51 protein-coding genes (1 of these 51 running past the window's edge) are annotated in these 57,671 nt (G+C 67.7%); 26 read left to right on the top strand and 25 right to left on the bottom strand.

Annotated features, from left to right (window positions below; all coding sequences use genetic code 11):
• The 7 genes from KEG38_RS44630 to KEG38_RS44600 form a co-directional block, all read left to right on the top strand.
• On the top strand, positions 1–482 hold the 3' portion of the coding sequence (locus KEG38_RS44630; protein WP_272426863.1) for a dihydrofolate reductase family protein. It extends 61 nt beyond the left edge of the window; 482 of the gene's 543 nt are visible here — the last part of the coding sequence; its start codon lies off the left edge, out of view; it ends in the stop codon at positions 480–482.
• Between the two features lie 93 nt (positions 483–575).
• On the top strand, positions 576–1,235 hold the full coding sequence (locus KEG38_RS44625) for an RNA polymerase sigma factor (protein ID WP_272426862.1): 660 nt from the start codon (positions 576–578) through the stop codon (positions 1,233–1,235).
• Positions 1,235–2,059, top strand: coding sequence for a hypothetical protein (locus tag KEG38_RS44620; protein WP_272426861.1), 825 nt, complete (start codon positions 1,235–1,237; stop codon positions 2,057–2,059). The genes KEG38_RS44625 and KEG38_RS44620 overlap by 1 nt, the downstream gene beginning before the upstream one ends.
• Positions 2,056–4,845, top strand: a complete 2,790-nt coding sequence (locus KEG38_RS44615; protein ID WP_272426860.1) for a CHAT domain-containing protein — start codon at positions 2,056–2,058, stop codon at positions 4,843–4,845. Before KEG38_RS44620 ends, KEG38_RS44615 begins: the two co-directional genes overlap by 4 nt.
• Before the next feature lie 79 nt (positions 4,846–4,924).
• Positions 4,925–5,341 carry a hypothetical protein gene (locus KEG38_RS44610; protein WP_272426859.1) on the top strand — a complete coding sequence of 139 codons (417 nt, stop codon included), beginning with the start codon at positions 4,925–4,927 and terminating at the stop codon, positions 5,339–5,341.
• 75 nt (positions 5,342–5,416) lie between these two features.
• Positions 5,417–5,842: a hypothetical protein gene (locus KEG38_RS44605; protein WP_272426858.1), complete on the top strand. Its 426-nt coding sequence runs from the start codon at positions 5,417–5,419 to the stop codon at positions 5,840–5,842.
• 375 nt (positions 5,843–6,217) lie between these two features.
• On the top strand, positions 6,218–6,991 hold the full coding sequence (locus tag KEG38_RS44600) for a LamG domain-containing protein (protein WP_272426857.1): 774 nt from the start codon (positions 6,218–6,220) through the stop codon (positions 6,989–6,991).
• A 64-nt stretch (positions 6,992–7,055) separates the two neighbouring features.
• Here KEG38_RS44600 and KEG38_RS44595 read toward each other — a convergent pair whose 3' ends face one another.
• Complete coding sequence (locus KEG38_RS44595; protein ID WP_272426856.1) at positions 7,056–7,709, bottom strand: DUF4132 domain-containing protein; 654 nt, start codon at positions 7,707–7,709, stop codon at positions 7,056–7,058.
• The gene (locus KEG38_RS44590; protein WP_272426855.1) at positions 7,706–10,366 is read right to left on the bottom strand and encodes a hypothetical protein; all 2,661 of its coding nucleotides are present in this window, start codon (positions 10,364–10,366) and stop codon (positions 7,706–7,708) included. The genes KEG38_RS44595 and KEG38_RS44590 overlap by 4 nt, the downstream gene beginning before the upstream one ends.
• A 283-nt stretch (positions 10,367–10,649) precedes the next feature.
• On the opposite strand from KEG38_RS44590, the gene KEG38_RS44585 reads away from it, so the two are divergent.
• The 3 genes from KEG38_RS44585 to KEG38_RS44575 all read left to right on the top strand — a co-directional run bounded on the left by KEG38_RS44585 (position 10,650) and on the right by KEG38_RS44575 (position 14,707).
• The gene (locus tag KEG38_RS44585; RefSeq protein ID WP_272426854.1) at positions 10,650–11,924 is read left to right on the top strand and encodes a response regulator; all 1,275 of its coding nucleotides are present in this window, start codon (positions 10,650–10,652) and stop codon (positions 11,922–11,924) included.
• Positions 11,925–12,040: 116 nt separating this feature from the next.
• Positions 12,041–12,919, top strand: coding sequence for a phosphate/phosphite/phosphonate ABC transporter substrate-binding protein (locus KEG38_RS44580; protein WP_272426853.1), 879 nt, complete (start codon positions 12,041–12,043; stop codon positions 12,917–12,919).
• A 1,329-nt stretch (positions 12,920–14,248) separates the two neighbouring features.
• The gene (locus KEG38_RS44575; RefSeq protein WP_272426852.1) at positions 14,249–14,707 is read left to right on the top strand and encodes a sensor histidine kinase; all 459 of its coding nucleotides are present in this window, start codon (positions 14,249–14,251) and stop codon (positions 14,705–14,707) included.
• 4 nt (positions 14,708–14,711) lie between these two features.
• Here the strand turns inward: KEG38_RS44575 and KEG38_RS44570 are convergent, their stop codons facing one another.
• The 4 genes from KEG38_RS44570 to KEG38_RS44555 all read right to left on the bottom strand — a co-directional run bounded on the left by KEG38_RS44570 (position 14,712) and on the right by KEG38_RS44555 (position 23,512).
• A complete protein-coding gene (locus tag KEG38_RS44570) occupies positions 14,712–15,569 on the bottom strand; it encodes a sterol desaturase family protein (protein ID WP_272426851.1) in 858 nt (285 codons plus the stop codon).
• Positions 15,570–15,715: 146 nt separating this feature from the next.
• Positions 15,716–16,915 (bottom strand): sialidase family protein, encoded by a 1,200-nt coding sequence (locus KEG38_RS44565; RefSeq protein WP_272426850.1) that lies wholly within the window; start codon positions 16,913–16,915, stop codon positions 15,716–15,718.
• Between the two features lie 64 nt (positions 16,916–16,979).
• A complete protein-coding gene (locus tag KEG38_RS44560; protein ID WP_272426849.1) occupies positions 16,980–22,661 on the bottom strand; it encodes a sensor histidine kinase in 5,682 nt (1,893 codons plus the stop codon).
• Positions 22,662–22,810: 149 nt separating this feature from the next.
• Positions 22,811–23,512: a TVP38/TMEM64 family protein gene (locus tag KEG38_RS44555; RefSeq protein WP_272426848.1), complete on the bottom strand. Its 702-nt coding sequence runs from the start codon at positions 23,510–23,512 to the stop codon at positions 22,811–22,813.
• A gap of 79 nt (positions 23,513–23,591) precedes the next feature.
• Here KEG38_RS44555 and KEG38_RS44550 point away from each other — a divergent pair, with 79 nt between their 5' ends.
• Positions 23,592–24,242 carry a TetR/AcrR family transcriptional regulator gene (locus KEG38_RS44550; RefSeq protein WP_272426847.1) on the top strand — a complete coding sequence of 217 codons (651 nt, stop codon included), beginning with the start codon at positions 23,592–23,594 and terminating at the stop codon, positions 24,240–24,242.
• A gap of 16 nt (positions 24,243–24,258) precedes the next feature.
• Positions 24,259–24,969 carry an NAD(P)H-binding protein gene (locus tag KEG38_RS44545; RefSeq protein WP_272426846.1) on the top strand — a complete coding sequence of 237 codons (711 nt, stop codon included), beginning with the start codon at positions 24,259–24,261 and terminating at the stop codon, positions 24,967–24,969.
• Here KEG38_RS44545 and KEG38_RS44540 read toward each other — a convergent pair.
• The 8 genes from KEG38_RS44540 to KEG38_RS44505 all read right to left on the bottom strand — a co-directional run bounded on the left by KEG38_RS44540 (position 24,938) and on the right by KEG38_RS44505 (position 33,588).
• Positions 24,938–25,432: a hypothetical protein gene (locus tag KEG38_RS44540; protein ID WP_272426845.1), complete on the bottom strand. Its 495-nt coding sequence runs from the start codon at positions 25,430–25,432 to the stop codon at positions 24,938–24,940. The genes KEG38_RS44545 and KEG38_RS44540 overlap by 32 nt on opposite strands.
• Before the next feature lie 390 nt (positions 25,433–25,822).
• Positions 25,823–26,851, bottom strand: coding sequence for a Gfo/Idh/MocA family protein (locus KEG38_RS44535; protein WP_272426844.1), 1,029 nt, complete (start codon positions 26,849–26,851; stop codon positions 25,823–25,825).
• 13 nt (positions 26,852–26,864) lie between these two features.
• Positions 26,865–27,425, bottom strand: coding sequence for a class I SAM-dependent methyltransferase (locus KEG38_RS44530; protein ID WP_272426843.1), 561 nt, complete (start codon positions 27,423–27,425; stop codon positions 26,865–26,867).
• Between the two features lie 289 nt (positions 27,426–27,714).
• Entirely contained in the window at positions 27,715–27,969 is a 255-nt protein-coding gene (locus tag KEG38_RS44525) for a hypothetical protein (RefSeq protein ID WP_272426842.1), read from the bottom strand.
• A 174-nt stretch (positions 27,970–28,143) separates the two neighbouring features.
• Positions 28,144–30,201: a serine hydrolase domain-containing protein gene (locus KEG38_RS44520; RefSeq protein WP_272426841.1), complete on the bottom strand. Its 2,058-nt coding sequence runs from the start codon at positions 30,199–30,201 to the stop codon at positions 28,144–28,146.
• Between the two features lie 107 nt (positions 30,202–30,308).
• A complete protein-coding gene (locus KEG38_RS44515; protein ID WP_272426840.1) occupies positions 30,309–31,412 on the bottom strand; it encodes an S-methyl thiohydantoin desulfurase family protein in 1,104 nt (367 codons plus the stop codon).
• Positions 31,409–33,010, bottom strand: a complete 1,602-nt coding sequence (locus KEG38_RS44510) for a hydantoinase/oxoprolinase N-terminal domain-containing protein (RefSeq protein ID WP_272426839.1) — start codon at positions 33,008–33,010, stop codon at positions 31,409–31,411. The genes KEG38_RS44515 and KEG38_RS44510 overlap by 4 nt, the downstream gene beginning before the upstream one ends.
• A gap of 47 nt (positions 33,011–33,057) precedes the next feature.
• On the bottom strand, positions 33,058–33,588 hold the full coding sequence (locus tag KEG38_RS44505) for a hypothetical protein (RefSeq protein ID WP_272426838.1): 531 nt from the start codon (positions 33,586–33,588) through the stop codon (positions 33,058–33,060).
• 81 nt (positions 33,589–33,669) lie between these two features.
• Between KEG38_RS44505 and KEG38_RS44500 the strand changes: the two genes are divergently transcribed.
• The 9 genes from KEG38_RS44500 (at position 33,670) to KEG38_RS44460 (ending at position 43,158) form a co-directional block, all read left to right on the top strand.
• Positions 33,670–36,063 carry a hypothetical protein gene (locus tag KEG38_RS44500; RefSeq protein WP_272426837.1) on the top strand — a complete coding sequence of 798 codons (2,394 nt, stop codon included), beginning with the start codon at positions 33,670–33,672 and terminating at the stop codon, positions 36,061–36,063.
• A 164-nt stretch (positions 36,064–36,227) separates the two neighbouring features.
• A complete protein-coding gene (gene rpmG / locus KEG38_RS44495; RefSeq protein ID WP_272426836.1) occupies positions 36,228–36,398 on the top strand; it encodes a 50S ribosomal protein L33 in 171 nt (56 codons plus the stop codon).
• Positions 36,395–37,633 (top strand): GTP-binding protein, encoded by a 1,239-nt coding sequence (locus KEG38_RS44490; protein ID WP_272426835.1) that lies wholly within the window; start codon positions 36,395–36,397, stop codon positions 37,631–37,633. The genes rpmG and KEG38_RS44490 overlap by 4 nt, the downstream gene beginning before the upstream one ends.
• A gap of 132 nt (positions 37,634–37,765) precedes the next feature.
• Positions 37,766–38,914 carry a sensor histidine kinase gene (locus tag KEG38_RS44485; RefSeq protein ID WP_272426834.1) on the top strand — a complete coding sequence of 383 codons (1,149 nt, stop codon included), beginning with the start codon at positions 37,766–37,768 and terminating at the stop codon, positions 38,912–38,914.
• Positions 38,914–39,714, top strand: a complete 801-nt coding sequence (locus KEG38_RS44480) for a LytR/AlgR family response regulator transcription factor (protein ID WP_272426833.1) — start codon at positions 38,914–38,916, stop codon at positions 39,712–39,714. The genes KEG38_RS44485 and KEG38_RS44480 overlap by 1 nt, the downstream gene beginning before the upstream one ends.
• 57 nt (positions 39,715–39,771) lie before the next feature.
• Entirely contained in the window at positions 39,772–40,431 is a 660-nt protein-coding gene (locus KEG38_RS44475; RefSeq protein ID WP_272426832.1) for an ABC transporter ATP-binding protein, read from the top strand.
• Complete coding sequence (locus KEG38_RS44470) at positions 40,428–41,231, top strand: ABC transporter permease (RefSeq protein WP_272426831.1); 804 nt, start codon at positions 40,428–40,430, stop codon at positions 41,229–41,231. The genes KEG38_RS44475 and KEG38_RS44470 overlap by 4 nt, the downstream gene beginning before the upstream one ends.
• 110 nt (positions 41,232–41,341) lie before the next feature.
• Positions 41,342–41,827, top strand: a complete 486-nt coding sequence (locus KEG38_RS44465; protein WP_272426830.1) for a hypothetical protein — start codon at positions 41,342–41,344, stop codon at positions 41,825–41,827.
• Positions 41,821–43,158 (top strand): hypothetical protein, encoded by a 1,338-nt coding sequence (locus KEG38_RS44460; RefSeq protein WP_272426829.1) that lies wholly within the window; start codon positions 41,821–41,823, stop codon positions 43,156–43,158. The genes KEG38_RS44465 and KEG38_RS44460 overlap by 7 nt, the downstream gene beginning before the upstream one ends.
• Positions 43,159–43,201: 43 nt before the next feature.
• On the opposite strand, the gene KEG38_RS44455 is transcribed toward KEG38_RS44460, so the two are convergent.
• Positions 43,202–43,465: a hypothetical protein gene (locus tag KEG38_RS44455; RefSeq protein WP_272426828.1), complete on the bottom strand. Its 264-nt coding sequence runs from the start codon at positions 43,463–43,465 to the stop codon at positions 43,202–43,204.
• A gap of 101 nt (positions 43,466–43,566) precedes the next feature.
• On the opposite strand from KEG38_RS44455, the gene KEG38_RS44450 reads away from it, so the two are divergent.
• From KEG38_RS44450 to KEG38_RS44440, 3 genes are read left to right on the top strand one after another with little or no spacing between them, the layout of a single operon-like run.
• On the top strand, positions 43,567–44,262 hold the full coding sequence (locus KEG38_RS44450) for a helix-turn-helix transcriptional regulator (RefSeq protein ID WP_272426827.1): 696 nt from the start codon (positions 43,567–43,569) through the stop codon (positions 44,260–44,262).
• 46 nt (positions 44,263–44,308) lie between these two features.
• Positions 44,309–44,683: a VOC family protein gene (locus KEG38_RS44445; RefSeq protein WP_272426826.1), complete on the top strand. Its 375-nt coding sequence runs from the start codon at positions 44,309–44,311 to the stop codon at positions 44,681–44,683.
• A gap of 15 nt (positions 44,684–44,698) precedes the next feature.
• On the top strand, positions 44,699–45,610 hold the full coding sequence (locus KEG38_RS44440) for a fibro-slime domain-containing protein (protein ID WP_272426825.1): 912 nt from the start codon (positions 44,699–44,701) through the stop codon (positions 45,608–45,610).
• An 18-nt stretch (positions 45,611–45,628) separates the two neighbouring features.
• On the opposite strand, the gene KEG38_RS44435 is transcribed toward KEG38_RS44440, so the two are convergent.
• The 10 genes from KEG38_RS44435 to KEG38_RS44395 all read right to left on the bottom strand — a co-directional run bounded on the left by KEG38_RS44435 (position 45,629) and on the right by KEG38_RS44395 (position 56,294).
• The gene (locus KEG38_RS44435) at positions 45,629–46,189 is read right to left on the bottom strand and encodes a 2'-5' RNA ligase family protein (RefSeq protein ID WP_272426824.1); all 561 of its coding nucleotides are present in this window, start codon (positions 46,187–46,189) and stop codon (positions 45,629–45,631) included.
• A 13-nt stretch (positions 46,190–46,202) separates the two neighbouring features.
• The gene (locus tag KEG38_RS44430) at positions 46,203–47,000 is read right to left on the bottom strand and encodes an NRDE family protein (RefSeq protein ID WP_272426823.1); all 798 of its coding nucleotides are present in this window, start codon (positions 46,998–47,000) and stop codon (positions 46,203–46,205) included.
• A gap of 10 nt (positions 47,001–47,010) precedes the next feature.
• On the bottom strand, positions 47,011–47,139 hold the full coding sequence (locus tag KEG38_RS44425; RefSeq protein WP_272426822.1) for a hybrid sensor histidine kinase/response regulator: 129 nt from the start codon (positions 47,137–47,139) through the stop codon (positions 47,011–47,013).
• Positions 47,140–47,232: 93 nt separating this feature from the next.
• A complete protein-coding gene (locus KEG38_RS56265) occupies positions 47,233–47,532 on the bottom strand; it encodes a PAS domain-containing protein (protein WP_372518239.1) in 300 nt (99 codons plus the stop codon).
• A gap of 34 nt (positions 47,533–47,566) precedes the next feature.
• Positions 47,567–49,171, bottom strand: a complete 1,605-nt coding sequence (locus tag KEG38_RS44420; RefSeq protein WP_272426821.1) for an ABC-F family ATP-binding cassette domain-containing protein — start codon at positions 49,169–49,171, stop codon at positions 47,567–47,569.
• Positions 49,172–49,268: 97 nt separating this feature from the next.
• Positions 49,269–50,255, bottom strand: a complete 987-nt coding sequence (locus tag KEG38_RS44415) for a nucleoside hydrolase (RefSeq protein ID WP_272426820.1) — start codon at positions 50,253–50,255, stop codon at positions 49,269–49,271.
• Positions 50,256–50,304: 49 nt separating this feature from the next.
• Positions 50,305–52,986 carry a hypothetical protein gene (locus KEG38_RS44410; protein ID WP_272426819.1) on the bottom strand — a complete coding sequence of 894 codons (2,682 nt, stop codon included), beginning with the start codon at positions 52,984–52,986 and terminating at the stop codon, positions 50,305–50,307.
• A 123-nt stretch (positions 52,987–53,109) separates the two neighbouring features.
• Positions 53,110–54,141, bottom strand: a complete 1,032-nt coding sequence (locus KEG38_RS44405; protein WP_272426818.1) for a lipase secretion chaperone — start codon at positions 54,139–54,141, stop codon at positions 53,110–53,112.
• A 12-nt stretch (positions 54,142–54,153) separates the two neighbouring features.
• Positions 54,154–55,266, bottom strand: a complete 1,113-nt coding sequence (locus tag KEG38_RS44400) for an esterase/lipase family protein (RefSeq protein ID WP_272426817.1) — start codon at positions 55,264–55,266, stop codon at positions 54,154–54,156.
• A 113-nt stretch (positions 55,267–55,379) separates the two neighbouring features.
• On the bottom strand, positions 55,380–56,294 hold the full coding sequence (locus tag KEG38_RS44395) for a LysR family transcriptional regulator (RefSeq protein ID WP_272426816.1): 915 nt from the start codon (positions 56,292–56,294) through the stop codon (positions 55,380–55,382).
• A 113-nt stretch (positions 56,295–56,407) separates the two neighbouring features.
• On the opposite strand from KEG38_RS44395, the gene KEG38_RS44390 reads away from it, so the two are divergent.
• Together KEG38_RS44390 and KEG38_RS44385 are read left to right on the top strand one after the other, a co-directional pair.
• Positions 56,408–57,283, top strand: coding sequence for an oxidoreductase (locus tag KEG38_RS44390; RefSeq protein WP_272426815.1), 876 nt, complete (start codon positions 56,408–56,410; stop codon positions 57,281–57,283).
• Between the two features lie 54 nt (positions 57,284–57,337).
• Positions 57,338–57,571 (top strand): hypothetical protein, encoded by a 234-nt coding sequence (locus KEG38_RS44385; protein ID WP_272426814.1) that lies wholly within the window; start codon positions 57,338–57,340, stop codon positions 57,569–57,571.
• Positions 57,572–57,671 lie beyond the last annotated feature (100 nt).

Genomic DNA, 57,671 nt, shown 5'->3' with positions numbered 1-57,671 from the left:
GGCGTCTCGGCTGGCTGTTTCAATTCAACGACGTCGAAGGCGTGGACGCGCATTACAAGGCCTTCCTCGCCGGGGTCGGGGCGCTCGCCATGGGCTCCGCGACCTACGAGTTCATCCTCGCAGAAGGCCTGAAAGCGTGGCCGTACGCGGGGCTACCGACCTGGGTGTTCACCCATCGCGCGCTGCCGGCCTTCGAGGGCGCGGACATCCGGTTCACCTCCGAGGACGTGAGCGTCGTCCACGAGCAGATGGTGCGCGCGGCCGAGGGGAAACACATCTGGCTCATGGGCGGCGGCAACCTCGTCGCGCAGTTCGCGCGGCGAGGGCTGCTCGACGAGATTCTGCTCGGCGTCGCGCCCGTGGTGCTCGGCAGCGGGGCGCCGCTCCTGCCGGCCTCGATTCCAGGCCCGCTCGAGCTCCAGGGCATCACCCGATTCGGCCGCGGGTTCGTCGAGCTGCGATACGAGATCCCGCGCACCTAGGGCAGAAGGGCACTCCTCGGGCGGGTGGTACGGCGCGTTTCCACTTCCGCCGTCTGTTTGCCCCCTCCCCGGGCAGGACGCTAGGTTCTCGCCGTGCTCGCCCCCGAGCTGACCGTCGCGCTGGTAGCGAAAGCCCTCGTGGGGGAGCGGCAGGCCGTGCGCGCGCTCGTGGACAGGCTCACGCCCGTCGTCCAGATGCGCGTCGCCCGGGCGCTGCGGCGGCGCCGAGGGGCGGCGCTCGGGCGGGATGTCCGGCAGGAGGTCGAGGACCTCACGCAGTCGGTGTTCCTGGCAATTTTCGCGAACGGCGGGCAGGCCCTGCGCAAGTGGGACCCCGCCCGCGGCTCCTCGCTCGAAGGCTTCGTCGGGCTGCTCGCCGACCACGAGATCGCCTCCATCCTGCGCAGCCGCCGGCGCAGCCCCTGGACCGAGGATCCAACCGCGGACGAGGATCTCGCCGAAGACGCGCCCCCGGGCGACGTCGGGCCCGAGCTCGAGACCCTCACGCGCGAGGCCTTGCGGACGATCGTCGACCGGCTGCGCGAGCGGCTGAGCGACCGGGGCCTCGAGCTCTTCTTTCTGCTCTTCGTCGAGGAGCGATCCACCGAGGAAGTCTGCGCGGACACGGGCCTCACGCCGGACGCGGTCTACGCGTGGCGCAGCCGGATCGGCAAGCTCGTCCGGCAGATCGCCGCCGAGCTCGTGTCAGAAAACGAGGATTCGGATCGTAGATCTCTCCGGAGGCCCCCCTGATGACCACGGATGATCTGCTGAAAGCCGTGGCGCAGGCTGCCCGCGAAGACGAGATCGAGGACGATCCGCGCTGGTCCGCCCTGGCCGAGGGGAAGCTGTCTGAGCCTGATCGCGCGGCGCTCGAAGAGCTCACGCGGAAGTCGCCGCGGCACGAGGAGGCCTGGCACATGCTGAGGCCGCTCGACGAGGAGGCCCGCGCGCGGTTCACGGACAGGATCCTCGCGCAGATGGACAGGGAAAAGGCCGCCGAGGAGAGCCCTTCCCCGGCTGCGCCGCCGCGCGAAGGCGCCCAGGTGATCCCGCTCCCGAAGAAACGCACCTGGGTGCCTGCGCTCGTCGCGCTGGCCGCCGCCGCGGCCGTCGCCCTGCTCGTCGGGCTGCCCGGTCGCGGGCCCTCGAACGGGGACCCGCTCCCTGCCTACGAGGTCAGCCTCCTCGGCGGCGAGCGCAGCACCCGCGCGGAGCCCGCGCCGGGCGAGCCGCGCCCGCCGCTCCGCCTCGGCCCGGGTTCGTCCCTGGAGATCGTGCTCCGCCCGGCCACGCCAGACCGGAAGCCGATCGCTGCGGGCGGCTTCTTGATCCAGGATGGCCGCGCGCGCGTGTGGCCGATCCAACCTGACATTTCTCCCGATGGAGCCATCCGCGTCGCAGGGGAGCGGGAAACCTTGTTCCCCAACTTGCCCGCGGGTTCGTACGAGATCGTGATCGCCGTCGGCCGCGTCGGAGCGCTGCCCGAGGCCGACGCGGTGGTCCGCAGCGCCGCTGCGGAGCCGGATGCGCGCGTGCGGCTGTTTCGCCAGTCGATCATGCTCGTGGACCCATGACACCGGCGCCAGCGCGAGCGTCCTCGCTCGTTCCCGCCCTGTTCTTCGCGCTCGCGCTCGGCACGCGCGGCGATTCACGCCTCGAAGCACTTCCCACTCCGCCCTCGCCGCTCCTGCCGCTCGAAGTCGAGGTCGCAGGCTGCGGCGCCGTGCTCGCCGACCCCGCCTGTGAGTTGCCCGAAGATCGAACCCTGCGGGTCTGGGTGAAGGCGCCGCCGGGAGCCCGGATCGAAGCGGCCCTCGATGCCTCCGCCGTCCCGCTCGAAGGTGCCGCAATCCAGGGCGGCACGCTCGGCCGGATCGAGGTCCCCGCCCCCACGCGCGAGCTCTCCGTCACGGCCACGCTCGGCGATCGGCGCGCGGCCTTCCGGCTGCCGCTCCGCCCGCCGAGCCCCGATCCCGCCTTGAAGGAGGCCGAAACCCTGCGGCAAACGGGCAAACTCGACGAGGCCAGAAAGCTGCTCGCGGCGATGAGCGCCGACCCCGATCCTGTGCGCAGGGCGCGGGCGCTCGGCAAGCTCGCCCGGATCGACAGGGCCCAGGGCCGGATCGAGGAGGCGATCAGTCGCTTCGAGGAGAGCATGCGGGCCCACCGCGCGCTCGGCCGGATCTCCGACGAGTTCCTCGATGGGTTCGCGCTCTATTACACGTTGACGTACCACGGGCGGAGGCTCGCGGAGGCGCGGCGCGTGCTCGAACGCCTCGAACCACTCGCGGATCGGAATCCGGAGGGGCGCGTGCTCCTGTCCTATTACGCAGGGCTGCTCTCCTCGGAGACCGGCGATCTGCGCACCACGCTGGGGCTTTTGCGCGCCTCGGCGGAGGGCGCCGAGCGGCTCGGGCTCGCCTTGCATCGCCTCGACGTGCTGCAGCTCGAGGCCGACATGCTGCAAATCCTCGGGCGAGGCGCGGAGGGCGAGGCGCTGCTCGCCGAGGTGCGCGCATCGTTCCCCGAAGACGCGAGCCCGTGCCGAAAGGCCTCGATGCACACGAGCGTCGGCTGGTTCGCCTTGCAAGCCATCGCGAGGGGAGATCGATCGGAGCTACGCATCGAGGACGCGATCGCCGCATTCTCGCGAGCGCTCTCCCTTCACCGGGGCGCGTGTCCGGACGGCGAAAAACTCGCCAATGCGCTCACGAACCTGGCGCTGGCCGAGCTGTTCGGCGGAAATGCCACGCGGGCCGCGGAATACCTCGCCCTCGCGCGCCGCGAGCGCCCCGATCCGGACGCGCGCCTCGCCGTCTGGCTGCTCGATATCGAAGGTCGCATCACCTTCGGGCGCGGCGAGCCGGCGCGCGCGCTTCAAATCTACGAGCGAATGGCGGAAATCGCGGCGGCGGGCGTGCTCCCGGCGAGCCGCTTTCGCGCGGCGCTCGGGCGAGCGGAGGCGCTCGAGGCGCTCGAGCGCGTGGCGGCCGCGAAGGAGGCGTATGCCGAGGCGGAGGCGCTCCTCGACGACCACAGCTTGCTCGTTCCGCTCGGACAAGGGCGCGAGACCTTCCTCGGCCGGTTCGACGAGGGCGCGCGTCGGCGGGTCGATTTCCTCCTGCGCCACGATCCGGCCGAGGCCGCCAGGGCCGCGCGTCGTTCGCGCGCGCGGTCGCTCGCGGCGCTTCGATGGCAGGGCCGCATCGCGGCGCTCGGCCCCGAGGAGCGGGCTCGCTGGGAGGGCGCCATTCTGGATTATCGACGCGAGCGGGATGCGCTCGATCACGAGGCTCGCGGCGACTGGAAGCTCGCGGCCGATGCGCTCGCGCGCGCCCGCGCGGCGAGGAGCGCGCGCGAGGCGAAGCTCGTGGCCGCGCTCGATCAAGCGCTCGCGGTGCTCGGGCGCGCCGAGGTCGATGGTGGCGCGGCGTTGCCTCCTGTGCAGCCGGGCGAGCTGCTCCTCGTATACCACCCGATTCGCGACGGCTGGGCGGGGTTTGCCCTCAGTCGCGAGGGCGTCACGGCGCGCAGACTGCCCGCGCCGAGCGCGACGCCGACGCCGGAGGAGCTTTCCCGATTGCTGCTCGAGCCTTTCGGGGACGTGCTCGCCACGGCAAAGCGGATCCGACTCGCGCCTTATGGCGAGCTCGATCGCATCGATTTCCACGCGCTGCCCTGGAAGGGCGCGCCGCTGCTCGCGCGAGCGCCGGTGGCTTATGTCGTCGACCTCCCCGCGCGCGGCGAGAGCGTCGAGACGCCGGCCGCGGAAGGCGCGGCATCGGCCGTGGTGGTGGCCGATCCGCGTCGCGACTTGCCAGCGGCGCGGCGCGAGGCTGAGATCGTCGCGGGGGCGCTCGAAGAACGAGGGGGCTTCCGGGTGCGGCGATTGTGGACCCGCGAGGCCACGCTCGGCGCGGTGCGCGAGGGGCTCGAAATGCCCGGGGCCATGCTCTTCCATTATGCGGGGCACGGCTTCTTCGGCGGGCGCGACGGCTGGGAGAGCGGCCTGCCGCTCGCGGAGGGCGGCTTTCTGAGCGTGCGGGACGTCCTTTCTTTGCCGCGGGTGCCGGCGCACGTCGTGCTCTCCGGGTGCGACACGGCGCGGACGGCGGCCGAGGCGCGCGCCGAGGGGCTCGGGCTCGCCCAGGCGTTCGTCGTGGCCGGAGCTCGGTCCGTGATCGCGGCGACGCGCCCAATCGACGACCACATGGCCCAGCGGATGATGGCGGCGCTGTATGGTTCGCCCTCCGCGCGTGGCCCGATCGACGCGGCCGCCGCCCTGCGCGACGCGGCGCTCTCGGTCCGGGGCGAGGACGCCGCGTCCGACTGGGCGAGCCTGCGTGTGCTCGTGCCCTGATCGCGTGCTGCCAGAAAAAAGTGGTGGGGTTGTCAGACTCCGAAACGCGGCGTCGTAAAGGACAGGCGTGGAGGACGTCATGCATTATCGAATCGCGCTTGGTTTGTGCCTTTTGGTCATGGGTTGTGCCTCGGGCAGCGCGCCCGACACCAAGGAGAGCGTGCCGGTCGTCATGGCCCGCACGTGGCCGCAGCCTACCGATCCGCAATGCGGCGCGTGCTCGTATGTGCTGGCGGAGCGTACGGTGTACGCTTCGCTGGACAGCATGGACGAGATGCCTCCGATGGATCTCGTCCTTTACTCGTCGTCGAAGCAGGTCCTCCAGAGACACGTCGGCCTGGCACCCCGGACGTACGCTCCGGGCAAGGCAACATATCCGGTCCCGGACGGCGCGACGCAGGACGTCGGTTATGGCGTGCTCGGTTGGCAGGGCCGGTCGGGTTACCAGACCAAAACGATCCCGGTCGCGTACAGGTCCCCATTGCCCACGCAATGAGCCGCGCGCTCCTGCTGCGATGGGGTTGTCAGACCGGGCGGGGCGTCGTCGTAAGGACAGGCGCGGAGGGATACGATGCGAAATCAAATTGTGTTCGGATTGTGCATTCTGGTCATGGGCTGCGCCTCGAGCAGCGCGCCCGAGGTAGCGGAGAGCAAAGCGGCCGTCATGGCGCTTCGAGCTCCGCTGCCGCGCCCTACCGATCCGCAGTGTGGCGCGTGCACGTACGTGATCAACGAAACGCTGGTGTATGCGTCGCTGGACGGCATGGACCAGATGCCCTCGATGGATCTCATCCTCTACACGTCCACGGGGGAGGTCCTCGGCAAATATGATGGGCTCGCGCCCCGGACGTACGCGCCTGGCAAGGCGACGTATTGGGTCTCGGACGGTCCGACGAGGAGCGTCGAGTATGGCGTGCTCGGTTGGCAGGGCCTGACGGGCTACCACACGCAAAAGATCAAGGCGGTTTCCTCGGAGATACTCCTCCCCGTGGAATGACCCGCGCGCTTCCCCTGCGCGCCGCCCCGCCTCCCCTCCTCCCGGCCCCCTGCTCGCCCGTATCACCTCTGCCGCCGCACCACGCATCACCCCGCGTGATGCACCCACGCGTCCGCGGCGAGAATGAGCACGGTCCGAAGCGGTAGCCGGCCGCCGAAAAAACCCGGCGAGGGTCGTCAGAAAACGGAGACCCTCGTCGTAAGAACCATCGAGGCGAGCGCGAGGATACGAAAGAGCGCGCTGCCCGAGAAAATTCACGCGGGGAGGCGAAGCACGGGCGCCGCGAAGGCCCCCCTGCCCTCGTCTGCCCCGAAAGCCATCGCCCCTGGGGGCATCAGACGAAGACCGTTCGAAACCAGAGAAAGAGAGACCCACATGAAGACGAACTCGATTTTCACGGCATTGCTCATCGGCACCGGCCTCGTCGCGACGGCTTGTATTGCGGATCCCGGCGTCGCGGACGATGTCGGCGAGGAATACGGCATCGAGGAGGGGCGCGTCGGCGAGGCCGAGGAGGCGCTGCAGATCGCATGGCCCGTCGCGGCGTGGCATTTCGACGTCAATTGCAGCGGCGCCACCGCGTTCGATTCGTCGGGCAACGATCTGCACGGCGTCCGGTCGGGCGGCGTGAATTGCGCGGCGGGCGCGAAGGGCGGCAAGAGCCTCGAATTCAACGGGACGAACGGCAAGGTCGAGATCCCGGACCAGGCGGCGCTCGATTTCACGACCGCCATGACCGTTTCGGCTTGCGTGAAGCCCCAGTCCCTCGCGTCAGGCACCATCCTGAGCAAGTGGTACGCCCTCGATTCCTACCAGCTCGGTGTGTCCTCGGGGAACGTCCTTTTCTCGGTGGCATTCCCGGGCGGCCAGTGGGGCGTCACGAAAGACGTGACGGCGCCGGCGGCGACGGGCGTGTGGCAACACGTGGCCGGCGTGTACGACGGGGCGAACCTGCTCCTTTACCGGAATGGCGCCCTCGTGGCGTCGACGCCGGCGAGCGGAACGCTACAGCAATCGAGTCGCCCCGTGGTGATCGGCAATCACCCGTCGTGGAGCGCGTTCAACGGCAACATAGACCACGTCTACCTGTACAATCGCGCGCTCACGGCCGCGGAGATCGGCACGTTGAAGGCCGAGTGCCTGAACTGAAATGGCGGGGACGTGGCAGGCGCCTCGGTGACGGGGCGCGGCCCGTCGGTTCATCGTCCGCCGATCACGTCGCCGGAGGGGTCCGCGGCTTGCGCGGCTTGCGCTCCTTGGGCGCGCCGAGCACGGCGCGCGCGTCCTCGAAGGCCTCGCTGAAGAGCGCCGGCGTCGGCGGCGCCCAGATCGGCAGCCGGATCGGCTCGATGTCCTGGAGGCCGCACTTCTTCTGGCCACGCTCCCGGACCCAGATCGCGTCGTGCCGCGCCATCATGAACCAGCCGTCCGCAAGCGGACGCCTCGAATCGGTCACGACGCCCTGCTCGACCTTCCCTCGATGGTAGCCGCGCTGCCGCAAGAGGCCCTCGAAGGCCACGAGCGGCCGCGGCTCGGTCGCGACGATCAGCGCGGAGAGCTCGGCCGCTGCGTCGCGGGTGAAGGGGCGTTCGAGCTGCGCGAAGGGCTGCACGAGCGCGAGCGCCGAAAGCTGCCTGCGCAGGGCCACGAGCGCCGCCTCGTCGATCTCGATCGGGTGCGGGATCGTCACGGGCGCCTCGAGCTCCACGGCCGCGCCCGCGGCGTCGACCACATCCTCGGCCGTGAGGATCGCGAGGCGACCGTTCACGTCCTTCCACACGAGCCCGGCCGCGAACGCGCGCACCACCGGGTGTTCGAGCACGAACGCGCGGAAGTGATCGGCGTCGAAGCGTCGGGCCACGATCATCGCCGCTTCGAGCCTTCGGCGGTCGCGCGTGTCTTCTCGAGATCGTGCGGGGCGCGCGGGGTCGTGTGGTCGAGAAGTCGATCGCGGCCTGTACCCCGCTCCTCGCACGCGCGGCGGAGCGCTTCCTCCGCGACCCGCGCGAGCGCTGGCTCGCCGTGCTCCGCGAGGTGATCGAGCCATTCGAAGGCGACGCCGCGGCCACTCCGGCAGAGCGCCTCGATCTCGAGCGGCGTCCGGGCCGCGGCGCCGAGCGCGTCGAGCTGCGCGTCGCTGCCGAGCGTGCCGATCGCGAGCACGCGCCACGGCTTGTGCCCGAGCATCTCGCGCTCCATCGCCGCGAGGAGCTCGGCCGCATCGCCGTCGTCGATTTCGCGGCGAATCGCGGCGAGGCCACCATAGGGCACGCTCGCGTCGTCTGCGGTGAGCGCGGCGAGGAGCCCACGGCGCGCGTCTTCAGAGAGCTCCACGCCGTCGCGGAAGCGAATCGCCGGCATCCCGGGGAGCCGCGGGACGTTTGCGCCCCGCGCTCTCGCACGTTCGGCGAGGTACACGTCGAGCGCCGCGTGATCGGACGCGAGCACGCTCGTGCGGCATGACTCGAGCGCGAGCGTCAGCGCCGCGAGCCGCTCGCCGGTCGCACCCGCGAGCGCTTTTTCGAGCGCGGCAGCCGCCTCCGGAGCAAGCAGCGCGCAGAGCACGCGCGCCGCCGAAACGACGCTCTCGTCGTCGTCCCGCGCGAGCAAGGGAAGCACCTCGGGCACCACGCGTTTGCCTGCACGCACGAGGCCGCGCACCGCGCTCTCGCGCACCGGCGCATCCTCGCTGCGCGCGCACGCGAGCAGCACGCGTCGTCCCTCCCACGGAGAACGCTCGGCGACGTGTGCCGCGATCTTCGCGGTGTTTCCCGGAAGGCGCCGCTCCAGCCGAAAGCCGAGCGGCTCGAGCGCGGACGGCACGCGGTCGAGAAGCGTCTCGTCGAGCCCGTGGATGCCGCGGTCCGCGACCAGGAGGTCCGCGACGATCGCAGCGATGCCAAGGTGCTTGCCGGCCTCGGCCACGGCGAACCCGAAGAAGCTGTGCACCACGTCGAGCTCGGCGAACGCCGCAAGCGCGCGCGCCGGATCGGCCTGGATCGCCGCGCGCACCTGAACGAGCGCGTGCTCCGGCCAGAACCCGGCATAGCTTCGGCCGTGGGCCACCATCTCCGCGTACCGCGCGCGCTCCTCGCGCGTGAGCGACACCTGGAGCTCGCGCAGCGCGACATCGGCCGGAGTCGGCTGCCCCGTGACCGCGCGCAGCTCGTCCCTCGCCCAGCGCGCAAGCGTCCCCTCGCCCTTCGACGCCTCGATCAGCGCCGGCCGCGTGCCCTCCCCGAGCATTCGGAGCGCATCCCGCGCGGCGTCGCGCGTGATCTCGTGGCGGTCGTCGGCATGCGCGAGGAGCACCTTGGCCACGCTCGGATCGCCCAGCGCGCCAAGCGCGCGTAGCGCCACGCCGCGCCACGCCGCCTGTTTGCCCGGTCCTTCGAGCCACGCGACGAGCGGCGCGACCGCGGCGGGGCCCGAGGCGATCAGCGCCTCCTGCATCACGCGTTCGTTCCAGTGATCGCGGCCGCGATCGTCGGGAAAACGCTTTGCAAGATCGTCGAGCGCGAGCCCGAGGATCTTGGACGTGGGCACGAAACGCGCGAACGTCCAGTTGATCGTGGGCATCGCGAGGAGGAGCGCCTCGCGCCGCTCGGGCGTCAGCGTGAGCAGCGTCTCGCCGAGGATCGTGACGATCGGTTGGCTGGATGCGATCGTCATCGCCTGGGTCAGAAGCGCGTCCCAGCGCGCATCGAGTGGAGCACCTGTGGCCTCGAGGAGGCGCGGCAGGAGGAACGCGCACGCGAGCGTCACGTCGGGCTGGTGCGGCGGGCTCTCCTCCGCGCGCATAATCACCAGCGGGAGCGCCTCCTTCGCGATCGACCGCACGTAGCGGAGCGCGCGCTTCGGCTCCGGGTCGTGGCCCCAGGCCTGCGGATCGAACGCGAGCGCGATGGCGGCCTCGGGGCTCATCGTAAAACCCTCGTCGAGCAGGCCGTCGGCGCCGTTCCACAGCACGTCGCGCGCGTTCGGCGACGGGAGCGTGCGACGGAGCGCGGCGAGCGCGGCGGGCACGTCGGTCGCGAGGAGCGCCGCGCGCATGGCATCGGGCATCGGCCGCGTTGTGTTCAGAGAGCTGCCCCAAGCGTCGCCGCGTGGACAGCGCTCCTCGTGCGTCAGCACGCCGTTCGTGAAGATCGTCCAGTAGCCCTCGAACACCTGCTCGCCCTTGGCGTTCCGCGAGCGTTTGCCTTTCCGAACGGGTTTGCCGTGCTCGAAGACCGTCACGAGCCAGACGCCGTCACCTTGTGCGACCTCCTCGAGCATCAACGAGCCGTCTTCCCGGAACGTGTGCCACGTCCCGATCGGCTCGCCGATTGAGACGCCGGCCTGCCAGAGCGCGCCGTTCGGGTGGTACCAGCGCACCGGTCCGTCGTTTGTCCCGTCGCTCTTGCGCGTGACCCACTGGCATTTGCGCTGGGTCTCGGCCGCGTCGTGAAAGGACGTGTGGAGCGTGTGGGTCTCCTCTTGCTCGGGCGCGAGGACGATCGGCTCGTAGGATGTCGGGACCACGGGCGTTACGATACGCGCGCGCGCCTCAACCTCCATCACGGACGTCACGGGTGGTGCGACGGGCCGAAGACATGGAGGCCACTGACGGCAGTCGCGACAGATCGAATACCGTTATGCAATTGCAGACATCGGCGAGAATGTGCTCCGGTGGAGCGCCGAAACGTCCCCGTTGAATCAAGCGCAGCGGGTGGAAGCGCCCTCTTTGCGCAAGTTTCCAGCATTCGTCCCGATGGACGCGCGCTCGTTTCCGTGTGACGTTGGGAAAACAAGTATGGACGCGACCTTGTCAAAGAACCGACGCATCCTGGTCGTGGACGACAGCGACTCCATTCACCGCGACTTTCAGGAGATACTCAAACATCGTATGTACACATACGATCTCGATGCCATGGAGGCGTCGATCTTCGGGGGGCACACGGCCGCGTCGCCCGTGCTGGGGTTCGAGCTCAGCTTCGCGTCGCAAGGCGCCGAGGCGCTGGAGAAGGTCCGGAAAGCCCGCGACGTCGCCGCCCCCTATGCGCTCGCGTTCGTCGATATGCGTATGCCCCCGGGATGGGACGGGCTGGAGACGCTGACGCACCTCTGGGCCGAGGATCCGACCCTGCAAGCCGTCATTTGCTCGGCTTATTCGGACCATTCCTGGGCCGACATCACCGCGAAGCTCGGGGTGACCGATCGCTTCTTGATCTTGAAAAAGCCCTTCGATCCAGTGGAGGTTCGCCAGATCGCCTGCGCGCTCACCGAGAAATGGAACCAGGCCGATCGTTCTGCCCACGCCGAGGCCGATCTCCGGCGGAGCGAGGCGAAAAACCGAGGGATCCTCACAGCACTGCCCGATGCGTTGCTCGTCGTCACGCGGGACGGAACGTGTCGCGATTTCAAGCCCGCGCGCGGAGCCGTCGCGTCCACGCTCGTGTTTCGTACGGATGAGCCCATTTCCGCGGTGCTCGGGGAGGAGCTCGGCGCGCAGATGGCCGACCACGTGGGGCTCGCCATCGACACAGGCAGCGCGCAGATCTTCGAGCTCCGGCGCGAACAGGAGGGCGGCGCACGCCATTTCGAGGCGCGCGTCGCGGGCCTCGACGCCGAGGACGCGCTCGTGCTCCTGCGCGACGTCACCGAGGAGCGGCAACGCGACGAGGCGATCAAGCAGCAGCGGGCGCGGGAGGACGCCTTGCGCGCGCAGGCCGAGACGCTGCTTTCGATCTCCACGCCGCTCATTCCCATCACCGACGATATCGTGGTGATGCCCCTCGTGGGCGAGCTCGAGCCCTTGCGGATGCGGCACGCGCAGGAGACGCTCCTGCAGGGCATCATGGCGCGCAGGGCGCGCACGGCCATTCTCGACGTGACCGGTGTGCCGCGCGTCACGCCCGTGACCGCCGACGAGATCGTGCGTATCGCGCAGAGCGCGCGCCTGCTCGGCGCGGAGGTCATGCTCACGGGGATCCGGCCCGAAGTGGCGCAGACCTTGGTGGCCCTGGGTGAGAGTTTTTCCGGGCTATCGACGCAGCGAACGCTGCAGAGCGGCATCGCATTCGCGATGGGGCGCCGTTAGCAGGCTGTCAGCGGGGGGGACGTCGTATGCGTGGGTGGCTGAAATCACTGGGAATGTGGAGCTTTTTGGGAGGCATCGTCCCGGCCACGACGCTCTCCGTCGTTTTGACGGGGCCCATGGACGAGCCCGTATCCGAACGCCCCGATATCGTGCCCGGCGCGGCGCCCGCGGTGGCCGCGCGCCCCGTGCACATGGTGATGAGCGGGGCGTTCGTGTCGGAGTCGGGCATCAATCTCTACGAGAGCATCGCGCATCACCTGGCCCGGAAAACCGGGATCACGATCGAGGTCACGACGGGCCTCGCCTACAGCACGATCAACAGCATGCTGGAGACGGGCGCCGTGGAGCTCGGCTTCATCTGCGGATTGCCCTATACCGTGCTGCGCGACCTGCCCACCCCGCGCGCCGAGCTCCTCGGCGGGCCCATCATGAAATACCCTCGTTATGGGGGCCAGCCCGTCTACTTCGCGGATCTCGTGGTGCGGAACGATAGCCCGTACCATTCGCTGGAGGATCTCCGGGGCCGCACCCTCGTGTACAATGACGAGCGGTCGCACACCGGGTACAACGCGCCCCGCCACCACCTGATGGAGCGCGGCTTCGCGCGCGGCTTCTTCGGCAAGGTCGTGCGCTCCGGCTCGCACGAGGAGTCGATCCGCATGGTGGCCGCGGGCGAGGCGGACGCGAGCTGGGTGGACAGCCTGGTGCTCGATTACGATCGCGAAAAGCGCCGCGGCCGCGCGGGCGAGGTGCGGGTCCTCGAGAGCATCGGTCCCATGACCGTGAGCCCCGTCGTCGCCTCGCCCGATTTACCGGCAGAGCTCCGCGCCGCGCTCCGGAAGACGCTCCTCGGCATGCACGAGGATCCGGACGGGAAGCGGCTGCTCGACGCGGCGTTCATCGAACGGTTCGCCCCGATCGAGGACGCCCATTACGATGCGCACCGCTCCATGATGCGCGCTGCCGAAAAGGCGGAGGTCGTCGCGATCCGATGAGCGCGCCGCCACCTCGCGCGGGCATGCGCGGCCTCGTCCAGCCCTTCGTGGTGCTGCTCGCCGCGAGCGTGGCCTTGCAGCTCGCCTCGCTCTTGGCGGTGCGCGAGATCGGCCTCCGCACCGAGCAACGTCGCCTCTTGCTCTCGGCCTCTGAAGCCACACAGGATCTCCTGGATCGATACGAGAGCACCACGTACCTCGCCGTCGTGGGGCTCTCCACGTCCGATTGGGACCTCTTGCTCCGGCAGCGCAAGCTGGCCAAAGCGCTCGAGACGCAGGTCTCGCAGAACCTCGTGGCGCTCCAGCACGGGGGAAAGGCGCATATCGGCGGCGCGGAGGTCTCGCTCTCGCTCCTCTCCGACGACGAGCTTGCGACGAAAGAGCACCTCGCCGCCGCGGAGCCCCTCTGGGCCGAGGTGCGAACGAGCGCCGTGCGCGTGCTCCGCTCGGACAACCAGTCGCTCCGGAACAACCCCGACATCGAACGATTCCAGGCCGCGTCGCAGCGGCTCGATGAGGCGCTCGTCGCCCTCGACGCGGACCTCGACCGGCGCGCCGGGCCCGATCTGATCTGGCTCGGGCGTGCGCAACGGGCGCTGCCGGTGGGGACCGTGGCCTTGATGCTCTTGCTCGGCGTCTTCGTTTTTCGGCGCATCCTCGTGCCCTTCGACGCATCCATGAAGGACCTCGCGCGGAGCGAGGGTGCATTACGCGTGGCGCGCGACGAGCTCGAGCATCGAGTGGAGGAGCGCACCGCGGAGCTCTCGACCGCGAACACCGAGCTCGTGGCGGAGCGCGAAAAGCTCGCTCGCGCGAACCAGGAGCTCGAGTCGCAACGCGAAAAACTCCTTCGGGCAAACACCGAGCTCGAGCGGCAGGAAGAGGCGCTCCGGCGTTCCAACGAGGAGCTCGAGCGGCGGGTGGAGGAGCGCACCGCGGAGCTCCGGGAGGCGCAGCAGCGCTCGCTCGCGCTCGCGCGGCAAGCGGGCATGACGGAGATCGCCTCGAACGTGCTGCACAACGTGGGCAACGTGCTGAACCACGTGAACACCGGAAGCGCGATGCTCGCGGAGCGGCTGCGGGCGCTCCGCGTCGAGCCCATCCTCAAAGCGGCCGAGATGCTGGAGGCGCAAAAGGCGGATCTGGCCAGGTTTTTCTCGACAGACGAGCGCGGACGCAGGCTGCCAGAGTATTTCGGCAAGCTGGGCCAGAGCCTCGCCGCCGAGCGGGCGGATCTGCTCGCCCTGGTGGGCGGGCTCGAGGAGCACGTGGCGCACATCCGCGCGGTCGTCGATTTCCAGCAGAGTTATGCCACCGTGACGAACCTCGATGAGCCGGTGGATCTCGCGGTGGTCCTCGACGACGCGCTCCGCATCTCGATGGCGAACGGCCGCCGGGGCGGTCGTCGAGCGCGCACTTTCGCCTCTGCCGCGGGTGCTCTGCGACAAGCACAAGGTGCTGCAGATCGTCCTGAACCTCCTCGCCAATGCGAAATGGGCGCTCGACGAGCGGGAGGGAGAGGGCAAGCGCCTCGCGGTACGGCTCGCGCGACCGGCGGAGGACCGGGTGCGCATTCAGATCATCGACAATGGCGTGGGGATTGATTCCGCGCTGCTCACGAAGATCTTCCAGCACGGATTCACGACGCGGAAAGGCGGCCACGGCTTCGGGCTGCATTCCTCGGCGCTCGTGGCCCGCGCCATGGGCGGGACCCTCGCCGCGGAGAGCGAGGGCCCGGGCCATGGGGCGACGTTCACGCTGGAGTTCCCGTTTCGACCTGCGGGATGAGTCGTCAGCCTGGCGCGGATTCCGCGGTCGCTTCCTCGGAGGTTTGTCCCGTGATACGGGTGCCGCAAAGGACGTCCCACAGGTAGAGCGCCTCGCCGAAATGCGTGTTCGCCCGGGCGTGGTGCACGTTGTGGAAGGCCGAGGTGTTGAGGAAGATCCGCGGCAACGTCCTCTCGACCCACGACAGGGTCACGCCGCAGTGGAGATAGAAGTTGAGGTTCACGAATCCCACGACCAGCCCGAAATAGAGCGGCGCCCAGTGCAGCGCCTCGGGGATGCACAGGAAAAGAATCGGCCAGAACGTGAGCAGCGCCTCGACCGGGGCCACCGCGAACCCGGCGAAGGCGGTGGGATCACGGAAGACGTGGTGGGATTTGTGGAATCCGAACAAGAGCCGCGTGTGCAAGAGCCGGTGCTTCCAGTAGAGCCACGCGTCGATCACGACGACGCCGAGGAAGGTCTGCACGAGGACCCGGGTCACGCTCACGCCGTGCGCGTCGAGGTCCCAGACGAGCCCTGTCGGATGCCCCAATCGCCACGCCGTGAGGGGCCAGGCCATGAGGCAGGCGGCGACGTACATGGCGCGCGCCGTCTCGAAGGCTTCCCGCGCCATGGGCGCCGGCTTGATGCGTGGCCCCTGAATCCGCGCCCCGAGGCGGCGCGAGAGCCATGTCACGATCGCCGCGCCCGACAGCACGGGCACCACGAGGGCGGCCACGGAAAAGGCGAGGCTCGAAAACCAGGTCCCCGGGCTCTCGGGATGAAGAAATCCAGCGGCCGTCAAGGCGACGAGGACGGCGGCGTCGATGATCTCGTGGATGGTCCAGCGCCGAGCATTCTGCGCTGGAGGCGGAGCTCGCATGGCATACCTCCGATCGGATGCCTTCGAGCCAGTATCACAGCTTGCAGCGGTTCATCAATTCCCAGCAGCGATGCGTCGAACGCGACGACAGTGCGACTGCGGCGGGATTTTCCAGGCGGAGCATCCGACCGACACGAGCACTTGATTCAGGGGCCGCCGCCGTTCTCGACCGTCAGCCCCAGATAAAGCAGCTTCGGGTCCGCGGGAGAGGCGACGATGGCCGATACATCGTCGTTCGCATTGTGCGTCTTCGTGACCTTGCCGGTGGCGTGGTCGTAACGGAAAAGGTCTGTCCCGTAGTCCTGGTACTCCATGCCGAACACGAAGTAGAGCACGTTCACGTCGGCCGCGTGCGGCGCGAGCAGGTTGCCATTGATGAGGTTGACGTCTGCCGACTCGGTGACGACCACGTCGAAGCTCTTGCCACCGTCGTTCGATCGATAGATGTGGCGGATATCCGGGCCCATCTCCAGCCCCTCGGCCCAGACGACGTCCCCGTCCACGGGCGACACGGCGAGGGAAAACACGTTTGCGCCATTCGCGCCGAGGCCCTCGCTCTTGGACCACGTCGCGCCGCCGTCGAACGAGACGGAGCCGCCGTCCACGGACTGGCCCCAGAGCACGTGGTCGATGTTCTTGGGGTCGAAGGCGAAGCGATACCCGAGGATGCTTCCCGAGGCAGGAGGCGTGCCCAGCTTCGACCACGTCTCGCCGCCGTCGTGCGATTCGTGCAGGCTGCCACTCGCGTCGCCCAGGCGCAGGTGCTTGCCGTCGCCGGGGTCGACGCCCAGGCCGACGATGTTCGGTGCGGGCGTCGAAAAGCCGTGGGGACCACTTTCATCGATTCGATAGAACCCGTCGCCATTCTCGGCCCATGCGTACGCGAGCCCTCCCGCCGCGGCCGTGAGCCTGAAATTGCTCCCGGAAAGTGTTCCCACCTCGCTCCAGGTGCAGCCGGCGTCCTCGGAGCGCAACACCTTCCCCTTGTGCTCGGCGAGCAGCGTGTTCGGTACATCGAGCGCCGCGAGCCCGTAGGTGTATCCGATTCCCTGGAGCTGCCCCGGCGTCTCTGCGAGGGTCGCTCCTTCGTCGAACGTAAAGGTCACGGCGGACGTCCCGCTCACCGATTCGCACGCAGGTAGCGCCCAGCCGGGCGTGGAGCCGCCCGTTCCCCCTGTGCCACCTGTGCCACCCGCGCCACCGGCGCCACCCGCTCCGCCAGAGCCGCCTCCGCCGTTGCCGCCGGTCCCGTCGATTCGAGGGGTGTTGTCGGAGCCGCAGCCGAGCAAGAGCGCGCCGGCCGTGGCAAAGGCGCAGACAAGAATAAGGTTCGTCTTTGCAAGCATGATGATGTCCCTCATCGGTGGAGCACACCCAATGCAACGGGCATGCCTTCACTTCCCGCTCGTCCTACCCCTCGCCTCGCCCGGTGGCGATGGGGGGCCCGGCAACAGGTAACTCGACGATGAACGTCGCTCCGGCGGAAGGCGCACTCTGGACACGGATCGAGCCGCCGTGCGCCTCGGCGAGCTTGCGGCTGAGGTAAAGACCAAGCCCGAGCCCGCCATAAGACTTGCTGGGCACGGCGCGCACGAAGCGCTCGAAGATGCGGCCCTGCTGCTCCGGGGCGATACCGATTCCGTGATCCTTGATCGCGAGCCGCGCGATCCCGTCCTCCTGGTCGATGAAGATCTCGATGGGTTTGCCGGCCCCGAATTTGGCGGCGTTCGAGAGCAGATTGACGACGATCTGCTCGATCCGGGCAGGATCCCAGTTTCCCACGACCGGAACGTGGTCCCGGATCGAGGTCGAGCACCGGGCCTGTGAGAGCTGAAGTTTGAACTGCTCGACCACGTCGCGGACGAGGGCCCTGAGGTCGACGATGGCGAGCTCGAGCGGGAGCTGACCCGTGTGGACCCGCGCGACGCTCAACAGATCATCATTGAGCCGGCGCAGGCGCGCGCCTTGCCGCAAGGCGCGCTCGGCCAGCTTGGTCATGCTCTGCGGATCGCTGGAGGAGCCCGACTGGCTGGCGCGGCCCATCGATTGTAGCGAGAGCATCAGCGACGTGAGCGGCGTGTTGAGCTCGTGCGACGCCATGGACAGGAACTCGTCGCGTGCGTGAATGGCCTCCTGGGTCGCCCGATAGAGCCGCGCATTGTCGATGGCGGTCGCGGCCCGGCGCGCGACTTCCTTCGCCAGCTCGAGGTCGGCGCTCCCATAGGTGCGGCCCGACGCACCGGAGACGAGCGAGAGCACCCCCAGCGTTTGTCCGCGCGAAAGGAGAGGCACGGCGAGCATCGATCGGATTCCGAGCGCGCGGATGATTCTCGCATGCGCTTCGTCCTCGGTGTTGTCTTGGAGGCGAGCGTCCGAGAGCTCGGAGATCAGGACCGGCTCCCCCGTGGCAAGGGCCTTGGCTGCCGGATGGGCCGACCCCTCGTGGGGCGGATATTGCCGCTGGAGCTCCTCGAGCAGCGGCGCGTTCGCGGGGTCCTTGTGCACCCCGGCGATGCGCCGGATCTCCTGACCCTCCACGGTATCGATCACGCACCAGTCGGCCATGGATCGCACGCACAGCTCCCCGAGGCGCGCGAGTGTATCTTCGTAATCGAGCGATCCCGCAAGCAGCTCCCCGGCCTCGGCCAGGAACGCCGAGCGCCGCTCCGCCTCCTCGGCCGCGGCCCGCGCCCCCTGCGCGTCGGACAGGAGCCGCGCATTTTGCAGGGAAATGGCTGCCTGGACCGCGAGGAGCGAGAGCGCGACGAGCCGATCAGGCGTGAACGCGCCGATGAGCAGGTTGTTCTCGAGATAGAGCAGCCCGACCACGTTGGCCTGCCGCAAAATGGGCATGCACAGGACCGACTTGGGCCGCTCACGGGTGACGTACGGGTCCGCGGCGAACTTGCTCGCCCTCGCGTCGTCGAGGAGCACCCGCTCTTGCGTCCGCTGCGCATATCTCACGATCATGGCCGGGACGAGGGGGGACGACGAAATCGAAAGCGACGGGAGGAGGCGCGTCACCACCCCTTTCGCTTCGAGGCGTGCCTCGGCTTCCATCGAGAGGTCGCCATTTCGCAGGAGAAGCAGGTAACTCTTCGTGGCGCCGCCCTCTTCGAGGACGACCCGGAGGAGGGTGCTGGCCAGCTCGTCGAGGAGGATTTCGCTCGAAATGGTCTGGGAGGCCTTGACGACGGAAAGCAGATCGAGCTGCTCGGTGCGTAGCGCGAAGGTGGCGGTCGGCGTGAGCGGCCTGTGCTCCTCGAGACGCGGATGTTGCTCGTCGATCTGCCTCACCTTGCCATCGGCGCCCCAGCGCACGTAGCAGGCGCGGGCGTCGCGGAGATACGTTTCGGCCACCTGCTCGAAGCCCCGCGCCCGGTAAAACCTCGACGAGAGCTCGTAGGCGAGCCCTTCGTTATGGACGAAGCCATTCTCACGCGCGGACCGGATGGCCTGCTCGTAGAGGCGCATGGCGTCGAGGTCGCGTCCCTCGACGCGAGCGACCTCGGCCGAGACAAGAGCGTATCGATTGAAATAATTCTCGGGGCAGTTCTCCGCCCAGAGCGCGAGCTTCTGCTGCACGTCCGCGATGCGCCGAGCGAGCTCGCCCTGCTCGCCGGCGGGAGCATCCGGGAGGAGCTGCACCATCGTGAGCGCGTGGAAGAAATGGTGGGTGGCCTCGATCGGCATGGCCCTCGCGGCGCCGAGGTTCGTCGCCGCGCGGGCTGCGAACGAGAGCGCTTCGGCGTGACGCCCGTAAAGGAACGCCGTGATCTGCTTCATGATGTCGTGGAAGACGATGCCGCAGCCGAACGTCGCCCGGGTGATCGCCGCGAGGCACGCGTCCTCGTGGAACGCAGCATCGTCGAAGCTCGTCGGCCCCTGCGTCGCGCCCTTCAGGCAAGCCACGAATTGCCGCTCGAGCCGGATGGTCTCGCAGACCGGAACGTTATGGCTCTGCCTGGCGAACGCGGCATATTTTCTCGATACCTGGAGCACCTCGTCGAGCGGATCGCCCTTCTCGACGGACTGCCAGACGGTCTCGAAGGCGAGGAAGCCGGCATAAACGAGATCGCCCACCTCCAGGCACGCCTGAAAGGCCCGCTCGAGGATGGGGATGCCGGTGACGAAGGGTCTCCGCCAAAAATTGATGTGGTTGCCGTGGAGGTGGAGGAGCGTCCCCTTCAATCGGGGGTCGTGAAACTTCTCGTTCAGCCGCAGCGACATCTCGGAGAATGCGTAGCCGAGAGGGATATCGCCAAAGGCCGACACCAGCATCATGCCATAGATGCTGTACGCGAAGCAGGACGGCTGGGTGTTGCCGTACTGCAGGGACAAGCTCACCGCCTTGAGGGCGAGCAGGGGAAAGAGCTTCGGCCGCGCGATGTACGCGCAGGGCGCCGCCTCGACGAGCAGGCCGATGGTCGTCCGCGCGTCGGGATCGGTGGCCACGGGCGCGTCGAGGATGTCGGCGACGCGACGACCACGCAGGTGCGTCCGGATCACCTCGACCTCCGCCTCCGTCGCGGCTTTCAGCGACTCGTCCGAATCGGGGAGCGTCACCTCGAAGAGGCGCAGCGCTTCGAGCGCGACGGTCAACCCATCGCCGTATCTCCCGGAAACCTGGTACAATCGCATTCGCAGGCCAATCGCCGCGGCGCGGTCGAGATGGGAGCGAGCATGCACGAGAATCAGATGGAAGAGCGCGTCCGCCGTTTCGAAGTTGCCGACGAGGTACTCGCATTCGGACCGCTCCAGATAGAGCGCGAGCGTCTCGTCGTAGAGCGCGCTCCAGGCGTCCTTGGGCAGGAGCGCCGTCGCATGGGCCAGGTAGTTGCGCGCCGACGCATGGGCGACCGTGGCCTTGGCCTTCGTTCCCGCCAGAAAATTGAGCCTTCGGAGTGATTCCTTCTCGCGCGCATCGGTGATGAGCTCCGCCCCGCGGTTCAGCTGGCTCACGACATCGAAGATCTGCTCCTCGATGGTCTCCTCGGGCAAGTTGGCCAGAAAGAGCCGGCCGATCCGCAGATGCACCTCCGCGCGGAGCTCCGCCGAGACGAGCGAATAGGCCGCTTCCTGAATGCGGTCGTGGACGAAACGGTAGGAATCGCCCAGGCGGAGGATGAGCCCCACGCGGACGGCCTCCCAGAGCGCCACGTGCACCTCGTCCTCGGAATCGCCGCGAATCATCGCGAGCGTGGCGGCCTCCGCGCGGTTGCCGAGGCACGAGACGTGGGTCAGCACGTCCTGGGTCTGCGCTGGGAGCCGCTTCAGCTTGTCGACCATCAGGTCGACCACGTTGTCGGTGAAGCTTTTCTCGCGGATCCTGGCCACATCCCACCGAAAGGCCACCGCGCGCTCGTCGAATTCGATGAGGCGCTCCTCGTACAGCGCGGACAGGAACTGGATGACGAAGAATGGATTGCCGGCCGTCTTCTCGTGCACGAGCTCCGATAGCGGCTCGGCCTCCTCCACGGAGCAGCGGAGGGTGTCGCTGAGGAACGCCGCGAGCTGACGTTTTTGAAGCGGGCCGAGCACGATGTCGGAGACACGCACGGCCGATTTCCGCACCTCGTTCATCGCCAGCATCATGGGATGGGTGGGAGGCACCTCGCTATGGCGGTATGCGCCGACGACGAGGAGGCTGTGCATCTCGGGATCGGTCAGAAGGTCCTGGAGGAGCGCGAGGCTGGCCGAATCGGCCCATTGCATGTCGTCGACGAAGAGCACGAGCGGGTGCTCCCTCTGCGCGAAGACCCCGATGAATTGCCGGAACACGATGTGGAATCGATTCCGCGCCTCGCCCGGCGGCAGCGCAGGGACCGAGGGTTGCGCGCCGAGGACGTGCTCGATCGGCGGGATCACGTCGACGATGAGCTTCCCATTGATCCCGAGGGCCGCCGCGAGCCGCTGCTTCCATGCCGCGATCCGCTCCTCGCTCTCGGCCAGGATCTCGAGCACGAGCTCCTGGAACGCCTGGACGATCGTCGAATACGGGATATCGCTGTTGATCAGATCGAACTTGCCCGAAACGAAGAAGGCCCGTTCCCGGACGACAGGCTCGTGGAGCTTGTGGACGAGCGCGGATTTCCCGACTCCCGGCTCCCCGGCAACGAGCACGAGCTCCGGCATTCCCGTGGTCACGACACGCTCGAACGCGTCGCAGAGGAGGGCGATCTCCGCCTCCCTCCCGTGAAGCTTCTGCGATATCTGGAGGCGGTCTGGCACGTCGAGCGCGCCCGGGGGGAACGGCTCGATACGCCCGCTCTCGCTCCATTGCGCGAGGCACGTCTCCAGGTCGTGGAGCACGCCCCGCGCGGTCTGGTAGCGGTCGCAGGCCATCTTGGCCAGGAGATGCATGACGATGCGCGCAATGGCCTCGGGCACCTCGGGGACGATCTCGGAGGGGGATGGGGCGACACGCGCCAGGTGGAAATGAATCCATTCGAGCGGATCTCGCGCCTCGAACGGGACCCTGCCCGTGAGCATTTCGTAGAACGTGACGCCGAGCGAATAGAGGTCGGTGCGGGAGTCGACGGCCCGGTTCATTCGCCCCGTCTGCTCCGGCGACATGTACGGCAGCGAGCCCTCGATTTGCTCCGGGCTCTGAGGCGACGTGTGCTCGCGGGGAAGTCGGGACGCGATCCCGAAATCGGTGAGCTTCGCCTCGCCCGTCGCGGGATGGACGATGATGTTCTGGGGCTTGATGTCCTTGTGGACGACGCCATGCCGGTGAATGTCCGCGACCGCGGTCGTGATGCGAATCGCGAGCCGCAGAAATCGCGTTGTCTCCATCGGCGCCCCGAGCAAGCGGTCGAGGGGCGTGCCCGCCGTATCCTCGAGAACGAGCGCCGGCTGCCCGTGATACGTGTCGAGGGCGAGCGGCCTGATGACGGTCGGGAGGTCGAGCGCTTCGCCCAGCGCTTGCTCGTGTTTCAATCGTTCGATGTCCTGCGGGCGGCTGCGCTTTGGATCGAGCGCCTTGAGGATCACCCGGCGGCCATCACTTTCTCGGATGGCACGGAGCACGAGGGTCCCCCGACCCTCGAAAAGGGTCTCCGTGATCGTGTACGGGGAGGGACTCTGCATCTCCATGAAATCTGCTGCGACGAGCGAGCGGTCGGCGGCGGCGCTGGGTGAGGCTGAGGGCTCCGCGTGTTTGTAAGCACAAGTCGCACCAAGCCATCCGGATACGCCCGGCGCCGCGGCTACGATGCTCCGCCCGAGCGGCCGCAACCTCAGGAGGGAATGACCTTTTGGAGGGAGCGACGGGTGAAGCGCCAGAAAAGGACGACGACGGTGATGAACACGGCGCCCAGGCCGATCCACACCCAGGCAGGCGCTTCGCGCATCGCGTCGAAGACCTTCTCGCCGAAATAGGCGGTCCCGAGGAGGGGCAGGAAGTACCCGGCCAGCGAGCCCCAGAAATGCGTCTGGAAGCGCACCTGGGAGATGCCGAAGAATACGTGGAGCATGGGCGGCATCCAGAAGATGAAGCGGAGCATGAACACGGTGAAGAACGCCCGCTTCTCGAGGGCCTCTTCGTAGGCGCGGAAGCGCGCGGGTACGAGCTTCGAGACCCAATCGCGCGCGACGAAGCGCGCGAACGAAAAGCCCACCACGCTCGCCGCCATGGTGCCGGCCATGGAGAGCGCGAATGCCACCGGCCACGGCCAGATGAGCGGCGCCGCGAGGATGAAGATCGTGCCCGGCACGCCGAACGGCTGGAGCGCGGCGTACGCAGCCACGAACGCGGCATACCCCCATGGCCCGAGCTCCACGAGCGCCTGCTTGATACGCGCAGGCTCGCTGAAGACCTCGAACAGGCCCAGGCGCTGCGCCACGACCAGCCCGACGGCCACCGCGGCCACGGCGGCGATCCTCATGTTGCGGAGCGAGCGGCTCGCCGCGGGGTCCGGCGGGGGATCGGGCGATCGCACGCGACGATGTTTACAGTTCAAGTCGTTACTGTCAAGTCCGGTTGACAAAGTTATCAACAGTTGTCAACTTTGCCAGACCGTGAACGAGACGAGCCCCAGCGACAGGTACGTGGAGGACCCGCGCCGCCGCAAGCTGATGGATGCGGCGCTCACGGTGTTCACGCGATTCGGCTTCCGCAAGGCGTCGATGGACGAGGTGGCGCGCGCCGCGGCTATCTCGCGTCAGGGGCTCTACCTGCATTTCGCCACCAAGGAAGATCTGTTTCGCGCGTCGGTGGAATACCTCCTCGTCACCGCGCTCGCCGGCGCGACGGCGGTCCTCACGGACGCGGAGATGCCTCTGGAAAAGAGGCTGGTCGCGGCGTTCGACGTGTGGGTCGGCCGGTTCGTCGGCGCGCTCGGGCCCGACGCCACGGACCTCGCAGCGGCCGCGAAGGAGCTCGTCGGGCCCATGGTCGGCGAGCATGAAGCGCAATTCGTCGAGGCCGTGGCCAAGGCCTTGCGCGCCGCCGGGCTTCTGGCCGTCTACAAGCCCGCGGGGATCACCGGGCAAAAACTCGCGGAGACGCTGTATGCCACGGCGCGCGGCCTGAAGCACGGCTCCGCGACGCGCGAGGCATTCATCGAAAGCATGCACATCGCGGTGCGCGTGATGTGCATGCCGTTGCAGGAGGCCGGCAAGAAAACACCGGCGAGCCGACCGCGCAAGCCGCGCGACAAGACACGATAGTTCGAGGGCAACAGATATGAAAGTCCTTCTCTTCGGTGCGACGGGGATGGTCGGGCTGGGTGCGCTGCGTGAGTGTCTGCTCGATCCCGGGGTGGAGAGCGTTCTCGCGGTGGTGCGCAGTGCGACGGGGCAGCGGTACGAAAAGCTGCGCGAGATCATCCATGACGATTTCACGGATTTCTCCGCCATCGAGAGCCAGCTCGCCGGATATGACGCGTGCTTCTTCTGCCTGGGGGTCTCCGCGTCGGGCATGAAGGAGGCCGACTATCACCACATCACGTACGATTTCACCATGGCGGCGGCGGAGACGCTCGTCCGGAAAAACCCCGGGTTGACGTTCATCTATGTCTCCGGCGCGGGCACCGACAGCACCGAGCGTGGTCCTTGGATGTGGGCCAGGGTGAAGGGCAAGACCGAGAATGCGCTGCTGCGATTGCCCTTCAAGGCGAGCTACATGTTCCGACCGGGGTACATCCAGCCGCGTCACGGCATCGTCTCCAAGACGAGGCTCTATCGCGTCGGTTACGTCATCATGGGGCCGTTTTTCCCCGTGTTGCGCCTCATGGCCCCGAAGTACGTGATCACCACCGAAGACGTGGGGCGGGCAATGCTCCAGGTGGCCAGGCACGGCGCGGACGGGCGCATACTGGAAAACCGCGATCTCAACGCGCTTTCGCAGGCGTATTCGCGGCCTTCTACGCCCGTTTCCGAGGCGGATACCGGATGATCACCACGTGCATGTGGGCATCCTCCTCCAGCCTGGAGGTCTGAATCGAGATCGCCCCTTCTTTCTTCAGCTTCTGAAAATCCGCTGCGGTCAGGGTCAGCGTATGCGCGTGCCCGGCGAGACCTTGAACGTCGTAGGTCTTGTCCGAGCCCGCGGCCATGTCGGCGGCGGTGATCACGACCTCGTGCTCGTCTTTCCCGCTGAACTCGGCCGCGCAGGCGGTCACCCATTCCGGCGGATCCTCCGCGGGCGCGCACCGCACGTGCACGCGGTGCGTATGCGTGAGGCCCTGGGTGCTCTTGGCGCGCAGAAGCTCCCCCCGCAAAAGGGTCTTCATATCGTCCGCCGTGAGCGTCACCTCGTGCGGATGCTTCGCCGTCCCGGCGATTTGATAGGTTTTTTCCGCGCCGGCCAGGACGTCGGCCAGCGTCACCACGAAGACGTGACCGTGGTTCTTCCCCACCCTGCAGAGCACCCTCGCATACGATGGCTCGGGCGGCTTCGCCGCGGGCTCCGGCGTTGTATTCGTGGCGGGCTCCGGGGGCGCTTCGACGGGCGCCGTGGTCGCGCTCGGCTGCGCGGTCGGCTCTGAGGCTGGCGCGGTGCTCTTGCCAGAAGCCGCTGTCGGGGAGGTCGTTTGCCCCGTCGCGGGATTCGGAGAACTGCCACCGCACCCCGTCCACGGGAGCGACGCTGCGGCTGCTGCGATCTGAAGAGCTTGTCGCCTGCGCATGAGTGCCTCGAAGGCCTTTGGGGCCCGAGCCTAGCCAAAGGACAGAAACGCAGGCTCCGCTCCGATTGTCAAGCGCAACGTAGGGGAGAGGGGCGACCCTGGGACGGCGCCACGGACGGACTATCGTGTGTACTGTGGCACCGCCATCGCGCGGCCCGTGTTCGCGGATTGCACGGCGATGATGCAGGCCGCGGCGCTATTGGCCCCATCCACGGCCTCACAGACGGTCGCAACGCCCTCCAGAATGGACGTCACGAAGTGCTCGACTTCGAGGTCATACGAGTACCCTGTCCTGGTCAGGTCCTTGAGAGATGTATGTGCCGCATCGGCTCCTCGGCCCAGCCACATGTCCGTGCTCCGGATCGTTCCGCGCGTGCCATAGACGCTGAGATGGCTCACGGGAGGTCGAGGACCGATCGGCCCATATGCGCTTGCCACCTTGCACAGGGATCCATCCGCCATCCGCGCGAGGAACACCTGGCAATCCGCATTGCGCATCTGCGGCACCGCCAGCTTGTTCTCGTAGCTCATGACCTCGACGGCATTGCTGCGGCTGAGCCAGCGGCACAGATCGAACGCGTGGACCCCCCCTCCGATGGCAGGTTGCTCGTGCTCGCGATGCCAGTTCGTGCCCAATGCAGCGTTGAATTGCTCGTGGGAGGTGTCCTGGGCGAGGTAGTGGATGTAGTCCGCTTCCAGGTAGAAGGTCCGCCCCAGCGTCCCATCGGAGCAGAGCCTGTGGACCTCGCGGAAGAAGGGGTGGAACCGGAGGATTTGCCCCACGAGCGTCCTTTGCGCAGGTCGCGCCAACGCGGCATCGACCATGGCGTCCAAATCTTCGAGACGGTCTGCCAGCGGCTTTTCCACGAACACATGGCAGCCTGCCGAGAGGGCAGCGAGAAACGGGGCTGCGTGACGCGCATCATCGGTGTTTACGGAAACGATGTCGAGAGACTCCCGTGCGAGCATGTCCTCGATCCGCGCATAACCCGCGGGCTCATGCCCCAGCCGGGCGATCGCTTCCTCGCGGCGGGCCTCGTTCGTGTCGCAGACCGCCGCGAGCACGGTTCGTCCCTCACGGCGGTAGCACTCGGCATGCGCGAGACCGTTTCGCCCGCATCCAACGATACCAACTCGCAACGGACGCATTGCAGGTCCCCTTTCATCCGCGTTTCCGGTACAAGAGCAGCTCACGCTCCCGAATGACCAGGTCGACACCGTGCACCGTGCACCGGATGGCTTCTCCATATTCGCGATGTAGCACGCGATGAAGACCGTACCGGTTGACGATGCGATCGATTTCCGCAGCCCCCAGGTAAGCGATCACGGTATCGTCGCCGCCGCGCGTCTCCAGATAACCGTGAGCGTTGAGCGTACGGATGATTTTCACGAAAGCAGGGTTCGGGTTCGCGATCAGGAGGTGCCCGCCGGGTTCCAGGCGCGCATTCAGGTTTTCGATGGCCCGCTTGGGATCGACGAGGTGGTTGACCGCGTGAACCATCGTCAGGAGATCGTAGCGCCGTTGCCAGGAAAAATCGACGCTACAGACGTCGGCTACCGAGCACCCCTCACCGTCGAAGTCGAAACGGTCGATGCCCTCGACGCGGCACGCAGGGTGGCGCTTCCTCGTCTCGCGCACCATGAAGCCGGTCCCGCACCCGACGTCCAGCATGGCCGTGAAGCTCGTCTCGCGCACGACACGGAACAACGCATCGAGGTCCATCCGATAATTGTATGAATGGTTGAACGCATCGAGCTTGCGCCGATAGGCCGCGGCGTCGAACGAGCGCTCCGACAGGTTCGAATTCGCACCATGCACACGCCCCTGGGGCGGTGCGCCATGAGGGGGAGCGACCGTATCTGCGGCGCTCGTGGGGGGAGAAAGTAGCATCGTTTCCTGCTTGCTCCCCCGAACTCACATTAGCACGGATGAGTTCCACCGCACAAGCGCGCCATGAAGCGACGGTCGCTCTTGTTTATTCCAATGGTAGCAATGAAATGCGACTGGACTGTTACAATATCCCCATGCGAAGAAGCAAGACAAAGACCCGCTCCATCAGCGTGAGGTCGACGTCCACGTAGAGCGCGCGCACCGTCAACCGGCCGTTTTTTGGCGCATGGCTCGCGAATGCGTACGGAGCGGGCAGGTCCGTCACGCGTGTCCGGAACTTCACCTCGCAAGCGTGCCACGGGCCGTTCGACTCGATCGCCTGGACAATTTCGGGCTGATCCGTGAGGAGCGTGAATCGATAGGACACCCAGAACATGTCCTCCAAGCGGGCGTCGGTCAGCTCGGCGACGCGGGTTCCTCGCCATTCTGCAAACCAGCCCTCGTCGCGCCCGTAGTCCGCCGCTACCGCACGCGCTTTCCGCCACCGGTCCAACTGGCGTTGCTCCTTGTTAGTATTCGACCGCTTGATGGTGATGTTCTTGTGGTCGCGTCAGTCGCTCTCCGTGAACACGTACTCGTGCTGCGCGTCGCGAATCTTCAAAGTTCTACGCCCCGCCTGCGCGGAGGCGACGAGCTCGGGCGACCAGCTCGGCGCCGTCACGACGAACGTGATCGTCCCGTCGGGGTTCCTGCGCGACGCAATCGGCGCTTTCCACGCGCCGAAATCGAACGTCGCGCCGTCGCCGGTCTTCGTCACGCGGATCTCGCCGAGCACATCGTTGCGATAACGCGACGCGAGCTTTTCGACCTCGCCCTGATCCGGCGGGATGCTCAGGAGCTTGCGCGAGGCCGCGATCCATTCCTGCGACGCTTTCGCGGAGACCACGACCGTGTCGTCTGCCTCGGGCCTGCCATCGAACAATACCTCGAGCAGCTTGCGCGGGAATGCATCCATCAGCACATTGCCAGAATCCGCGTTCGTGAGAATCACCGCCCCGACCCCGTGCTCCGGCAGCCATACCATGTTGCTCCGGTAGCCGCGCATCCGGCCGCCATGGAACACCATCGGCGTTCCCGACGAGGTATCGACGTCGAGCCCCATTCCGTACCACGAGTCCTTACCGGTCTTGACCTGCGGAGCCTGCCGCGCAGCCAGGATCGCCTCGGAGACGTAACGCTTGCCGCCGGGCAGCACGCCCTTGGCGAGCTCCATTTGCACGTATTTGAGGAGGTCCCGGACGGTGCTCCACGCCCCGCCGGCAGGGCGCACCGCGCGGATCGGGTAATTCTGCGCCATTGGGACCGGCGCGATCTTGCCGTCGACGTCGAACGCGTACGGCCGCGCGTAGTTGTCGCGCATCGCGCGCGCGAAGTCGAACGTCGTCCGCGTCATGCCGAGCGGCCCGAATACGCGCGTCGCCATCACCTTGTCGTAGGCGGCGCCGAGCTCGAGCTCGGGAAAGGCCACGTGGCCACCGACCAGCCCCGCCGCCGCGGCAATGGGGTTCGAATACTGGTACATCTCGCCGAACTTGCTCGTCGGCTGCATCCTGCCGAGGATCGTGAGCGCGAGCGCCGGCGTCGCGCCCGCGGGCCCGAGCAACCACTCGAGATCGTGGCGCGGCAGCCCGGTGCACGCGCACAAGAGGTGCTTGACCTGGACCTTGCTCGTCGTGTCGGGGTCACCGAGCTTGAACGCCGGCAAGAGCGTGGTGACCGGGGTGTCCCAGCTCAGTTTGCCCTCGTCGACCAGCTTCCCGAGCATCAGCGTGGTGAGCGACTTGGTGTTCGACGCGATGAGGTACGTCGTGTCCGCGTCAACCAAGGCCTGCTTCCCGAGCTCGCGGACGCCGAACCCGCCGGCGAACACGACCTGGCCGTCTTGCACCACGCCGATCGAAATGCCGGGGACGGAGAGCGTCTGCTGGGCACGGGTGATGAACGCCTCGAGCTCGGCGACCCGCGCGGCGTCGAGCTTATGCGCTTTGCGCCCCGCGAAGGTTTCGCGCACGTAGCCTTTCGGCAAGAGCTGGTCGAGCACCAGCGCGATCTGCGCCTCGCGTTTCCCGGCGACCGAATTCGCCATGTCGGAGATCCGCACGGTCCACTGATCGCCGTGCCGCATCGTCCGCGCGGTGACCGTACGAAGCTCGTTCGGCGAGGTCTGGTACGTGTACGTGCGCTGTTCCTGCCAGCCATCTTTGTTCGGCGTGGGCCAGGTCGACCTGAGCGGCCATTTCGCATCCGGCCGATACGCGGTCCACGCCTCGGCGAGCGCGGCCTCGGCGTCCTTCGCCTGGACGTCGACCAGCGCAATCCACGAGCCGCCCTCGGGGGCTTCGAGGATCCTCGCATTGCCATTTTCGCGCAGCGACCAGCCCGCCGGCGCGATGAACGTATGGCCGGCGGCCGTCTTGCTCGGCGTATCTGCGGAGAGCCTTTGCGCCGCGGCCGGTTGCGCCGCGGCCGGTTGCGCCGCAGCAGGTTGCGCCGCGGCAGGTTGCACCGCGACCGGCGCGGGTTGCTTCGCCACGGGAGCCTTCGGCGAAAGATCCGGCGAGTTACAGCCGATGGCAGCGAGGAGGACTGTGACAAAGAGGGATCGCACGGGCGCCGAGCGTAGCACCGACGTTCCCAGATTGCCGAGGGGCGGAATGCTGCTGCCCGTCATCGCCGCGCTCGGCGTCGACAAACACCCATAACGAGAGGCGCGCGTCAGCGGTCGGCGCCGTAGACGCCCGGCAGGGGCCGGTAGTCCACGTCATAGCCGAACGCCCGAGGGCCGACGAAGCGCAGGGCCTCGGGCGTGCGCAGCAGGCGGGGCGCAGGGATCCCAAGCACCAAAACGCGCAATCCATAACGCGCGATCTCGGTGGTTACAGGCTCCGCGGTGAGCCGATCCACGAGGCAGAGGAGGTCGGGCACCGAAGCGACGACCTCGCCGCCACGCCGGGCAATCAGGTACTCGTTCTGCAGTTCGATCTCGAGGCGCTCGTCCCGGCTCTCCTCGAGGCCCTCCAGGGTGAGCCGCCCGCGCGCGAAGCCGCCCTCGAATCGGCGCTCCACGTCGTGCAATTTCCCATGGAAGAGCGCCTGGCCGCCGGTGACGTGGAGCAATGCGGCGATGGGGTCGGCGTGGCGCCGGCGCGCCTCGCGCACGGCCGCCCCGACAGCGGCCGCCAAGCTCAAGGTGCCGCGCACCGCCGTCCGCTTCATGTCGGCGCCACGCATCACCGGGAAGGCAAACCCGGCAGCGCCACCCATCTGCACGGTGAGCGCGCGCGCGAGGCGCTCGAGTGAGACGGGGTCGTCGACGCGCGTGAAGAGGGCGGTGTGGTGTCGGATGTCCACGATGGCTGCGGGCGTGCAGGGCACGCCGTAGATGGTGAACGTGCAATGCTGGAGCTCGGGGAAGGCTCGGCCCATGCCGTCGGCGTCGATCACGGGCAGGCCCGCCTGGGCGGCCGTGACAAACGGCGCGACGGCATTGCTTCCGCCGATCTCGGCCGGGATCAGGTAGTCCACGGTGCGGCCGAGGTGCGCCTCGAGGGCCCGCAGGGCGACGAGCTCCTCGTCACCGCGTGGCAGCCGCTCGAGCCCGATGGTCGGCGCGCCCATGCCGCCGACCGAGGCGACCAGCGCGTCGTCCGGCACCTCCTCGGGCGCGACCACGGGCGGGCAGCGGCCCGCGCGCAGGTAGGGCAGAAGGGTGAGGCGGCCATGGTAGGGATTGCCGCCGCCGCCCGCGCCAAGCACGCCCGCGCCGAGGACGAGATCCTCGAGACGCTCCTCGTCGAGCCCACGAAGCGCGTCGGTCACCCGGCCACCTCCGCCAGATCGCCGGCAGCCTTCACCCGCACCCGCACGGCGTTGCCAGGCAGGTAGGTGAGCGGCACCTCGTCCACCTCGACGATCTCGATGGAGTCAGGGCGTGCGCCGGCCACGCGAGCGCGCTCGATCGCCTCGGCGCGGGCACGCGAAAGGGTCTCGTCCCTGCTGCGACGCTCCAGGGGAAAGATGCGGTCGACCTCGCCCGAGGCCTGCGCGATGGCGGCCCCGATGGCGTTGGCCACGCCGCCGGCTGCCGGTCGCAGCACCGACGACGTGCCCGCGAGCGCGTCGGGCACGAGGCCAGCCGCGCCGCCCACCACGATGACGGGCACCGGCTCCGGGCTGGTCTTGCACGCGTCCACGGCCTGCTCGAGGAGGGCGCGCACGCGGGCGGTGACCGCGGCGAGGAGGTCGCGCGGAAGGCCGGCGACGCGCTCGGGGCGAAGCTCGGCTGTGGAGCCGGCGAGGTGGGGCCCGCCGCGCGCGAACGCGGCAGGGCTGAAGAGCCCGGCGGCGAGGCCGATGTCGGTGAGGGTCAAGGTGTCGCCGCCGAAGGCGAGGGCGCACGCTTCGAGCGCGTGGCCGACGCTGCGGGGGCCGATGCGCAGATCGCCGGCGCGCGCCTCCACCACGCTGCCGCCGCCGAGGGCGAGCGACGCGAGGTCCGGCATCCGGAAGTTGACGCGCACGCCACCGAGCCGCGCCCCGGCCGGCGCCTCGCGGGGGAAACCGCGGACCAGCATGCCGACGTCGGTCGAGGTGCCACCCACGTCGATGACCACGGCGTCGCCCATGTTCGCCAAGAAGGCGGCGCCCCGCATGGAGTTCACCGGGCCCGAGGCGAAGGTGCGCACGGGGTGGCGCCTCGCCAGCTCGGCGCGGAGGAGCGTGCCGTCGTTCTGGGTCAGGTAGACGCGCGCAGCGAGCCCATGCGCGGCGACGGCGCGCTCGAGGCTGCCCACGACGCGTGCCGCGAGCGGGAGGAGGCAGGCGTTGAGCAGCGCGGCGTTCTCGCGATCGAGCAGGCCAACCTGGCCGATCTCGTGGGAGAGAGTGACCGCTACGTGAGGCAACGCCGCGCGCACGCGCTCCGCGACGGCCTCCTCGTGCGCGGGGTTGGCTGGGGAGAAGATGCCCGCAAGGGCGACGGCCTCGACGTCCGCGGCGGCGAGGCGCGCGATCGTCTCGTCCACCTCGTGGTCGTCGAGCGGGGCGATCTCCCGGCCGTCGTATTCGTGGCCGCCCGCGAGGAGGTGCACGCCGCCCGAGACAACGTCCCGCAGGTCGTCGGGCCAGTCTGCGAAAGGGAGGATGGATTGCCCTGCTGGCAGGCAAAGGCGCACGGCGGCGGTGCGGGCCAGGCCGCGGCGTTCGATCACCGCATTGGTGAGCTGGGTCGTGCCGAGCATGACGGCGCTGATGGCGCCTCGGTCGACGCCGGTCTCGGCGAGGAGGGCGGCGAGCGCGTCCTCGACGCCCGAGGCGACGTCCGCGCTCGTCGGCCGCTTGACCCAGCCGAGCATGTGGCGCTCGTGCATGAGCACGGCGTCGGTATGGGTGCCGCCTACGTCGATGCCGACGCGCATGCGGTCAAAATAACCACCGGGGGGCGATGCGCCGCGGTGCGCCGGGCTTACATGCAGGGGGGGTCGACGGCACAGACTGTCACCGTCGCCTCGCCCGCGTAGGGCTGGCCCGCCTGGGTGACGAATGCGTACCGAAACTTTGCTGTGGTGCCCTCGACCGATAGAACCTCGAGCGAGGCGCTCTTCGCGGGCTCATGGTTGCCGCTGATGCCGTCCGCGAACCAGTTGGCCGCCAAATTCGCGTTGGGGTTGTTCTCGCCGTAGCTCCAGGATTGACCGGCCGCGAGCGTGCTCGTCCCCGCGGAGGACGCCGCAAAATTGATCTGCGGCTCGGGTCCGGGCGCGGTGCTGCAGTCGCTGTCCGTGCCGATGATCACGGCGAGCTGAGGCGTCGTGTTCCCGGGGCACCAGTCCCCCGCAGCCCCCTGGTTGGCGAGAGACAGCGGCATCCCTCCGCTGCCCGGCCCGCTCGCCGTGCTTTCATTGCCGTCGCCGGGGAGGACATCGTCGGTGCTGCACGCGCCGACGAACGCGGCCGCGAAGAGGGCCGCGCCAAGAACAAAGCTATGTCGTGTCACAACCAACCCTTTCCCAGGTGCTTGTGGGCAGAATTCCAAGAATGCAAGGATAAGGAGCCATGATAGCCGCCAGGGACGGATGTGCAAGTTCGGGCGAATGATGCGCGGGAGTCCGAATTACAAATTTTAATGTCGGGTTCATGCATTCCTGCGCTGGCAGGCAACGGAGAAGCACGTAAGCTCGAAGGCATGAGCTTCATCCGTGCCTCATCCTTCCTCTTTTTTCTGTGCACCGCGGCCGCCTGCAGCGACGGTCCGAACGATGGAATCAGCGGCGGAGCCGGCGGCGGCGGCTCGGGCCCCGGTCCGGCTCGTTGTGGAGGGGTCGTCCGCGCGGCGAATCTCGACGCCGGCGACTGGGATCGCCGCTTCACCATTGCCGGGCTGACCGGTCACGATGGCTTTGCGCCGGCCGTCCACGATTTCGCGCGCGAGCCGGACGGCTCGCTGATCGCGGCAGGTCGATTCCAGTGGCACGAGGGCAAGGCGGTGCCGCCGCTGATGCGTTTTCGCGACGGGGCGTGGGAGCCTGCGCGGACCACCTGGGAGCTCCCTGCCCCACTCGACGGATTCTCGGCGATCGCAATCGGAGAAAGCGGCGATCTCGCGCTCGCCACGAACGACACGTTTGACGAGCGCGACGGCGAGATCTGGCTCGACGACGGCTCCGGCTTGCAATCGATCGGCGCGTTCAAGGGCCAGGTTCGTAGCCTCGCCTGGTTCGCCGGACGCCTCTGGGCGGCGGGCCTGTTCCAGCTCGACGGCGCGACCCCGATCGAGGGCCTCGCGACGTGGGACGGAACGAGCTGGAGCGCGGCGCCGGGCGGCGCGCTGCAAGGCTCCGCGTACGAACTCCTCGTCGACGGCGATACGCTCTTCGTCGGCGGCACGTTCACCGAGGTCGGAGGGATCCCGGTGGCGAACATCGCGTCGTACGACGGCGCCGCGTGGACGCCGCTCGATTTCGCCGACGCCCAGATCATCTACGCGCTCGCGCGCACGCCGAGTGGAGCCCTCTACGCCGGTGGCGTTTTCGGTGACTTCATGAAAGCGAGCGGCATGGCCCGGTGGAGCGGCACGGAATGGCAGACGCTGGGCGGGGGGCTCGCGCAGCACCAGACGCGCGGCGTCGTGACCGACCTCGTCGCGCACGGTGAGATCGTCGATGCCACCGGCTGCTTCACGACCGCGGGCGGCACCCCGGGCGAACCCGGCGCCATTCCCTCGCATGGTGTCGTTCGCTGGAACGGCAATGCCTGGCAATCGCTGGACGAGGGCACCCGGGGTGTCGTCGCGCCCTGGTACCAGCCGATGATCTGCGGCGACGAAGGTCCGACGGCGATCTGGGACGTGCCTCAGCAGAGGCTCGCTCACGACGGGCAGCGGCTGTTCGCGGGCGGCTTGTTCCCCGGCATCGACGGCGTGCTCTCGCAATCGCTCGCCGTGCACGACGGCAGCGGCTGGGTTGCCCAGGGCAAGAGCGGAATCGGGATCGGCGGCTCGCTCGAGCTCATCGCGGCCGGCGGCGAGACGTGCGAGGTCTATGGCGTCGGCTCGTTCACCCATGTCGCCGGCGCGCCCGTCACGACGCACGTCGTCCATTTCAATGGCGAAGGCTGGGACGTCCTCGACGATTCCTTACCCTCGGACGGGGATGTCTGGTGTCCGGCGCTCGACGTCGGCGCCGAAGGACAGGTCGCGGTCGGCTGTGTGGTTTTCCCGCCAAACGGAGGACCTTTCGGGCGCGTCCTTTTGCGTGAAGGCAATACGCTCGTCCAGGTCGCCGTCGAGGGACTCGATCCGGTCTGGGGGCTCGCGTGGGCGCCCGACGGCGTGCTCTGGATCGCGGGCGGAGGAACGAGCGGCTACCTCGCGCGCCTCGACGGCGACAAGCTGACCCTTGTCGAGCAGGGCTTCGACGGCCCCGTGCACCACCTCGGCGTCGCTGCTGCGAACGACATCATCGTCACCGGCAATTTCGCCAAGGTCGGCGCAGTCGAGGCGTCGCGGATTGCGCGCTGGGACGGCGAGGCCTGGTCACCTCTCGGCGACGGTTTGCCCGGACAGGTGCTCGCGTTCGAGCGCGACGGGACCACCGTCTACGTCAGCACCTACGAAGAGGGCAATGGCGCGTACCTGCTCGGCGCGTTCGACGGAACCTCGTGGCGCGAGCTCGCGACGCCCGAGGCGGGTTTGACCCCGCAGACGTACTTCTCGTTCAACGCGATCCTTGCCATCGATGGCGGCTTGATCCTCGCGGGCACGGCCGAGCTCGACGACGACTCAGGCCGGGGCGTCCTCGTCTACCGAGACGGAACTTTGCGCGCGCTCGGCGGCGGCGTGGGCGCCATCGGTGTCACTGGCGCAGCCGTGATGGCCGACGCGGTCTGGGTTTCCGGCACCATCGCCGAGGCTGGTTTCGGCGAGAAGCGTGTACCGTCCATCGGGGTCGCGCGATATCAGCTCGCACCGTAATCCGTGCCATCGTCCCGATGGTGCACGGCAAACTGCACTAGAATTCCAGTTACAGTTGCTCAGGAAGCGCGGCGAGTAGGTCTCGCGATGCTCCAGGAGCACGTGGACTCATGACTGATGCAACAAAGTTGCAACTGACTTGGAGATGAGGTAGCAGGAAGCCCATGCGCGACACGATCAGGCTCGTCTCGTCGGCGGGCACCGGGTACTGCTACTACACGACGAAAAACAAGCGGACGACGACCGAGAAGCTCCAGATCAAGAAGTACGATCCGATCGCTCGCAAGCACGTCCTCTTCACCGAGGCGAAGATCTCCAAGGGCGGCGCGAAATGAGCGATCGCAGGCTCCCCGTCACCGTGCTCTCCGGCTTCCTCGGCGCCGGAAAGACGACGCTCCTCAACCACGTGCTCGGAAACCGTGAGGGCAAGCGGGTCGCGGTGATCGTGAACGACATGAGCGAGGTGAACATCGACGCCGAGCTCGTCCGGGGCGGCGGCGCCGCGCTGAGCCGCACCGAGGAGCGGCTCGTCGAGATGACGAACGGCTGCATCTGCTGCACGCTGCGCGAGGACCTCCTGCTCGAAGTGCAAAAGCTCGCACGCGAGGGGCGCTTCGATTACTTGCTCATCGAGTCGACGGGGATCAGCGAGCCTCTTCCCGTGGCCGAGACCTTCGGCTTCGAGGACGACGCGGGCGCGCGGCTCTCGGACGTGGCGCGGCTCGACACGATGGTGACCGTGGTCGACGCATACAATTTCTCGAAGGACTTCGCCGCCGCCGAGGACCTCGCGGAGCGGGGTGTCGCGGCGTCCGCGGAGGACGATCGGAGCGTCGTTGATCTGCTCGTCGATCAGGTGGAGTTCTGCGACATCATCGTCCTGAACAAGGTGGACCTCGTTTCGCCGGAGGAGCTCGGGTTGCTCGAGGCCACGGTGCACAGGCTGAACCCGCGGGCGCGGATCGTATCGGCGACGTTCGGCAAGGTGCCGATCGATACGATCATGGGCACGGGGCTCTTCGATATGGAAAAGGCTCGAGAGGCGCCGGGCTGGATGGCCGAGATGCGCGGCGAGCACGTGCCGGAGACGGAGGCGTACGGGCTCGGAAGTTTTGTCTTCCGTGACAGGCGCCCCTTCCATCCCGCGCGTCTTTACACGCTCATCCACGAGGAGTGGCCGGGCGTGATTCGATCGAAGGGCTTCTTCTGGCTCGCGACGCGGCCCGAATGGGTGGTGGAATGGTCCCAGGCGGGCGGCGCATACCGGTTCGGCGCCGTGGGGAAATGGTTGGCCGAATCGACGGACGATGGGCCCGAGGACGAGGTTTCGGGGCGGCGGCAAGAGATCGTCATCATCGGGACCGCGGAGCGCGAGGGGCTACGGGCGCGGCTCGAGGCTTGTCTGCTCTCGGACGAGGAAATGGCGCTCGGCCCCGAGGGCTTGCAACAATTCGAGGATCCGTTTCCGCCGTGGGAATGGCCAGAGGGCGAAGAGGACGACGGCACGCCGCCCGGGGATCCCCGTTTCGCGTCGATGTGGACGAGGGAGGCGGCCGAGGACGCGCGCTGAGGCGAGTCTTGCTCGTCCTTCGCGCCTGGTCGCCGTCAGGGCACGGCTCGTCCGTCGATCATGGCCATTCGTCCGATCGGGATGTCCGCGTCGACCGGTCGTACGGTAAAACGCTCGGGTATGAGCGTCCCTATGCCCGAGCTGTCCAGAGGCGCGCCCTCCGTGGGCGCCTCACCCCTGGATGCGCATTTCTTCGGCTGGAAGCGCTTCGTGGCGACGACGGCCGTCGTCCTGGCCATCCTCTTTTTCCCGTTCACGCCCTCCGACCGACAACGAGACAACACCAACCTGCCGTTTTTGCTCGTTTGCGTGCCCGCGCTCCTGCTCACGCTCTCGGCGGTCTTCCACTGGGCCACGCGCCGGCGCCTCGGCTCGGCGCAGACCCTGCTCGTCAGCCTCGCCGTCGCCTCCATCGCCGGCATCGTGCTCGTCATGGGCACCTGGGCCGTGCGGACGTTGCTGCACGTCCCGCCGCCCCCCGGGCGCCCCGTGACGTACGCGATCGCCATCCGGTTCGGCGTCACCTTCGGCCTCTTCATGTGCGCCATCTGGGCGCTGGCGTTCATGTACCCCTACGCCACGGAGGACGCCCGGCGGCGCGCGCTCGAAGCCGAAAAGCTCAAGCTCGAAGCCGACAGGCTGCGAACGGCGGGCGAGCTCGCCCGGCTGCGCGCGCAGCTCGAGCCTCATTTCCTGCTGAACACCCTCAACGCCATCGCGGGCCTCGTCACGCAGGATCCCGGCGAGGCCCGCCGCCTGCTCGCTTGCCTGGGCGACCTCTTGCGCGACGCGCTGCACGACGCCGACGAGATGCAGACGCTGGGGGAGGAGATCGCCTGGCTCCGCCGTTATGCCGAAATCCTCGAATCACGCCACAGAGGGACGCTGCGCTTCCAGTGGGACATCGCGGATCGGGCCGCCCAGGTCCTCATGCCCCGGCTGCTCCTGCAACCGCTGGTGGAGAATGCCGTGAAGCACGGCGCCTTGCGCCGACATGGAGGCGGGCAGGTCGTGGTGCGCGCGACGCTTCGGGAGACCGGGGACGGGGCCCCGAGGCGCCTCGTCTGCACGGTCGAGGACAATGGTCCGGGTATGCCGGCGAAGCCGCTACGCTCGGGGGCGTTTGGCCTGCACGCGGTGCGCCGGCGCCTCGAGCTCAAGTACACGGACGCGGGCTTGCAAATTGATTCTTCGCCCGACGGGACACGATGCATCGTCGAGCTCCCCTGCGTCACGACGCCGCCGCGGCCCGCGACCCGAGCCATCCCGGAGATGGCATGATGAACGAGATTCCTGCGGCAGGTGATTCGTATCGGCTCCGTGCTCTCGTCGTCGAGGACGAGTGGCCCGCCCGCAATTACCTCGTCGAGCTGATCGAAGCGTCGCAGCTCGCCGAGGTCGTCGGCGCCGTCGCGAGCCTCGCCGAAGCCCGACAGGCGCTGCAGCTCGCGGCCGGCGGGCTCGAGATCGACGCCGTCTTCGTGGATATCGCGCTCGGCGGGAGCGACGACGAGACGGGGCTCGATCTGGTGCGCACCTCGGTGCATCACGCGCGGAGGCCGATGTTCGTGCTGGCGACGGCATTCAAAGAGCACGCGATCGAGGCCTTCGAGCTCGGCGTCGACGATTACCTGCTGAAGCCATTCACACAAGAGCGCGTCGATCAATGTCTGCGTCGCCTCCACGTCCGGAAGCGCCCCTCACCGCCTTCGAGCCCGCTGCGCATCGTCGCGCGTCGGGGCAAGAGCCTCGTGTTCCTCGAACCCAATGAGGCCTGGGCATTCGAAGCGGCCGATCGACTCACCTCCGTGCATACGCCGCATGGCACGTTCGACCTCGACCTGTCGTTGTCCTCGATCGAAGCGTCCTTCGGGCGAGCGCTCACGCGTGTCCACAGGAACTGGCTCGTGAATGCGGCCTACATCAAGGAGCTCGAGCGCGAGGGAGGCGAAACACGGATCTTCGTCGGCTTGGGCATTGGTCCCGAGCGGCGGGGCGTGAGCGTTCCCGTCTCGCGCGACCGCGCCCAATCCGTGCGCGAGATGCTGCTCGCGAGCGCGACCGGGCTCCGCCGCGCTTGACCGACGCCCGCCTGGCGCGCGTCCACCCCCGAGGCTAGACGAGCAGAGGGACGCCTCATGCCCTCTGCCATCGAAGCCCGCGACATCCGCGTGATCCGCGAAGGACGCACCCTCGTCGACGGCGCGAGCCTCGTGGTCTCGTTCGGCGAGAAGGTCGCGATCACAGGCGCCTCCGGCAGCGGGAAGAGCACGTTTTTGCGGGCGATGGCTACGCTGATCCCGATCGATGGTGGGCACGTGCTGCTCGACGGGGTCGATGCGATCACGCTGCCTCCGACGCTCTTCCGGACGCGTGTCGCCTATCTGCCCCAGGCGCCGCCGATGCTGCCTGGCAGCGTGGCGGACAACGTGGCTGCCGGGCCGGCGCTTCGCGGCGAGACCCTCGCGCCCGAGCGGCAGATCGAGCTCTTGCGGGCGGTGGGGCTCGACGAGGCGTTTCTCGCGCGCGGCGCGGACGAGCTCTCGGGCGGAGAACGCCAGCGCGTCGCGCTCGCGCGCGCGCTCGCCAACGAACCGAAGGTGTTGCTCCTCGACGAGCCCACCGCCGCGCTCGATCCGGAGACGGCCCTGCAAGTGATCGATCTCGTCCGCAGCCTGGCGACCGCGGGGCGCAGCGTGGTGATGGTCACGCACATCGCGGCGCACGCAGAGGCGCTTGCGGGCAGGCGCTACGTCTTTCGCGCAGGGAAGCTCCTTGCCGGCGCGGAGGGACCGTGAGTTACCTCGAGATCCCGCTTCCGCGGCTCGCGATGACGCTTGGTCTCGTCGCGCTTTCGATCCTCGCCTCGCGCTGGAAGCGGCTCGACCTCGAGCGTGATCTCGCCTGGGGCGCGCTGCGCGGCGCGGTGCAGCTCCTGGCCATCGGCCACGTGCTGCTCCTGCTCTTCGAGCACGAGCGGCCCGCGTGGGTGGCGCTGGCCCTCTCGGTGATGGTCGGGGTCGCGGCGGCGACGAGCGCGCGGCGCGTGGAGCACGGGCCCTCGGCGCGCACGTTGTTTCCTTATGCGCTCGCGGCCATCGTGCTCGGCTCCGTGGTGGCGCTGGTGCCGGTTTTCCTGTTCGTGGTGCCTTTGCACCCGAGCTACGAGGCGAGGTACCTCGTACCCATCAGCGGCATGATGATCGCGAGCGCCATGAACGTCGTGGCGCTGGTCTTCGAGCGCATCTTCGCCGCTGCGCATGCGCACGCGGACGAGATCGAGCAGCTCCTCGCGCTCGGGGCGACGCCCGAGCAGGCTCTCGCCCGACACGTGCGGGCCTCGGTGCGCGCCGCGATGATCCCCACCATCAATGGCCTGCTCACGGTCGGGCTCGTCGCGCTGCCGGGGATGATGACCGGTCAGATCGTGAGCGGCACGGCGCCCGAACAGGCGGTGCGCTACCAGATCGTGATTCTGTATCAGCTCGTCGCCGTGGCTGCGGTATCCGGCGTGCTCGCGGGGGGATTTGCCAGGCGCCTCCTGTTCACGCCGCGCGCGCAGCTTCGCCTGCCCGAGCGCGCGCGGAAGAAGCGATGAATGCGCTGCCGCTTCCGTGGACAAACCGACGCTCTCACCATCGACCTCGTCGGACGCCGCGATTGTCCTTGACCGCACGCGAGGCCCTCTGGCATGGACGATCCATTCCCGTGCCACTCGACGCCCGCCTGCCACTCGCCGCGTTGTTCGTCGCCTGCACCGCTTGTAATGGCGCGCCGCCCGCGCCAGCCTCGCCCCCGCCGGCCGTCCCGATTGCGACGGCCATGGCTCTTGCCGAGCCTCCCGCCCCCTCCGCCGAGGCTCCGGCTTCGAGCGTACCGCCGCCTGCCGAGCCGCCGCCCTACCCGGAGGCGTGGATCCGCGAAGCCGAAACCACGAATCAATCGCTGAGCTGCCTGGAGGTCATCTACAAGCAGGGCTGCTCGAGTACACGTGTCGGCTCGGTGACGGTGGCGGTCACGCTCGCGCCCGACGGGAAGGTCATGCGATTGGATCAGGTCGACAACACGGTGGAAAACGAGCCGGAGGTCGTGTGGCGCTGCCTCGTGCGAAAGCTCCCGATGTGGAAGCTGCACGCGCCGGAGGGCACGTCGCCGACGTTCCGGCTGACGCTGCATTTCCACGACAAGTGCTGAAGGCGCTCCTCGCGCTCGGCCTGGGTACAATCTCGGCGTGCAGCGCCCGCTCTGCCGGCTCGCCGACCATCACGATATCGCCGCCCGTCTCCTCGCAAGCGGCCTCGGACGCGAGCGTGAGTCGGGCGGAGGTGAAGCCTGGGACGCAGTTATGGACACTGTCGTTCGACGCCTCCATAGGCACCCCGTCGCACGCCGCAGCGGACGCGGACGGCAATGTGCTGTGGACCTATCCGCTCTCCGGTTCGGTAAACCTCCCGACGGGTGTCATCTCCACGGATGTTTTCGACGTGCTCGTCGGAAAGGTCTCACGTCAAGGCACCTTGCTCTGGGCGCGGCCGCTCGACCTGCCATCGCACGAAGTACGCGCCCTCGCCGTCGACGCGGCAGGAGGGCTCGTGCTCGCCGGCATGTTCACCGCGGGGCGCGCGCAGGGCAAAACCGATCAAGGCGGCTTCGTCCTGCGCCTCTTCCCCGACGGCCGGATGGACTGGAAACTCGCATTCGACGGCAGCGTGGTGCCGGACAACCTCGGTATCGATGCGCGCGGCGAGGTCACCCTGACCGGCGGAATGCAGGAGACCGTCGATTTCGGCGGCGGGCCCCTCACGAGCCCCTTCTCCCGGAACAGCACGTCGTACACGTGGTTTCTCGCCCGATTCGGACGCGACGGCAGGCACGTCTGGAGCACGAAGACCGATTTCAACCGATTCCCGGCGCACGCCTTCCTGTCCGATGGCTCGATCGTGCTCGCGCCCGACGCGGCCGCCCCGATGACGCTCTTCGGCGCCCCCCTCGACGCCGGTCCGCACCTCGTCCGCGTCGACGCCGACGGGAAGGTCGCCTCCAGCCGACCGCTTTTGGTCAGTGCGACCAAGCTTGCCGCGTCGGGCAACCGCGTATGTGCGCTCGCCTGGGACCCACCGCTCACCGGACCCGGTTACGCGGGCCAGCCATCGTCACGTCTCGCGCTGCAGTGCTTCAATGCTCGAGGCGCGCTGGTCTTCGACCGCACGCTGAGCGACCCCAAAAATCCCCAGGCGCGCGACAAACACATCTCCGTGCACGATATGGTGCTCGACCCTTCGGGGTTCGTCTCCATCACCGGCTCGACGGTGGGCGATGCGCCGCTCGACGCCTTCACCCTGACGGGCGGGCAATTCATTGCAGGCTTCGCCGCCGATGGGAAAATACGCTTCGCCACACAGGCGCCTTGCCCAGGGAGCTTCGGGCTGGGCCCCGATGCGGTGCTCTTCGGGTGGTGCGACGACGAACGCGGTCGCGCGCGGCGCGACGGCAGCACCGTCATCCTCACGCGTTATGCGCGTTGAGGAACGCCCGCCGCGGGACGCATGCCATGGCTCGCTCGGCAGGTCAGCGACGCCGTCCGCTGGGCTCCGTCTGGTCGGCGTGTACGCGGCCGACGGGCTCGACGTGCTCGCCTCCCGGTGAATGCGGAGGGGGCGGGGTGGGCTCGGCTTCCAGCTCTGCCTCGCGCAAGGAGGGGCCCTCGGCTGGAGAGCCGATCGACGCCCATCCTTGCTCGCGCACCTCGGTCTCGTCGGCCGAGAGCTCGTGGTAATGCTGGTGGCTGAAGACGGTCTGGCCGGACGGTTTCTGTGGTTTCTGCGGGTCCATATCGGAGAGCCCCCTGGTGCCTCGAGGGCCTCGCGTCGAGCCCCGCCAGAGCGCTCCTGCGTGGCCGGGCGGAGGAGGCTGGTTCGCGCTATCTTTTCCGCATGTCTCGCGCCGCCCGCCTGCTCGATCTCCTGGAGCTCCTGCGCCGCCACCGCGCGCCGATCCCGGGCCCGGCGCTGGCGGAAGAGCTCGGCATTTCCATTCGCACGCTTTATCGCGACATCGCGACGCTGCAGGCGCAGGGTGCCGATATTCAGGGCGAACCCGGCCTCGGGTACGTACTGCGCCCCGGCTTCACCCTCCCGCCGCTGATGTTTTCGGCCGACGAGCTCGAGGCCCTGGTGCTCGGCTCGCGCTGGGTCGCGGTGCGGGGCGATGCGCGGCTCGCGGCTGCGGCGGGGAATGCCGTGGCGAAGCTCCGCGCCGTGCTGCCGGACGACCTCCGCGCGAACGTCGATACCGCGACACTCACCGTGCCGATGTTCCGCAGCGAGCCGGTCGCCATCGACGCCTCGGTGATTCGCGCCGCGATCCGCAAGGAGCACAGGCTCGTCATCACGTACCAGGACCAGAATGGCGAAAGCACGACCCGCACGATCTGGCCCCTCTTGATCGGCTTCTTCGACAAGGTGCAGGTGCTCGCCGCCTGGTGCGAGCTCAGGCAGGACTATCGTGCCTTCCGTGTCGACCGCATCCGATCGGTCGAACCGAAGGACGAGCGTTATCCGCGCCGCCGTACCGTGCTCGTCCAGGAATGGCGGGCCAGGCAGGTCGCGCTCGCTCCTGCCGGAAACTGACAGTCGCAAGGCGCACACCATCCGCGTCCACCTGATGGAGATGCTGATGCGTACCCTCAACTACCTGCTGCTTGCCGTCCGTGATCCGCTCCGAAGCGCCGAGCTGTATTCGAAGCTCCTCGGCTCGGAGCCGGTCGAAACATCAAAGACGTTCGTGCTCTACGTGCTGCCAACCGGCCTGAAAATCGGCCTCTGGCTCGCCGGCGAAGTCGAGCCGGCCCCGAAGCCCGCCGGCGGCATCGAGATCTCGTTCCGCGAACCGAGCAAGGACGCCGTCCTCGCGACCTATTCCGAGTGGACCAAGCTCGGGCTCACGGTGGTGCAGGAGCCGACCGACATGGATTTCGGCTTCACGTTCGTAGTCGAGGACCCGGACGGGCACCGCCTCCGCCCGTTCGTCCTCGCCGCGAATCCGCGGTAGTGTTATCCTCCACCAATGCGCGCCACGATCCTTTCGCTACTTGGCCTCGTATTCGTCCTCGGTTGTTCGTCCGGTCAGGGCACCGGTTCCCCGCCGGGTGCAACGACTGCATCTTCCGGCTCAGGCTCGGGGGGTGGAGGAAGCGGCGGCGCGGGGACTGGCGGCGCGGGTGGAGAAGGCGGCCTCAATTTCACGACCTCCAGCGGCACCGGCGGCGATCCCGGCGAAGAGTGTTTGAGCACCCTGACCATGCGGGTGCGCGACTTCTCCGAGAGCCACCCTGACTTCCAGTGGAGCGACCATCCCAATTTTGGTGACGTCGTCGGTGTTCGCCCGGGCATCCTGGCCGCCGAGCTGGCCGAGCAGCCTGACGGCAGCTTCAAGCCGGTGTACGTCGCCGGGAACGAGGTCAGCCCCGATGGCCCGAACTACGCGCCCTTCACCGGTGCCGCCCATTTCGACGCGTGGTACCGGGACACGCCCGGCGAAAACTTTGCCACGAACGTGCAGATCCCGCTCACGGGCAATGGCACCACGCTCGTCTACGACGATGCCAATTTTCATCCGATCGACGCGACGTTCGGCTTCGGAGCCGAAGGTTTCGAGCTGAATGGCATGCCGAACAACTGGCACTTCACCACCGAAGCGCTCGTCTCCTTCCGTTACAAGGGCGGGGAAGTGTTCACGTTCCGCGGCGACGACGACATCTGGGTGTTCATCAATCACCGCCTCGCCATCGACCTCGGCGGCATCCACGGTCCCGAACTGGGCACTGTCGATATCGATCAGCGCGCCTCGGATCTCGGCCTCGTCGTCGGCGGCGTGTACGATCTGCAAGTCTTCCACGCCGAGCGGAATTACTCGGGCTCGAATTACCGGTTCGAGACGAGCAACTTCTGCTTCTTGCCGGTGGATCCGCCCAAGTAGCGCTCCGCTCCATGACGATCATGAGATAGTCGCCACGGTTTCTTGCCGCATTCCGAAAGGGATCCAGCGTTCGACAACGAACGGCGCCTCCCCCTCGCGGGCGATGAGCGCGACCGCATGAACCTTGAATGCAATCGGCATCCAGGTGGACTCGACCTCCCCGAGAAAGCGCGCAAGCTCCCCGTCGCCATTTGCCTGGCCGACGCTGAGATGCGGCTTGAATCCGCCCGCCGGACGGGCGGTATCATCACAATCGGGGACCACCTGCACCAGCGCGGCATGGAGCGCGAGGATCGGCTCGTGCGGCTCGGGATCGAGCCAAACCGTGAAGCGACCGCGACCGTGCTGGAAGTGCCCGAAATGCCGGAGCGTCAAGGTGAACGGTGAAACCTCGGCGCAGGCCGCGGCGAGCGCAGGCGCGAGGGCGTCGAACTCGACACGGGGTCGAAACGGATAAAGCAGCGTGACGTGCGGCATCCACCGTCCGATCTTACGGTCGTGAACCTTCCGGATCGCCTGGATCGGCTCCCAGCTCTCCGGGGGTGGAACGAGGACGGCAGCCGTCCAGTGCGTCTTCATGGTCGGGAAACGTTCAACGCGCGTACCCGTCGTCGTGAGCCAGCCGAAAGCCCGTCTCCACCAGACCCGGCTCGTTCCCCGGGACAAAACTCCTCTCGAGGAACCGGACCTCGCCCATTTTCGAAAACGTCACCACCGAGCTCGATCGCGTCCCATAAAAGGGAGGCGTCCTCGCATCCGAGATGAACAGCGGCGCGAGCATACGCTCCATCTCGAGCCCCACGCCCGTATCCGGAAGCTCCGCGTCCGGGGCTCCCTGCTCCGAATGCAGCATCTGGAAAAACCTTTCCGCCTCCGGGAGCGGACGCTCCCCGACGAGCTTCGTGAAGGCGCCCTTGCCCTGCACGAGCTTCGGCCAGGGCGTGTCCAGAAGGTGATTGCTGAGCCCGTACACGCCGGGCGCAAGGCGGCGCGACTCGCCCGTCTGGCTCGCGAAATAGGCCGCCTCGCCCCGCGTGCCCACGATCAGGTTGAACCCGTTGTATTCACGGGCGTGCGGCCGCAGGCTCTCCGTGTATTCATGCGGCGAGCCCTCGCCCAGGAGATACGCAACCACGAGCGCCCCGCGCGATTTCGCGTCCGCGTGATGAGCCGCAGGGTCCCGGAAGTTCGTGATCGCCGCGAAGCGCCCGGACCTCGTCACGCCGAGCCAGGTCCCGCCGCTCTGCAGGTCGCGACCCGCGAGGATCTCGGGATGCTCGTCCCAGAAATGCGTTTCGCGCGTCGGACGGGCGAACACCTCGTCGCGGTTCGCCGCCAGCACCACGTCGAAATCGGGATGGACCCCGAAGCCCAGGAACAGAACGCACATACGCGCGAGTCTAGCCGGTCGCAGGCGGATCCGACATCAGCAACGTCTCGAGCACGTCGGTCAGCTCGGCCACGCGGACCGGTTTGGTCAGGTACCGGAAGAACCCGGCTTGCTCGGCCCGCTTCTTGTCCCGATCCATCGCCGCTGCGCTCAGCGCGATGACCGGGATCGCTCGCGGCCTCCGCGATGGCGCGCGCCTGCCTGAGCTCGTCCTCGCGCTGCACCTCGTCCGTCACGTCCCAGATCGTCGTGACGATGCCGCCCTCGGCCGTTCTCTGATCGCGGATGCGCAAGGAGATCCTGCGCGTCCTCCGAAGCGAGCTTCGCTGCGGCCTCGATCTCCCTGCGCTCGCGAATGTCGCGGATCGCGGCGGAGACCACGATGCCCCGCGGGGAAGAGCTCCTCGGTCTGGGCGTTCACGAACTCGATGAGCCCATGCTCGTCCACGATGACCATGGCGTCGGGCGCGGTCTCGAAGAGCTGCCGAAACCGCGCATCGATGGGTTCGTCCTGGCCACCGTCATGCGTCATGACGCACGCATATCATGGCCCCCGGCGCCTCGCATCAGCGCTCCCGCAGCTCGTCCCCAAACCGCTCCAGGAACTCGTCATACGTCCCATTGAAGAGCCGCGGACCTTTGCGGGACAGCGCGAGCACGCGCGTCCCGAGCTTGCCGATGAAATGCCGATCGTGGCTCGTCACCACGACGGTCCCCTTGAATGCGATCAGCGCCTGCAGGAGCGCGTCGATGCTCTCCACGTCGAGGTGGTTCGTCGGCTCGTCCAGCACCACCACGTTGTTCTTGAGCAGGATGAGCTTCGCCAGGACCAGCCGCGCCGCTTCCCCGCCCGACAGGCTCTCCGTCTTCTTGAGCCCCGCTTCTCCGCTGAAAAGCAGCTTCCCCAGCACCGAACGCACGTCTTCGAGCTGCGCGTCCGGATCGAAGCGGTGCAGCCATTCGTACGCGGAGAACCCGGATTCGAGCGCCTCGTGATGATCCTGCGCGAAATACCCCACGTTCGTATCGTGGCCCCACACGACGGTCCCCGCGTCCGGCGCGTGCTCCGCGACGAGCAGCTTGAGCAGCGTCGACTTGCCGATGCCGCTCGGCCCGATCACCGCGAGTTTGTCCCCGCGATTCAGGTTCAGACCGAGCCCCTCGATCACCTGCAGATCGCCGAAGCTCTTCGCCAGGCCCTCCACGCGCAGCACGTCGCGGCCGGACGGTTTTTCGATGTCGAACTTGATGTACGGCCGCACCACGCTCGATCGACGCACCTGGATGCTGTTTTCGAGCTTCTCCATCTCCTTCACGCGCGACTGCGCCTGGCTCGACCGGCTGGCGCTCGCGCCGAAGCGGGCCACGAAGTCCTTGAGCTCCGCGATCTTCTTCTTCTTCTGGGCCGCGTCGGCCTCCGATTGACGCCGCCCGGTCGTCTTCTGCTCGATGAAATCGTCGTAGTCGCCCGTGTACACGGTGACCGTCTGGTAATCGACGTCGGCGACGTGCGTGGCGATCGCGTTCATGAAATGCCGATCGTGGCTCACGACGAGCAGCGTCCCGCGGAAGTCGTGCGTCAGGTACGATTCGAGCCAGCGAATGGAGTCGAGGTCGAGGTGGTTCGTCGGCTCGTCGAGGAGCAGGACGTCGGCGCCCGCAAACAGAGTCTGCGCGATGAGCACACGCAGCTTGTACCCGCCCGCCAGCGTGCTGACGGTATCGAGGTGCCGGGACGACGGGATTCCGAGGCCTTCCAGGATCTCCGCCGCGCGGGCCTCGGCGGTGTAGCCATCTTCCTCGCCGATCGTCCCTTCGAGCTCGGCGAGGCGCATGCCGACCTCGTCGTCCATCTCGCCTGCGAGCAGCCGTTCCTTCTCTTGCGTGGCGTCCCAGAGGATGCGGTTGCCCATGAGCACGGCGTCGAGGATGCGGACGGACTCGTACGCGAAGTGGTCCTGCGAGAGCACGCCGACCTTGAGCTTGCCCGGGATCTCGACCGAGCCTTGATCCGACTCGTGCTCGCCCGAGATGACCTTGAGCAGCGTGGATTTTCCCGCGCCGTTGGCCCCGACGAGCGCGTACCGCTTGCCCGGATCGAACCGCATCGAGACATTTTCGAAGAGAATTTTCGGGCCGAAGCGCTTGGAGAGCTTGTCGAGCGTGATCATCGCGGCGCCCGACCTAGCACGTGTTCCGGACGTTTGCCGCAGCCAACGAGAGGATGGGGGAGGAACGTAGCCGGCGGACGTGGGCCGCAGTACGGGCTCAGCCGGGCGGCAGGGCGGTCAGGGTTTGGAGAAATTTCTCGCGATCATAACCGGTGATAATCCACACGCCCGAGCCCGGCGACAATCGCGAGCCCCATGCGCCTTTCTCGCGATAGAGCTCGACCTCGGCCCACGCGCCGATCGAGGGATCGATCGCGCAGCACGCCGCCAATGGATCATGAAACGCCTTGCCGCCCATGGCCTCCGGCGCCGACTCTTCAATCTCGGGCGCCGACGGAGGAACGGTCCTCTTCGCCTGCTTCTTCTCCAGATACACGTCCATGCCCTCCCAGATCAGGCGAAGGGACAGGCTCTTGTCTTTCAAGGTCCCGATCCGATCGTGCATCTCGTGGTCGTAGATCACGCCATGACAAACGTTCTTCGAGACGAACCTGCGGCTTCCGATGCCGGGGTATCGGAGCGCCTCCAGCGCCGACTTCGGATCCCCATTGAGGTTGTAGGTCGGACAGGTGACCATCCCGCGAAACTTGGGGAGCTGGCGCTCCGACGGGACGACGCCCTCGCCGGCAAAACCTCCTTGCACGACGAGGCGGCCCACCTGGAAGCCGGGGAGCTTCATGGCGCCGCCCAGGTTCTTGAGCGGGGCGCCCGTGATCAGGGTGGTCTTTGCATCACAGACCGCGCGCAAGACCTCGGGGCCCGGCGCGGCATCGCGCGAGGGCGGGATCTCGCCATAGGCCTTGTAATGCCACGAGGAGACGCACACGCCTCGCGGCCCGTGCCGCCCCTCCCCCGGGCCCGTGCCCTCCCGGACCGATTTGGGCTGATGGTCGAGATTGAACGCGCCCACCGGGATGTCCCTGCCAAACCACCCGAGAGCCTTTCGCACCACGCCGACCTGGTCGGGTGTGCCCGGGGTGATGGTCACTGCCTTGAGGTTGACCTCGGGATGGCCGAGCAGGAAGAGCAGCGTGATGAAATCATCCGGATCGCCGGTCTCCATGTCCCATACGACGTCGAGCATGTTGCCTCCGCTTCTGCGGGGTGTCTTGGTTGGTTCCAATCCGTTTGCTTCAAGCGCGGCGGCGCCGACGCGCGACGATGAGCGCGGCGAGGCCGAGCGCGGTGAGACCGAACGTGGACGGTTTTTCGGAGCCGATCATTCTGCAGCCGCAGTCACTTTCGGCGCTGGGCTCGCTGCCGCCGCTTCCGCCGACGCCTCCGCTTCCGCCCGCGCCTCCGCTTCCGCCGACGCCTCCGCTTCCGCCCGCGCCTCCGCTTCCGCCAGCTCCTCCGCTTCCGCCAGCGCCTCCGCTTCCGCCAGCGCCTCCGCTTCCGCCAGTGCCTCCATTGCCGCCTCCGCCTCCGCTTCCGTCGACGCAGACGCCAGCCTCACACGAGCCGCCGGGGCAACTCGAACCGTCGGGCGTGAACCCGTCCGCCGGGCAATCGATCGCATCTCCCGGGCAAACCTCAAGGGCATCGCAGGGGCCGTCCGTCGGACGGCAAACGACATCGGTACCCGCGAATGCATCGTCGGGACAAACAATGGTCGTCCCATTGCACGTCTCATCCAGATCACACGGGCCTGCGGCAAAGCGGCACGTTGCGCCGGCGGGCGCGATGGCATCCGCAGGGCAGTTCGCCGATTGCCCGCTGCATGCCTCGTCCAGGTCGCAACCGGCCGCCGCGGGGCGGCAAATCGAGCCGGCCGCCGCGAGCGCATCGTCGGGGCACGCCATGCTCATGCCGTCACACGCCTCCGCGACGTCGCACTCCCCGGCGGCCGCGCGGCATTCGATGCCGGCGGCGCGGGGCGCGCATACGCCGTCGGCCGTGGAGCCGGCGGCCACGCTGCAGGCGCGACAATCGCTGGGATCGTCATCACACGCCGCGTCGCAGCAGACGGAATCGGCGCAGAAGCCACTTTGGCATTGTGCGGCAGCGGAACAGGGCGTACCGTTCGGCAGGAGCACGACCGGGAAGACGTACGCGGCGCCGGACGACGTGCCGAAGATCTGGGCGCCAGACGCACCGGCCACGATCGTGTTTCCATCGATGGCCACCGCACCCCCGAGATCGTCGTTCTGGGCGCCATTCTTCGCGACGAGCTTCGTCTGCTCGGTCCACACGGACCCGGTCCGCTTGAAAACGTAGGCCGAGCCGGCTGATGACTTCGCCCCGACGTCGCTGTAACGCGCGCCAATGACGATGGTGTCGCCCTGAATGGCGACGGCCGCGCCGAAATGATCATCCGCATTCCCATCGCTCGCGACGAGCTTCGCTTCCTGCTGCCACATGCCGCCCACCTTGCGGAAGACGTAGGCGGCTCCGGAATCGAACCCCTTGTCGTCGTTCCGGAGCTCGCCGACGACGACCGTGTCGCCGGAGATGGCCACGGCATACCCGAATTCGTCGCCAGCGCCCGGAACACCCGCGAGGACCTTTGCTTCCTGCGTCCAGACGCCGCCGCTCCGCGTGAAGATGTAGGCCGAGCCGCACGGCGGATTCGTGGCAATCGCATTGTCGTAAGGCGCGCCCACCACGGCGACGTCTCCGTCGATCGCGCTTGCCAGTCCAAATTGGTCGCTTACAGCGCCGTCAGCCGCGAGGAGCTTCGCCTCCTGCGTCCACGTCCCGGCATTGCGGACGAACACGTACGCCGAGCCGGAGGTCCCGCCCTTGTCGTCGTCGAAGTATGCCCCGATGATCGCGGTATTCCCCGAGAGATCGATCGAGCGGCCGAAGTTGTCACCCGCGGCGCCGTCGTCTGGCGAGAGTTTGGCCTCCTGGGTCCACGTGTCGCCATTCCGGACGAATACGAGCGCCGAGCCCGAATCCGTCCCCTTTTCGTCATCGAGATTGGCACCCCCGACGAGAATATCGCCCGAAACGGCAACGGACGCGCCGAACCAATCACCGGCCACCGCGTCGGGCATCACGAGCTTCGCCTGCTGCGTCCAGACCCCGCCCCCGCCGGTGAACACGTACGCCGCGCCGAGCGGCGAGTTTCCCGGCCCGTCGCCGGAGGCGCCCACAACGATCGTATTGCCCGAGACGTCGACCGCCGTGCCGAAATAGTCGTACGACGCGCCCGTGGCGGGGATGAGCTTCGCGATATCGTTCGTGATCGTCGGATCGACGACGACGGGATACACCGCGCCCGACGTATCCACGTGAATCGAGAGCCGCTCCTCCCCCTCGATCTTCGAGAGCCGGATCGGCAGGTCCCGGCCGCGCGCATCGAAGGCGTACAGATCACGATACGCGAGCCGCGCCGTTCCCTCGGCGTCGTGCAACGTCGCGCCGCGGCCCGAGGGCCAGACACGCGCGTCGAGCCCGCCGCGCAGCTCGACGTCGATCACGACGTCCCGGGCGCCTGCGCAATCGGGCGCCGAATCGAGCGTGAAACCCTGCTCGATGCCGCGGGTATCGCTCACATACCATTCGACGAGCCCCGGCCCCCCGCCCTGCTGCGCTCGCCTGTACTCGACGCGGCCCGCCTCCGCGACCGGCGCGGGCTTCGAGAGCGGCCGGAGATCGTCTCCACATCCGAGCCGGCTCGCCTCGAACACAGCCTTTTGCGCAAGCCCACGCGCCTCGACCGCGGCGCCGGACGCCGTGAACGTCGCCTCGACGGAGGCATTTGGGTTTGTCGAGGCGAGCACGAGCCCCGCCCCATTCGTGGCCCCGTCCGAAGGGGACGTCGAGGGGGTACACGCCGCGATACACCCCGAGAGAGTCAGCGTCCCCAAACGCAGCGACGTAGAAATCACAGTGAAACGATTTCTCATGAACGGACGTCAACAGAGTGACGGAGCACTGTCAAGCGCGTGAGGCGCCTCATGCGCGGCGATATCTTGCGCCCGCGCGCCCGTTCAGTTCTGGCCCCAGCGACGCGGGCGGTTGAAGCGGAAGAAACCGCCCTCCTCTTCGGCGGCGATGACCTCGGCCTCGTCGCCGAAGTACCGCCGCCGGAGGTCCGCGAGCTTCTGCTCGAGCTCCTTGCCGCTGTAGGCCTCGGTCAGCGCCTTTCGCTCGGCCATGTATTTCTTTCCGTTCTCCCAGCGCGCGTCGCGGTCGTGGTCGAGCGAATCCCAGCGCGCGAGCGCCGCGTCGTCGAGACCCATTCCCTTGCGAATCTCGCGCAGGCTCTCGGACCGCGCCGCGGCGGACATCGCGTCGAGCTCGGCCTGCACCGATTCGAGCGAGAGGAAGCGGTTCATCACCTCGTGCCGATGCTTCTCGAGGTAGGTGTCGTATTGCTCCTCGTAGATCTCTTCGAGGCGCTCCGTGTACGTCGTGAGCTTGTCGCCGAGGCTCTTTCCTTGCAGGCCGTCGATTTCCTTCAGCGTGTCCGTGACGGCCTGGTTCTTCTGCTCCGAGGCCCAGATCTCGTCGGCTGCCTCCTCGCCGAACAGACGATTGCGCTCCTCCCGGATCGCCGCCCGGCGCTCCTCGGGATCGAGCCCGTCGAGGCGGGCGTGGTTTTCATTGATCCAGCGCTCGTAGTCCAGGCGCTTGTCGAGGTTTTTCGCGATCTCGTCGTACCGATCGGGGAAAGCCGCGCGCACTGCCGCGAGCAGCGCCTCCCGCCAATGCTGCGGGTCCAGCTTCTGGAAATGGCGCATGAGCGCCTCGATGAGCTTGATCTGGACGTACGGATTGCGGATGTTCGCCCCGTAACGCGAGCGCAAACGCGCGACGAGCTCGGCATCCGCCGTCGGAACGGCGGACACGCTCGGCTGCGCGGCACGCGGCGGCGCGGGGAGAACGGCGCCCGCGGCCTCCTCGGGGGTCGCCGCGGCCGTGCCCACGGGCTCCTGGATCTTCTCCGGACGCAGCGCGAAATAGAGCGAAAGGACGAGCAGCGGCGCGCCGATCGCGAGGAGGGTCTTCCGCTTTTTCATGGCCGCCGCTTCTCAGTCGTAATACGCCATGTACTCGAAGATCGCCGCGTAGAACTCCATCTCGTCGAACGTGTCGGGGCCGATGCCGACGACGTCGAGGTGATCCTGGTCGATGACGCTCGACATCGAGCTCATCTGCGTCGAGGTCGGCGCATTCAGATCCCCCACGTACCCCGGGCCCGCGTCGTTCGAGATCGAGTCGAGGGCAAGGAGCGTCTCGGAGTATTTGAGCCGGTGGCCCATCTGCTGCGAGTTGACGCCCACGAGCCCGTCGTCGTCCCGCTCGTTACACGTGCCGTCGCCCATGCCGCTCGCGCCGTCGTTGTCGCAATCGCCGGAACAATAGCCGTCGCCGTCGATGTCGTAGAAGAGCTCGCTCAGGAGGAAGAGCGCCGGGTTCACGTTGACCCCGTTCTGCGCCGTCATGAGCGATCCGTAACGAAACGCGTATTTCGAGTCGACCGGATAGAGGGCGTTGAACGCCTTCATTCCCGTGGTGACTCCGTCGCTTCCGGAGTAGTCGTTGTACACGAGCTGCTTGGCGCCCGCATACCCGTCATTCCCCGGCTCGTAGATGGTGTCGCCATAATAACTTGCCAGCGCGGAGATCACGCTCGTCACACCCGGGCGCAAATCGAGGATGTACTTGGCCACCGGCGAGCCGCGGTGGGGCGAGGAGATGCTGATGAGCACGCGCACCTTGGCGGTGCCGTATCGCTCGTAGAGAACGCGCGCCGCCTTGCGAATGTCGATGCCGCCCTGCGAGTGGCCGACGAGGTTCACCTTCGAGGCGCCCGAGGTCGCGAGGAACCCCTCGATGTCGTCGGCGAGGTCGAGCCCGCGCACCTCCGAGGTCTGAAACGCCGGCACCTGCGCCGCGTAGGCCTTCTGGCCCGCGTCGATGTCGCCATTGCAGTAGACTTCGAGAAGTTCATTGCAGGCGTCGCCGACGAAGGTGCCGTAGTCGTCGCCCCAGTAATCGTACCCGAGCAGGTCATCGAATCCGCCCATGCCGTGCGCGAACACGACGGGATAGGTCGTCTTCGGGGCGGCCGCCGAGGCCGCGCCCGCGCTGCCCGCGAGGATGGATAGCGATGCCAACAGAGCGAGCGGCAGTCTACGCATCGACAACTCCTTGACGGCGAGGGGCGGCGCCTGCCGGCCCGGGAGCCCGAGGAGAACCGATTTCCCTACCAAGTGTCAAGCACGAAAGCGTCGTTCGTGAACACCAGAAAAGTTCATCGCCCGCGCTTCGACGACGCCCTTCGCGCCCGCAAAAAGTCCACGAATACCTTGAGTTTGAGCGGCATCTGCGAGCGGCTCGGATAATACAGGTGGAATCCGGGAAACGGCACGCAGAACGCTTCCAGCACCCGTGTGAGCCTCCCCTCCCGGAGCTCGTCCCGCACGTAATCCTCCATCACGTACGCGAGGCCGAGCCCATCGAGCGCCGCACGGACCATCAGCGCAGCGTCGTTCGCCGTCACCCGGCCCTCCACCGCGATCTCGAACTCCTTGCCCTCTTCGTCGAACTCCCACTTGTAGATCACGCCGCTCGTGGGCTGCCGGTACAGAATGCAATCGTGACGATGGAGCTCCCGCGGATGCTTCGGCACCCCGTGCGCCACGAAATACGCCGGCGCGCCCACCACGGCCATGCGCAGGTCGGGGCCGATCCGCACCGCGACCATTTCCTTGTCGAGCGTCTCTCCCAGACGAATGCCCGCGTCGAAGCCGCTCTCCACGAGGTTCGCCAGCGCGTCGTCGATCCCCACCTCGACGCGTATTTCCGGATAGGCAGCGAGGAACGACGCGAGCACGGGCTCGATGACCATTTCAGCGGCGATCCGGGGCACGTTGAGGCGGAGCGTCCCGGCGGGGCGATCACGAAACTCGTTCAAGCCCTCGATCGCCGCGCCCACGTCATCGATCGCCGGTCGCACCCGCTCGAAGAAACGCTGCCCCGCCTCCGTGAGGCCGACGCTCCTCGTCGTGCGCTGCAGGAGACGCACGCCGAGACGCTCTTCGAGTTGCCGAAGCTTTTGGCTCACCGCCGACGGCGTCACACCGAGCTCCGCGCCCGCCGCGGTAAAACTCCGCTTTTCGGCCACCGTGAGGAAGGCGAGCAGCCCATCGAGATGATCATCCCGCACTTGTTAGAGTTCCTAAAGAGTGTTTGCAGACATCTCATGTTTCGCGATTGAATGCAAGGTCGTACGTTCCTCCTCGAAGGCGGCGCCGAGCGGGCCCGCGGGAGGAGAGCATCATGAGCACGACGAGCAGCACCCCGAAGGGCGAGTTCACGAGCAAGGGCCGGGTCTGGTTCATCACGGGAACGTCCTCCGGGTTCGGCCGGAGCCTCGCCGAGGAGGCGCTGCGCCGCGGCGAACGGGTGGTCGCGACCGCACGAAACCCGGAGACCCTCACGGACCTCGTTCAGAAGGCCCCGGACCGCGTGCTCGCGTTGCGCCTCGATGTCGGGCGCCCCGAGGACATCGGGCCCGCGATCGAGGCTGCCCTCGCGCGTTTCGGCGCGATCGACGTGCTCGTGAACAATGCAGGGTATGGCGTGGTCGGCGCGGTCGAGGAGACCTCGGACGCCGAGCTGCGCGCGCAATTCGAGGTGAACTTCTTCGGGGCCATCGCGCTCACGCGGGCCGCGCTTTCGGGCATGCGCGCGCGACGCTCGGGCGCCATCGTGCAGATTTCGAGCTTCGGCGGGCAACTCTCGGTCGCGGGCTTCGGCGCGTATTCGGCCACGAAATTCGCGCTGGAGGGAATGTCCGAGGCCCTCGCCGCCGAGGTCGCCCCGCTCGGCATTCGCGTGCTCATCGTGGAGCCCGGCGCATTCCGCACCCGCTTCGGCGGCAGCGCGCTCCGTCGTATGCCGACGATCGACGATTACGCCACGACCGTAGGCCCCACCCGCGCCTTCGCCGCCGGCATGGACGGCACGCAGGAAGGTGATCCGGCGAAAGCGGCCGCGGCCATCATCGATACCCTCGACCGCGCGGATGCGCCCTTGCGGCTTCCTCTCGGCGCCGACGCGGTCCAGGCCCTGCGGACGAGCCTGGCCCGCAAGACCGAGGAGCTCGAGACATGGGCTCCCGTCGCGCGCTCGATGGCATTCACGACGACGTGATGCCAATCGTGGCAGCATAGCCGACCCCGAGGCAGCGTGATACATGACCGCGACGTGAAGCTCGTTCTGCCGCGGTTCGATCGCGAGGGCGCCGTCCTCCTCGTCGTGACGACGATTCTCGCGCTCGCCTACGGCATCACGCACGACCACCTGACCGCGACGCTCTCACCGGAGTATTTCCTCTTCGGCAAAGATCTCGCGAGCGATCCACGCCCGTTCCGGTGGGCTGTGACCCTGCTCGGGGCGAAGGCGTCCTGGCCGCTAGTACATCATCCCCAAAGTTCGTAGTCGTTCCCATCCCTCCGCGCCCTCCTCTTTGGGTTCGTCCGAGAGCAACGGGGGTTCGTCATGGAAACATCCTTCCCTGTTGTTCTGTTCAGGGGCACAT

The sequence above is a fragment of the Polyangium jinanense genome, assembly GCF_028435265.1.
Classification (GTDB): Bacteria; Myxococcota_A; Polyangia; order Polyangiales; family Polyangiaceae; genus Polyangium; species Polyangium jinanense.
Note: the sequence above shows the minus strand (reverse complement) of the source record. Positions and strands in the feature narration are given on the sequence as shown.

Coding starts and splice junctions, on each gene's coding strand:
- KEG38_RS44420 (WP_272426821.1), bottom strand. CDS start 49,171: ATGATCACGCTCGACAAGCTCTCCAAGCGCTTCGGCCCGAAAATTCTC.
- KEG38_RS44510 (WP_272426839.1), bottom strand. CDS start 33,010: ATGCGCGTCGGCATCGACGTAGGCGGCACCCATACCGACGCCGTGCTC.
- KEG38_RS44565 (WP_272426850.1), bottom strand. CDS start 16,915: ATGCTTGCAAAGACGAACCTTATTCTTGTCTGCGCCTTTGCCACGGCC.
- KEG38_RS56265 (WP_372518239.1), bottom strand. CDS start 47,532: ATGACGCATGACGGTGGCCAGGACGAACCCATCGATGCGCGGTTTCGG.
- KEG38_RS44600 (WP_272426857.1), top strand. CDS start 6,218: ATGAAGACGAACTCGATTTTCACGGCATTGCTCATCGGCACCGGCCTC.
- KEG38_RS44535 (WP_272426844.1), bottom strand. CDS start 26,851: ATGCGTCCGTTGCGAGTTGGTATCGTTGGATGCGGGCGAAACGGTCTC.
- KEG38_RS44560 (WP_272426849.1), bottom strand. CDS start 22,661: ATGCAGAGTCCCTCCCCGTACACGATCACGGAGACCCTTTTCGAGGGT.
- KEG38_RS44545 (WP_272426846.1), top strand. CDS start 24,259: ATGAAAGTCCTTCTCTTCGGTGCGACGGGGATGGTCGGGCTGGGTGCG.
- KEG38_RS44400 (WP_272426817.1), bottom strand. CDS start 55,266: ATGCGTAGACTGCCGCTCGCTCTGTTGGCATCGCTATCCATCCTCGCG.
- KEG38_RS44480 (WP_272426833.1), top strand. CDS start 38,914: ATGAACGAGATTCCTGCGGCAGGTGATTCGTATCGGCTCCGTGCTCTC.
- KEG38_RS44620 (WP_272426861.1), top strand. CDS start 1,235: ATGACCACGGATGATCTGCTGAAAGCCGTGGCGCAGGCTGCCCGCGAA.
- rpmG (WP_272426836.1), top strand. CDS start 36,228: ATGCGCGACACGATCAGGCTCGTCTCGTCGGCGGGCACCGGGTACTGC.
- KEG38_RS44445 (WP_272426826.1), top strand. CDS start 44,309: ATGCGTACCCTCAACTACCTGCTGCTTGCCGTCCGTGATCCGCTCCGA.
- KEG38_RS44595 (WP_272426856.1), bottom strand. CDS start 7,709: ATGATCGTGGCCCGACGCTTCGACGCCGATCACTTCCGCGCGTTCGTG.
- KEG38_RS44570 (WP_272426851.1), bottom strand. CDS start 15,569: ATGCGAGCTCCGCCTCCAGCGCAGAATGCTCGGCGCTGGACCATCCAC.
- KEG38_RS44440 (WP_272426825.1), top strand. CDS start 44,699: ATGCGCGCCACGATCCTTTCGCTACTTGGCCTCGTATTCGTCCTCGGT.
- KEG38_RS44580 (WP_272426853.1), top strand. CDS start 12,041: ATGGACGAGCCCGTATCCGAACGCCCCGATATCGTGCCCGGCGCGGCG.
- KEG38_RS44455 (WP_272426828.1), bottom strand. CDS start 43,465: ATGGACCCGCAGAAACCACAGAAACCGTCCGGCCAGACCGTCTTCAGC.
- KEG38_RS44575 (WP_272426852.1), top strand. CDS start 14,249: ATGAGCCGGTGGATCTCGCGGTGGTCCTCGACGACGCGCTCCGCATCT.
- KEG38_RS44450 (WP_272426827.1), top strand. CDS start 43,567: ATGTCTCGCGCCGCCCGCCTGCTCGATCTCCTGGAGCTCCTGCGCCGC.
- KEG38_RS44425 (WP_272426822.1), bottom strand. CDS start 47,139: ATGGATCGGGACAAGAAGCGGGCCGAGCAAGCCGGGTTCTTCCGGTAC.
- KEG38_RS44485 (WP_272426834.1), top strand. CDS start 37,766: ATGCCCGAGCTGTCCAGAGGCGCGCCCTCCGTGGGCGCCTCACCCCTG.
- KEG38_RS44525 (WP_272426842.1), bottom strand. CDS start 27,969: ATGTTCTGGGTGTCCTATCGATTCACGCTCCTCACGGATCAGCCCGAA.
- KEG38_RS44430 (WP_272426823.1), bottom strand. CDS start 47,000: ATGTGCGTTCTGTTCCTGGGCTTCGGGGTCCATCCCGATTTCGACGTG.
- KEG38_RS44405 (WP_272426818.1), bottom strand. CDS start 54,141: ATGAAAAAGCGGAAGACCCTCCTCGCGATCGGCGCGCCGCTGCTCGTC.
- KEG38_RS44435 (WP_272426824.1), bottom strand. CDS start 46,189: ATGAAGACGCACTGGACGGCTGCCGTCCTCGTTCCACCCCCGGAGAGC.
- KEG38_RS44390 (WP_272426815.1), top strand. CDS start 56,408: ATGAGCACGACGAGCAGCACCCCGAAGGGCGAGTTCACGAGCAAGGGC.
- KEG38_RS44610 (WP_272426859.1), top strand. CDS start 4,925: ATGCATTATCGAATCGCGCTTGGTTTGTGCCTTTTGGTCATGGGTTGT.
- KEG38_RS44605 (WP_272426858.1), top strand. CDS start 5,417: ATGCGAAATCAAATTGTGTTCGGATTGTGCATTCTGGTCATGGGCTGC.
- KEG38_RS44490 (WP_272426835.1), top strand. CDS start 36,395: ATGAGCGATCGCAGGCTCCCCGTCACCGTGCTCTCCGGCTTCCTCGGC.
- KEG38_RS44530 (WP_272426843.1), bottom strand. CDS start 27,425: ATGGACCTCGATGCGTTGTTCCGTGTCGTGCGCGAGACGAGCTTCACG.
- KEG38_RS44415 (WP_272426820.1), bottom strand. CDS start 50,255: ATGCTCGACGTCGTATGGGACATGGAGACCGGCGATCCGGATGATTTC.
- KEG38_RS44475 (WP_272426832.1), top strand. CDS start 39,772: ATGCCCTCTGCCATCGAAGCCCGCGACATCCGCGTGATCCGCGAAGGA.
- KEG38_RS44615 (WP_272426860.1), top strand. CDS start 2,056: ATGACACCGGCGCCAGCGCGAGCGTCCTCGCTCGTTCCCGCCCTGTTC.